The sequence below is a fragment of the Enterococcus sp. RIT-PI-f genome, assembly GCF_001297065.1.
In the GTDB taxonomy this organism is placed as follows: domain Bacteria; phylum Bacillota; class Bacilli; order Lactobacillales; family Enterococcaceae; genus Enterococcus_D.
Genome location: NZ_LHOX01000003.1, coordinates 1 through 57,671, shown reverse-complemented (window position 1 = coordinate 57,671; position 57,671 = coordinate 1). Strand labels below are relative to the sequence as shown.

Annotated in this window: 48 protein-coding genes (1 of these 48 running past the window's edge); 33 read left to right on the top strand and 15 right to left on the bottom strand. The window is 39.8% G+C overall.

Going from position 1 to position 57,671, the window contains the following annotated elements; all coding sequences use genetic code 11:
* On the bottom strand, positions 1-621 hold the 5' portion of the coding sequence (locus tag AEQ18_RS00650; protein ID WP_054114436.1) for an exodeoxyribonuclease III. The gene continues 132 nt to the left of window position 1, outside the view; the window shows 621 of its 753 coding nt (coding positions 1-621); it begins with the start codon at positions 619-621; the stop codon falls past the left edge of the window.
* A 158-nt stretch (positions 622-779) separates the two neighbouring features.
* On the opposite strand from AEQ18_RS00650, the gene murB reads away from it, so the two are divergent.
* On the top strand, positions 780-1,682 hold the full coding sequence (murB, locus tag AEQ18_RS00645; protein ID WP_054114435.1) for a UDP-N-acetylmuramate dehydrogenase: 903 nt from the start codon (positions 780-782) through the stop codon (positions 1,680-1,682).
* 108 nt (positions 1,683-1,790) lie between these two features.
* Entirely contained in the window at positions 1,791-2,948 is a 1,158-nt protein-coding gene (locus tag AEQ18_RS00640) for a hypothetical protein (RefSeq protein WP_054114434.1), read from the top strand.
* 45 nt (positions 2,949-2,993) lie between these two features.
* Here AEQ18_RS00640 and AEQ18_RS00635 read toward each other — a convergent pair whose 3' ends face one another.
* Genes AEQ18_RS00635 through AEQ18_RS00620 form a run of 4 tightly spaced genes read right to left on the bottom strand, consistent with a single transcriptional unit; the run spans position 2,994 to position 5,960 of the window.
* On the bottom strand, positions 2,994-3,638 hold the full coding sequence (locus tag AEQ18_RS00635; protein WP_054114433.1) for an ECF transporter S component: 645 nt from the start codon (positions 3,636-3,638) through the stop codon (positions 2,994-2,996).
* A gap of 1 nt (position 3,639) precedes the next feature.
* Positions 3,640-4,197 carry a phosphopantothenoylcysteine decarboxylase gene (gene coaC / locus AEQ18_RS00630; protein ID WP_054114432.1) on the bottom strand — a complete coding sequence of 186 codons (558 nt, stop codon included), beginning with the start codon at positions 4,195-4,197 and terminating at the stop codon, positions 3,640-3,642.
* 24 nt (positions 4,198-4,221) lie between these two features.
* Positions 4,222-4,974 carry a phosphopantothenate--cysteine ligase gene (gene coaB / locus AEQ18_RS00625; RefSeq protein WP_054114431.1) on the bottom strand — a complete coding sequence of 251 codons (753 nt, stop codon included), beginning with the start codon at positions 4,972-4,974 and terminating at the stop codon, positions 4,222-4,224.
* Positions 4,971-5,960 carry an acrylyl-CoA reductase family protein gene (locus tag AEQ18_RS00620; RefSeq protein ID WP_054114430.1) on the bottom strand — a complete coding sequence of 330 codons (990 nt, stop codon included), beginning with the start codon at positions 5,958-5,960 and terminating at the stop codon, positions 4,971-4,973. The genes coaB and AEQ18_RS00620 overlap by 4 nt, the downstream gene beginning before the upstream one ends.
* 342 nt (positions 5,961-6,302) lie before the next feature.
* On the opposite strand from AEQ18_RS00620, the gene AEQ18_RS00615 reads away from it, so the two are divergent.
* The 6 genes from AEQ18_RS00615 (at position 6,303) to AEQ18_RS00590 (ending at position 11,865) form a co-directional block, all read left to right on the top strand.
* Positions 6,303-6,845, top strand: a complete 543-nt coding sequence (locus AEQ18_RS00615; RefSeq protein ID WP_054114429.1) for a helix-turn-helix domain-containing protein — start codon at positions 6,303-6,305, stop codon at positions 6,843-6,845.
* A 17-nt stretch (positions 6,846-6,862) separates the two neighbouring features.
* Positions 6,863-7,948, top strand: a complete 1,086-nt coding sequence (locus AEQ18_RS00610; protein WP_054114428.1) for an ABC transporter ATP-binding protein — start codon at positions 6,863-6,865, stop codon at positions 7,946-7,948.
* A 12-nt stretch (positions 7,949-7,960) separates the two neighbouring features.
* Positions 7,961-8,770 (top strand): ABC transporter permease, encoded by an 810-nt coding sequence (locus AEQ18_RS00605; protein ID WP_054114427.1) that lies wholly within the window; start codon positions 7,961-7,963, stop codon positions 8,768-8,770.
* Positions 8,767-9,609, top strand: a complete 843-nt coding sequence (locus AEQ18_RS00600) for an ABC transporter permease (protein WP_054114426.1) — start codon at positions 8,767-8,769, stop codon at positions 9,607-9,609. The genes AEQ18_RS00605 and AEQ18_RS00600 overlap by 4 nt, the downstream gene beginning before the upstream one ends.
* On the top strand, positions 9,606-10,679 hold the full coding sequence (locus AEQ18_RS00595; RefSeq protein ID WP_054114425.1) for an ABC transporter substrate-binding protein: 1,074 nt from the start codon (positions 9,606-9,608) through the stop codon (positions 10,677-10,679). The genes AEQ18_RS00600 and AEQ18_RS00595 overlap by 4 nt, the downstream gene beginning before the upstream one ends.
* A 481-nt stretch (positions 10,680-11,160) precedes the next feature.
* The gene (locus AEQ18_RS00590; protein WP_054114424.1) at positions 11,161-11,865 is read left to right on the top strand and encodes an HAD family hydrolase; all 705 of its coding nucleotides are present in this window, start codon (positions 11,161-11,163) and stop codon (positions 11,863-11,865) included.
* Between the two features lie 164 nt (positions 11,866-12,029).
* Here AEQ18_RS00590 and AEQ18_RS00585 read toward each other — a convergent pair whose 3' ends face one another.
* Positions 12,030-12,926, bottom strand: a complete 897-nt coding sequence (locus AEQ18_RS00585) for an AraC family transcriptional regulator (RefSeq protein WP_054114423.1) — start codon at positions 12,924-12,926, stop codon at positions 12,030-12,032.
* Between the two features lie 182 nt (positions 12,927-13,108).
* On the opposite strand from AEQ18_RS00585, the gene bglB reads away from it, so the two are divergent.
* Both bglB and rhaM read left to right on the top strand, forming a co-directional pair.
* On the top strand, positions 13,109-14,155 hold the full coding sequence (gene bglB / locus AEQ18_RS00580; protein ID WP_054114543.1) for a beta-galactosidase BglB: 1,047 nt from the start codon (positions 13,109-13,111) through the stop codon (positions 14,153-14,155).
* A gap of 33 nt (positions 14,156-14,188) precedes the next feature.
* A complete protein-coding gene (rhaM, locus tag AEQ18_RS00575; RefSeq protein WP_054114422.1) occupies positions 14,189-14,500 on the top strand; it encodes an L-rhamnose mutarotase in 312 nt (103 codons plus the stop codon).
* Positions 14,501-14,596: 96 nt separating this feature from the next.
* On the opposite strand, the gene AEQ18_RS00570 is transcribed toward rhaM, so the two are convergent.
* The 3 genes from AEQ18_RS00570 to AEQ18_RS00560 are packed head-to-tail and all read right to left on the bottom strand — an operon-like array spanning position 14,597 to position 18,441.
* The gene (locus tag AEQ18_RS00570; protein WP_054114421.1) at positions 14,597-16,048 is read right to left on the bottom strand and encodes a response regulator; all 1,452 of its coding nucleotides are present in this window, start codon (positions 16,046-16,048) and stop codon (positions 14,597-14,599) included.
* Positions 16,049-16,055: 7 nt separating this feature from the next.
* Entirely contained in the window at positions 16,056-17,816 is a 1,761-nt protein-coding gene (locus AEQ18_RS00565) for a sensor histidine kinase (RefSeq protein WP_054114420.1), read from the bottom strand.
* A complete protein-coding gene (locus tag AEQ18_RS00560; protein ID WP_054114419.1) occupies positions 17,785-18,441 on the bottom strand; it encodes a DUF624 domain-containing protein in 657 nt (218 codons plus the stop codon). Before AEQ18_RS00560 ends, AEQ18_RS00565 begins: the two co-directional genes overlap by 32 nt.
* Before the next feature lie 264 nt (positions 18,442-18,705).
* Here AEQ18_RS00560 and AEQ18_RS00555 point away from each other — a divergent pair, with 264 nt between their 5' ends.
* The 7 genes from AEQ18_RS00555 to AEQ18_RS00525 all read left to right on the top strand — a co-directional run bounded on the left by AEQ18_RS00555 (position 18,706) and on the right by AEQ18_RS00525 (position 29,518).
* Entirely contained in the window at positions 18,706-20,016 is a 1,311-nt protein-coding gene (locus AEQ18_RS00555) for an ABC transporter substrate-binding protein (RefSeq protein ID WP_054114418.1), read from the top strand.
* A gap of 189 nt (positions 20,017-20,205) precedes the next feature.
* A complete protein-coding gene (locus AEQ18_RS00550) occupies positions 20,206-21,165 on the top strand; it encodes a carbohydrate ABC transporter permease (RefSeq protein ID WP_054114417.1) in 960 nt (319 codons plus the stop codon).
* 4 nt (positions 21,166-21,169) lie between these two features.
* Positions 21,170-22,003 (top strand): carbohydrate ABC transporter permease, encoded by an 834-nt coding sequence (locus AEQ18_RS00545; RefSeq protein WP_054114416.1) that lies wholly within the window; start codon positions 21,170-21,172, stop codon positions 22,001-22,003.
* 88 nt (positions 22,004-22,091) lie between these two features.
* Positions 22,092-23,693, top strand: a complete 1,602-nt coding sequence (locus AEQ18_RS00540) for a glycosyl hydrolase family 28 protein (protein WP_160316041.1) — start codon at positions 22,092-22,094, stop codon at positions 23,691-23,693.
* Between the two features lie 50 nt (positions 23,694-23,743).
* Positions 23,744-27,259, top strand: a complete 3,516-nt coding sequence (locus AEQ18_RS00535) for a glycosyl hydrolase 115 family protein (RefSeq protein WP_054114415.1) — start codon at positions 23,744-23,746, stop codon at positions 27,257-27,259.
* A gap of 37 nt (positions 27,260-27,296) precedes the next feature.
* Positions 27,297-28,553: a glycoside hydrolase family 28 protein gene (locus tag AEQ18_RS00530; protein ID WP_054114414.1), complete on the top strand. Its 1,257-nt coding sequence runs from the start codon at positions 27,297-27,299 to the stop codon at positions 28,551-28,553.
* A 137-nt stretch (positions 28,554-28,690) separates the two neighbouring features.
* Positions 28,691-29,518 carry a sugar phosphate isomerase/epimerase family protein gene (locus tag AEQ18_RS00525; protein WP_054114413.1) on the top strand — a complete coding sequence of 276 codons (828 nt, stop codon included), beginning with the start codon at positions 28,691-28,693 and terminating at the stop codon, positions 29,516-29,518.
* A gap of 131 nt (positions 29,519-29,649) precedes the next feature.
* On the opposite strand, the gene AEQ18_RS00520 is transcribed toward AEQ18_RS00525, so the two are convergent.
* Complete coding sequence (locus AEQ18_RS00520; protein WP_235505457.1) at positions 29,650-32,751, bottom strand: rhamnogalacturonan lyase family protein; 3,102 nt, start codon at positions 32,749-32,751, stop codon at positions 29,650-29,652.
* A 273-nt stretch (positions 32,752-33,024) separates the two neighbouring features.
* Between AEQ18_RS00520 and AEQ18_RS00515 the strand changes: the two genes are divergently transcribed.
* The 10 genes from AEQ18_RS00515 to AEQ18_RS00470 all read left to right on the top strand — a co-directional run bounded on the left by AEQ18_RS00515 (position 33,025) and on the right by AEQ18_RS00470 (position 47,296).
* Positions 33,025-35,682: a beta-galactosidase gene (locus AEQ18_RS00515; protein ID WP_054114412.1), complete on the top strand. Its 2,658-nt coding sequence runs from the start codon at positions 33,025-33,027 to the stop codon at positions 35,680-35,682.
* Entirely contained in the window at positions 35,672-36,739 is a 1,068-nt protein-coding gene (locus AEQ18_RS00510; RefSeq protein WP_054114411.1) for a glycoside hydrolase family 88/105 protein, read from the top strand. The genes AEQ18_RS00515 and AEQ18_RS00510 overlap by 11 nt, the downstream gene beginning before the upstream one ends.
* A gap of 45 nt (positions 36,740-36,784) precedes the next feature.
* A complete protein-coding gene (locus AEQ18_RS00505) occupies positions 36,785-38,986 on the top strand; it encodes a helix-turn-helix transcriptional regulator (protein ID WP_054114410.1) in 2,202 nt (733 codons plus the stop codon).
* A 216-nt stretch (positions 38,987-39,202) separates the two neighbouring features.
* A complete protein-coding gene (locus tag AEQ18_RS00500) occupies positions 39,203-39,856 on the top strand; it encodes a DUF1961 family protein (RefSeq protein WP_054114409.1) in 654 nt (217 codons plus the stop codon).
* A gap of 4 nt (positions 39,857-39,860) precedes the next feature.
* Positions 39,861-40,526 carry a YesL family protein gene (locus tag AEQ18_RS00495; protein ID WP_054114408.1) on the top strand — a complete coding sequence of 222 codons (666 nt, stop codon included), beginning with the start codon at positions 39,861-39,863 and terminating at the stop codon, positions 40,524-40,526.
* Complete coding sequence (locus AEQ18_RS00490; protein ID WP_054114407.1) at positions 40,489-42,993, top strand: exo-rhamnogalacturonan lyase family protein; 2,505 nt, start codon at positions 40,489-40,491, stop codon at positions 42,991-42,993. Before AEQ18_RS00495 ends, AEQ18_RS00490 begins: the two co-directional genes overlap by 38 nt.
* Entirely contained in the window at positions 42,993-44,516 is a 1,524-nt protein-coding gene (locus AEQ18_RS00485) for an extracellular solute-binding protein (RefSeq protein ID WP_054114406.1), read from the top strand. The genes AEQ18_RS00490 and AEQ18_RS00485 overlap by 1 nt, the downstream gene beginning before the upstream one ends.
* 158 nt (positions 44,517-44,674) lie before the next feature.
* Positions 44,675-45,559 carry an ABC transporter permease gene (locus tag AEQ18_RS00480; protein WP_235505455.1) on the top strand — a complete coding sequence of 295 codons (885 nt, stop codon included), beginning with the start codon at positions 44,675-44,677 and terminating at the stop codon, positions 45,557-45,559.
* Between the two features lie 18 nt (positions 45,560-45,577).
* Positions 45,578-46,456, top strand: a complete 879-nt coding sequence (locus AEQ18_RS00475) for a carbohydrate ABC transporter permease (protein ID WP_054114404.1) — start codon at positions 45,578-45,580, stop codon at positions 46,454-46,456.
* Positions 46,457-46,489: 33 nt separating this feature from the next.
* Complete coding sequence (locus AEQ18_RS00470) at positions 46,490-47,296, top strand: polysaccharide deacetylase family protein (RefSeq protein WP_054114403.1); 807 nt, start codon at positions 46,490-46,492, stop codon at positions 47,294-47,296.
* Between the two features lie 34 nt (positions 47,297-47,330).
* Here the strand turns inward: AEQ18_RS00470 and add are convergent, their stop codons facing one another.
* From add to AEQ18_RS00450, 4 genes are all read right to left on the bottom strand, one after another.
* Entirely contained in the window at positions 47,331-48,362 is a 1,032-nt protein-coding gene (gene add / locus AEQ18_RS00465) for an adenosine deaminase (RefSeq protein WP_054114402.1), read from the bottom strand.
* Positions 48,363-48,514: 152 nt separating this feature from the next.
* A complete protein-coding gene (ald, locus tag AEQ18_RS00460) occupies positions 48,515-49,621 on the bottom strand; it encodes an alanine dehydrogenase (RefSeq protein ID WP_054114401.1) in 1,107 nt (368 codons plus the stop codon).
* A gap of 143 nt (positions 49,622-49,764) precedes the next feature.
* Positions 49,765-50,484 carry a C39 family peptidase gene (locus AEQ18_RS00455; protein ID WP_054114400.1) on the bottom strand — a complete coding sequence of 240 codons (720 nt, stop codon included), beginning with the start codon at positions 50,482-50,484 and terminating at the stop codon, positions 49,765-49,767.
* Between the two features lie 90 nt (positions 50,485-50,574).
* A complete protein-coding gene (locus AEQ18_RS00450; protein ID WP_054114399.1) occupies positions 50,575-52,509 on the bottom strand; it encodes an ABC-F family ATP-binding cassette domain-containing protein in 1,935 nt (644 codons plus the stop codon).
* A 218-nt stretch (positions 52,510-52,727) separates the two neighbouring features.
* Here AEQ18_RS00450 and AEQ18_RS00445 point away from each other — a divergent pair, with 218 nt between their 5' ends.
* Positions 52,728-53,402 (top strand): redox-sensing transcriptional repressor Rex, encoded by a 675-nt coding sequence (locus AEQ18_RS00445; RefSeq protein WP_054114398.1) that lies wholly within the window; start codon positions 52,728-52,730, stop codon positions 53,400-53,402.
* A gap of 394 nt (positions 53,403-53,796) precedes the next feature.
* Here AEQ18_RS00445 and AEQ18_RS00440 read toward each other — a convergent pair whose 3' ends face one another.
* Positions 53,797-54,165, bottom strand: a complete 369-nt coding sequence (locus AEQ18_RS00440) for a thioredoxin family protein (RefSeq protein WP_054114397.1) — start codon at positions 54,163-54,165, stop codon at positions 53,797-53,799.
* A gap of 211 nt (positions 54,166-54,376) precedes the next feature.
* Between AEQ18_RS00440 and AEQ18_RS00435 the strand changes: the two genes are divergently transcribed.
* The 5 genes from AEQ18_RS00435 to AEQ18_RS00415 all read left to right on the top strand — a co-directional run bounded on the left by AEQ18_RS00435 (position 54,377) and on the right by AEQ18_RS00415 (position 57,327).
* Complete coding sequence (locus tag AEQ18_RS00435; protein WP_054114396.1) at positions 54,377-55,303, top strand: permease; 927 nt, start codon at positions 54,377-54,379, stop codon at positions 55,301-55,303.
* 3 nt (positions 55,304-55,306) lie between these two features.
* A complete protein-coding gene (locus tag AEQ18_RS00430) occupies positions 55,307-56,137 on the top strand; it encodes a TIGR03943 family putative permease subunit (RefSeq protein ID WP_054114395.1) in 831 nt (276 codons plus the stop codon).
* A 145-nt stretch (positions 56,138-56,282) separates the two neighbouring features.
* Positions 56,283-56,549 carry an IreB family regulatory phosphoprotein gene (locus AEQ18_RS00425; protein ID WP_005228556.1) on the top strand — a complete coding sequence of 89 codons (267 nt, stop codon included), beginning with the start codon at positions 56,283-56,285 and terminating at the stop codon, positions 56,547-56,549.
* Entirely contained in the window at positions 56,549-56,983 is a 435-nt protein-coding gene (gene ruvX, locus AEQ18_RS00420; RefSeq protein WP_054114394.1) for a Holliday junction resolvase RuvX, read from the top strand. Before AEQ18_RS00425 ends, ruvX begins: the two co-directional genes overlap by 1 nt.
* A gap of 20 nt (positions 56,984-57,003) precedes the next feature.
* The gene (locus AEQ18_RS00415; RefSeq protein ID WP_054114393.1) at positions 57,004-57,327 is read left to right on the top strand and encodes a DUF1292 domain-containing protein; all 324 of its coding nucleotides are present in this window, start codon (positions 57,004-57,006) and stop codon (positions 57,325-57,327) included.
* Positions 57,328-57,671: the final 344 nt, after the last annotated feature.

The window sequence follows — 57,671 nt, the reverse complement described above, 5'->3', positions numbered from 1 at the left end:
GCGGGCATTGAAGCGATAACTCCACCAAGAATATACGCCTTCTAGTTCAGGATAAAAGTAGCGGAAGGTATCAGTATAACCAGCAGCCAAAAGGGTTGAGAACTTCCCTCGTTCTTCGGGTGTGAATCCGGCATTCTTTTGGTTGGTTTTCCAATTTTTGATATCGATATTTTGATGGGCCACGTTTAAGTCGCCACACAAGATCACTGGTTTTTGGACTTTCAAGGAATCAAGATACGTGAGAAAACTTTCCTCCCATGTCATTCGGTAGTCTAAGCGCTTGAGTTCATTTTGAGAATTTGGTGTATAACAAGTCACCAAGTAGAAATCGTTGTATTCCAAAGTAATGACCCGTCCTTCTGTATCATGAGCGGCTTCACCAATACCATAATTAACAGATAAAGCGGGTTCTTTTGCGAAAATCGCAGTGCCAGAATAGCCTTTCTTTTCGGCATAATGCCAATATTGATGATAGCCGGGTAAATCAAGTTCGATTTGCCCTTCTTGCAGTTTGGTTTCTTGCAAACAAAAGAAATCAGCATCAAGTGCGGCAAATGCTTCATAAAAATTCTTTTTGACGATGGCTCTGAGGCCATTGACATTCCAGGAAATAAATTTCATTCTGTATCCTCCTCATGTTCTTGCTTCATTTCATTTTACCTAAAATCGGCAGAATATCAAAGGAAGGGATTGTTGCAGGCTGTTTGGGCAAGAGGTAGCAACTTTTTCGCGAACATGCTAAAATAAAACAGAATGTGAAAGCGAAAGGAACTTTTTTTGTGAATAAAGAAGAAATGATTACGCAATTTCCCAAGATTGCTTTATTAAAAGATGAACCCTTGATGAATTATACGTATACCAAAACTGGAGGGCCAGCAGATATTTTGGCTTTTCCAAAGATAGCTGATGAAGTCAAACAACTGGTCGATTATTGTCGCAACGAAGGGATACCATGGCTTGTGCTTGGTAATGCGAGTAATTTGATCGTTCGTGATGGGGGTATTCGTGGTGTTGTGATCATGTTGGCGGAAATGAATGAGATCTCGGTAGAAGGAACGACCATCACCGCAGCAGCTGGAGCCAAGTTGATCGATACGACCTATGTGGCACTCCATGAATCATTGACAGGTTTTGAATTTGCCTGCGGGATTCCCGGGAGTGTAGGTGGTGCTGTCTTTATGAATGCCGGCGCTTATGAAGGCGAGATCCAAGATGTGTTTGTTTCTTGTGATGTCTTATTAGCCGATGGCCAGATCGTGACCTATCATCAAGCTGAGATGGATTTTGCTTACCGCCACAGTGCATTGCAAGAGCAGCAAGCCGTGATTCTCACGGCACGCTTTGCATTAGCTGAAGGTCCCCAAGAGCAGATCAAAAAGCGGATGGACGAATTGACGGCATTGCGTCAAGAAAAGCAGCCATTGGAATATCCATCTTGCGGCAGTGTCTTCAAGCGTCCAAAAGGCCATTTCACGGGTGCGTTGATCCAAGAAGCGGGCTTGCAAGGATTGAAGTGGGGCGGCGCCCAAATCTCCGAAAAACATGCCGGATTTATTGTGAATGTGGATCATGCAACGGCCACGGATTATGTCGAGTTGATTGCCCATATCCAAGCAGTCATCAAAGAGAAATTCGATGTGACATTAGAAACAGAAGTACGGATCATTGGTGCGCATGCATAAATAGCTTAGGCAAACAGTCATTCCGCTGTTTGCTTTTTTTTATCAAGGTTTATCAATTGTAAGGCACATGGGAGTTCGGTACAATAAATGCGAAGGGAAGTGAGTAGAATGAGAAAATGGCTTAAAGTGTTTTTAGTTGTTGGGTTGATGGCTGTATTAGGTGCATGTACCAAGTTGCCGCAGGAACAATTTTCTGAAGCGTTGACAACCAAGCAAGCGTTCCATGGGGGAGACTTTTCGATGACGATCGATACATTCGATATGGGGGATGGTCAAACGTCTGATGAAGCAGCCAATATCTATGCTTCAATGATCATGTCGCAAATCGTTGGAACGAAGGTGACTGGAACTGTTGTGCAAGATTCAGACACAGATGCTGTATCGTTGGATATGACAGTCGGATTTGGCGGGCAAGAACTGCCTATCTCAATGATTTTAGATACTACCTCGGATACGGCATATCTATCTGCTGATATATATCAAACATTGATGGGGTATGTAGTGGCTTACGGGGACAGTAGTTATCAAACTACACCAGGAGCGACCGATCTGGAAGGCAAATTTATTCGTATAGATGATGCGGATTTAGATAGTTATTTAGAGGGAACAGCAGACACAAGCAAAACGCAAGATTCTACGATCTTGCCAATGCTAGGGACCTTCAATAGTGACACCTTTGCTGACTATTTGAAGACGTTAGATCGAGATTCTTTTGAGAAAGATGGTGACGAGATCAGTCATACCTTCACCAAAGCAGAGTTGACGGATTATCTCACCTACGCCAAAGCGCAAGATCAAGATACACAGATAGATGCGCTGCAATCAGTGCTTGATGCGGTTTCGGAAATCACGATCAAAACCACTGTCAATACGAATAGCAATAAACAAACGATGGTCGTTGATCTGGTACAGGCCGATGCATCACAGCTCGCACTAGGGATGACAGTCACATTTACCGGCAAAGAGAGTCAGCAATCGGTCACTATTCCAGCTGCAGAAGATGTGATCGAAGCAGAAGAATTGTTTTCAACATATGATAGCTGGGATGATAGTTACGATGATGCAGATACGTCGACTTCAGATGACTGGACTTCATTTATGCTGACCGATGATGAATTTGATGCCTTGCTTGAAGAAGTCAGCGGGCTGTCCGGCCAAATGAGTCAAGAAGACATTGACTTTTATCTGAGCTTTTATCAAGATTATTTAACGGAAGATCAATATCAGCAATTGGTCGAAGCATTACAGGTGAGTCAGACATTTTAACAAAGCAGACGACGTATGATCATGAATTGATCATACGTCGTTTTTTTATATTCGATTTTTATTTCGGTTTGCTACAAGCCGAAGCAGAACACTGGCAACGGCCATTGTCGCGATCCCAGCCACCATCGCTTCCGGGATGCCTTGTGTGAAGATCACGCCCAATATCGCTGCGTAGATCGCGTTGCCCGCTTTACCAACAACTGCAGCGTATTCTTGATGGAACAAGAAATAAATCAAATTCATGACAAGAATCGTATTGGTTAAACCACCAGCGATGCCTGCCAGTAATAATGACAGACTCTGTTGTTTGTTTTTCCACATTTTTTGACAACCCTTAAAGACAAAATAAGGCACAACGCCAATCAAAATGCGGGGAATCAACGCAACGAGTACGGCTTTCCAACTGCCTTGATCAGTGCCATATAAAGGCACGAAGGGAGAAAAGACGAAAGACAGCGGTGTGATGATCAAGGTTGAGCGGATCATGCTGATGAGTCCGAAAGCGCCACCTAAGAATCCGCCGATCCGCGGGCCTAAAATAATCGAGGCAATGATCACGGGAATATGCATGGTTGTTGCATTGATAGGACCTAACGGGATAAAACCCAAAAAGGGAACAGAAGCCAATAAAATCAAAATACCTAAAAAGAATGCGGTCAAGACTAAGTCAAAGGTTGATCGTTTTTTCATGTTAGACACTCCGAGTTTCTAAAGCTGCAACAGCTTTTTCTACAATCGTTTCGGTGGCAGCAAGGGCACCTTTACCAAAATCCCCACATGCCAACAAAGCTTCCCGCGGATCGATTTCTTCGAAACCGACTTCGTGTAAAATGGCGAGATTGCGTTGTACGATCGGGTTTTGATACATGACAGTGTTCATGGCCGGTGCAATCAGACGCGGTACGGATAAGGGCAATGCCAAAGCAACCGTTGAAATCAGGTCGTCCGCCAAACCGTGGGCGAGTTTGCCGATGAGATTGGCACTGGCTGGCGCCAATAAAAACAAGTCCGCTTGTTTAGCCAATTCGATATGGTTGATACGGTCAGGTTGATTTTCCTGCATGACATCGACATGGATCGGTCGTTTGGCTAATGATTGCAATGTCAATGGTGTAATAAATTGGGTACTGTTCTTCGTCATCAAGACATCGACCGCATACCCTTTCTTCGTTAGTTCGTTGGTTAGATCAGCGGCTTTATAGGCAGAGATACTGCCGCTGATGCCAAGTAGTACATGTTTTTGTTCCATAGCTGTTTCTCCTTTATATAGGTGTTAGGCAGAGTGCAGGTCATGTTGCAGTGTCGTGACGATCAAAGCGGCCAGTTCGGCTTTGGTTTTTCCTTGGGCAACTTCGCCAGCTTGATTCAATAAATACCCGATATGCTGGGTTCCGTGAATCTGCTGCAAGTCGTTGGCCAGTACATAATCGGCCTGACTTTTGCGCAAACTGTCTTGGGCAACGGCAAATAACGCTTCTTTGCTGACATTGGTCAATAATTTAAAACCTACCAACAGTGTATCAGGTTGTAATTGTTTGATGATTTGGATCACTTTTGGGGTTTTTTCTAAAATAACAAACAAATGATCAGTATCTGAAGAAATTTTGCCGCTTGTCTGTTTTTCTGCAGCAAGTACTTGTTCGATCAACGCAGGCGTTACTTGGTTGTTGAAATGCGGCAATGCCTGATTCAAAGCTTGACAAAAGGCCTGTTCTGAAAAACTTGCCGCTGGTGTAAAATCACTGACGGCCATACTATGAATGACTGCATCATAGGTTTTTGTTGACAGCAGATGCTGCAAGGTATTGAAAAGATCATTGGTTCCTTCAATCAGATGTAATGTCAAGCGCGGGTCTGCTTGCGGCTGTTTGGCTGTTCTTGTCGTCACATAATCGATTTGACAAACCGGATCATCAAGCCATGCCTGCGCCAATGCTTGACCCAAAGCACCTGTTGAATGATTGGTGATCGCTCGGACATCATCGATTCTTTCAGATGTTCCACCGGCGGTAATCAAAATGTTCATTTCTCGGCAGCCACCTTTACGATGGTTCTGCCTTGGTGGCTGCCTGCTAACAAGGCAGCTAAGGTGTCTGGTAATTGGTCCAAGATGATTTCTTGGGTGTGCAATCGATCACTCACTGACCAGTCAGCAGCTAATTTCCCCCAGATCAGGTTTCGTACCTCATGTGAGACATTGACAGAATCAATGCCGACTATACGGATCCCGCGTAAAATAAAGGGCAATACCGTGGTTTCCATTTTGATGCCGCCAGCATTGCCGCACAAGAATGCACCCCCGCCGTAAGCAATCTGTGGTAGTAAGCCGCTGATCAGCTCGCCGCCAACGGTATCGATCACAGCAGCAAATTGTTGTTTGGCCAGCGGTTTGATTTTCTCCGGCATCACTTCAGCAGGTGTCATGATTGTAGTGGCACCTAGGTCCAGCAACCATTGTGCCTCTTTTTTGCGGGAAAGGGCAATGATGTTGCGATACCCTAATTTGTTTAATAAAGCAATACTGACACTGCCTACGCCACCGCTGGCACCGGTCACTAAAATCGGTGCCGAAGCTTCAAGCTGTAATTCTTCTAGGGATTGGACGGCTAAAGCAGCGGTGAAACCAGCAGTGCCATAAACCATACTATCTTTCGCTGACAAACCAGCTGGTCTTTTGATCAACCAGTCAGCGGGTACCCGCTGGAATTGGCTATACCCGCCAGGATGGGAAACACCGAGGCCGTATCCCGTCAGTAAGACTTGATCGCCTGCGGAGAAAGCAGCGGATTGACTGTCGATGACTTCGCCAGCCAAATCGATCCCTGGCGTCATGGGATAGCTGCGGATCACCCCGCCGTTTTCTTTCGCTGCTAAAGCATCTTTATAATTGACATCAGAATAGTCAACCCGGACAAGGACGTCGCCTTCAGGTAGATCAGTCAATGCTGCTTTTCTCACAGCAGCTGTAAATGTCGGTTCATTGGATACGCGAAATGTAGAAAAATTGGTCATTTCTGACCCTCCTTTGATTGTTTGTACTCATAATACCATAAGCGCTTCAATTTTTGATTCTTGAAGCGACAAAACGTTTTGTTCATCAGTCATTTTTAAATAGAAACAAAAAAATGTCCAAATCTAGGCTTCTTCGATACACTAAAATAAGTGGTTGTGGATTGGCATGCCAAAGCGCGGGGCGTACCTTGCACCTAACAGAGAAAAAAAGACAGTATTCTAATAAAAAATACTTGTTTTTTCTCCAAATATTTGTATACTGGAAAAGGTGAAATTAAACATGGAGTTTACTTATAGCAAACTTTTTTTTGCAAAGTTGCACCTGTTTAGGAGGAGAAGCCTATGGAAATTGGCGATAAGCTGCGTAATCTGCGAATCCAAAAAAATCTAACTCAGGAAGAGCTAGGGGAACGTACCGACTTGACGAAAGGGTATCTTTCTCAGCTCGAGCGAGACTTAAGTTCGCCATCAATGGAAACTTTTTTTACAATATTGGAAGTCTTGGGTGTAACGCCGGAAGAGTTTTTCCGAGAAGATCAAGCCCATCACCAAATCGTTTATCGTGATGAAGACAGTACCCGTTATGTTGATGAAGAAAATGGCTATGAACTCAAGTGGCTGATTTCTGATTCCAACGAAAAAGAGATGGAACCGATCCTCTTGACCTTCGAAAAAGAAGGCGAGTACAAAACGTTTGAACCATCGTTAGCAGAAACATTTATCTATGTGTTAGATGGCACCATCGCATTGACCTTGGGGGATACACAATACAAAGCCCGCAAAGGACAATCGGTCTATTATCAGGCCACAGAACCGCATCAATTAAAAAATATCGGGCGACAAAAAAGCCGTGTGCTAGTTGTCGTCACGGATTCTTATTTATAAGTACAGGGGGAAGAAGTGTGGGAAAAACAATTATTTCATTCAACAATGTCGTGAAGCGTTTTGATGATGAAACGGTGTTGAAAAGTGTTGATTTTGATATAGAAGAAGGGCGTTTTTATACGTTGCTAGGCCCTTCCGGTTGTGGGAAAACAACGATTTTACGGATTATTGCCGGGTTCTCAGAAGCGACGGAAGGCGATGTTTATTTTGATGGGCAACGCATCAATGATGTGCCGGCAAATCAGCGCCAAGTCAATACGGTCTTTCAGGATTATGCGCTATTTCCGCATATGAATGTTTTTGAAAATGTGGCATTTGGGTTACGGATCAAAAAACTGCCTAAAGATGAAATCAAACAAAAAGTCTTAGATGCCTTGCGACTGGTCCAGTTGCCAGGATACGAAAATCGTGAGATCAGCGAAATGTCTGGTGGTCAGCGGCAACGGGTAGCGATTGCTCGGGCAATCGTCAATGAACCAAAAGTCTTGCTGTTGGATGAACCTTTATCGGCATTGGACTTGAAATTGCGGACAGACATGCAATATGAATTGCGGGAATTGCAGCAGCGCTTGGGCATCACGTTTATTTTTGTCACCCACGACCAAGAAGAAGCATTGGCGATGAGTGATGAGATCTTTGTCATGAACAAAGGGAAAATCGTGCAAAGTGGTACGCCAGTTGATATTTATGACGAACCAATCAATCACTTTGTAGCGGATTTCGTTGGCGAAAGCAATATTGTCAATGGCACGATGATCGAAGACAATATCGTGGAATTTGTGGGTAAGCGATTTGAGTGTGTGGATGGCGGGATGCGGCCGAATGAAGCTGTTGAGATCGTGATCCGTCCAGAAGACTTGAGTTTGACAACGTTGGATAAAGGCAAGTTAGTGGTGGAAGTTGATACCCAACTGTTCCGTGGTGTCCACTATGAAATTATTTGTTATGATGAACAAGGCAATGAATGGATGGTCCATTCTACACGTAAAGCTGTTGAAGGCAGCAAAATCGGCTTATCCTTTGAGCCTGAGGATATCCATGTCATGCGGTTCAATGAGTCTGAAGAAGACTTTGATGCACGTTTAGAAAGCTACGAAGATTAGGAGGGAAGCACATTGGCGAAAATGCGTCGTTTTTATGCGATACCCTATATCTTTTGGTTATTGCTATTTGTCATCGCACCAGTATTATTGATCATTTATCAATCCTTTTTTGATATGAATGGCAATTTTTCACTGGTCAATTATCAAAGTTACTTAGGTTCAGGGAAATACCTGATCATGACACTGAACTCGGTCTGGTATGCGTTTTTGATCACAGTGATCACCTTGGTCATCAGTTATCCAACAGCCTATTTCTTGACCAAGTTGCGACACAAAGATTTATGGTTGTTACTGATCATTTTACCGACTTGGGTCAATTTATTGTTGAAAGCTTATGCCTTCATTGGAATCTTTGGGATCCATGGCAGTGTCAATAACTTCTTGGAAATCATGGGTGTCGGGCCAAAGCAGATCCTATTTACTGATTTCAGCTTCTTGACGGTGGCAGTCTATATCGAACTGCCGTTTATGATCATGCCAATCTTCAACGCGTTAGAAGAATTGAATCCTTCTTTGATCAGTGCCAGTCGTGATCTAGGCGCGAATAGTTTTGAAACTTTCCGTCGGGTCATTTTCCCGTTGTCGCTGAATGGGGTAAAAAGTGGCGTGCAAGCCGTCTTTATTCCATCTCTTTCCTTGTTTATGTTGACACGTCTGATTGGCGGTAATCGCGTGATCACATTAGGTACAGCGATTGAGCAGCACTTCCTCGTGACACAAAACTGGGGAATGGGCTCCACGATTGGTGTGATCTTGATTATTGCAATGTTTATCGTGATGTTGCTGACAGGTGAGAAAAAGAAAGGAGGGCAACGTAAATGAGAAAATTTCGCTGGTCGAATCTGTATTTGATCCTGGTGTTTATTTTATTGTATGTGCCGATTTTCTATTTGATTTTCTATTCCTTCAATGATGGCGGAACGATGAACGAATTTACTGGGTTTACATTTGAACATTACCAGTCTGTTTTTCAAGATACCCGGTTGATGATCATTGTGTTGAATACCTTTATGTTGGCTTTCTTGTCGGCTTTATTGGCTACAGCCATTGGTACCTTTGGGGCAATGGGCATTTACTATACAAAAAAACGTCGGACGCGGACAGCCTTATTGAGCTTGAATAATATCTTGTTGGTATCTCCAGATGTCATCATCGGTGCTAGTTTTTTGATTTTCTTTACAATGGTGGGCAGTTTATTCCGCGGGTTCAGTTTGGGATTCTTTAGTGTATTACTGTCCCATGTGGCTTTCAGTATTCCAATCGTTGTTTTGATGGTCTTGCCGAAATTGCAAGAAATGAATGATTCGATGATCGATGCCGCCCGTGATTTAGGCGCCAACAATCTGCAAGTCATCAAAAATATCATTTTGCCTTTCTTAACACCAGGAATCATTGCTGGGTACTTTATGGCCTTTACGTATTCTTTAGACGACTTTGCGGTGACCTTCTTCGTCACAGGCAACGGCTTCAGCACATTGTCCGTTGAAATCTATTCCCGGGCGCGACAAGGCATCAGTTTGGAGATCAATGCATTAAGCACGCTGGTCTTCTTGTTCTCAATGATTCTCGTGGTTGGTTATTACTTTATCAGTAAAGAAAACGTCTCGAAAAAATTGCGGAAAAACCGCCGGAATCAAGTGGAGGTGGCAAATCTGCGATGAAACGACTACAATCTTTGCTTATCGGCATTGTTGCGATCGTCCTTATTTTGCTCTTCGGTGTCCGTGAACTAGAACATTCTTCTGGCATGGCGGGGGCCAAAGTCTTGAATATCTACAACTGGGGCGATTACATCGATCCGGATCTATTGACCAAATTTGAAGAAGAAACAGGCTATAAAGTCAATTATGAAACCTTTGATTCAAACGAAGCCATGTTCACGAAGATCCAACAAGGCGGTACTTCGTATGATATTGCGATTCCTAGTGAATACATGATTCAAAAGATGATGGAAGAAGATTTGTTGAAGCCGTTGGATCACAACAAAATCAAAGGCTTAGATAATATTGACGCCCGTTTCTTAGACCTTAGTTTTGATCCAGGCAATCAATATTCGATCCCGTACTTCTGGGGAACTTTAGGGATCGTGTACAATGACAAGTTCTTTGATGAAGGTGAGATCACTGAATGGGATGATCTTTGGAAGCCAGAGTTGAAAGACAGTATCATGTTGATCGATGGCGCACGAGAAGTCATTGGATTGGGATTAGACAGTCTAGGGTATTCTTTGAATAGTAAGGATGATACTGAATTGCAAGAGGCCTTCAATAAATTGCGAGAAATGACGCCAAATATCAAAGCCATCGTAGCTGATGAAATCAAGATGTACATGGCCAATGAAGAAGCGTCTGTGGCTGTGACTTTCTCAGGAGAAGCAGCCGATATGATGTACGAAAACGAGCATATCCATTATGTGATCCCTTCGGAAGGCTCAAATCTGTGGTTTGACAATATGGTCATTCCAAAAACATCGCAAAATGAGGAAGGTGCCTATGCCTTCTTGAATTTCATGTTGGAACCAGAGAATGCTGCGCAAAATGCGGAGTACATTGGCTATTCAACACCAAATGAAGCCGCAATGGCCTTGTTGCCAGATGAAATCACGGAAGATGAACAATTCTATCCGTCAGATGAACTGATGCAGCACTTGGAAGTCTATGAGAATCTAGGGTCTGAGTATTTGGGTATCTATAATGATTTATTTTTGGAGTTGAAGATGTATCGGAAGTAAGTCTCAATCTTCAGCCTGAATGATGGGCTATTCATAGTTAAAAAAAGGTCAAAAAGGATGGATGTACATCTTTTTTGACCTTTTGTCTACCAGTGGACGAGTAGTAGCTATTTTGTGTTACATTTTACTATAAAAGTTGTTCGTAACATCTAAGTGGATACGAAAAGCTATGATGAAAAAATAAGGGTTTTAATTTTGACCCTAGTGACGCTCAATGTTATGACTTAAATAACTGAGTTTAGATAATAATTAAAAATATAGAACATCCATCTACTTTATTCATTTAATTTATTCTCAGTTTTAAAGTGCTCTATTTGATTTCCGCATCAAAATGGTATCCTATAGAGTAGAGATAGTAGAATAAAGAAATATTTTTTGCATTTTAATTGGAAACAATGTGTTCAAATTTTATTTCCAATGTTTGAAACCAATATCAATAGTCATGACACATATCGTTTATATGTCATGCAAAGGAGCCCATATGAAAGCTGTTTTTTTCGACCTTGATGATACACTTTATGACCAGTTACAGCCTTTTTCTCAAGCCTATCATGATCATTTTGCCTTATATGACATCCCAATCCCCGCACTATATCAACGAAGTCGTGTCCATAGTGATACAGTATTCCATGACACCGAAGCGGGGACGATCAGTGTTTCTGATATGCACCATTACCGTATTCAGCAAGCAATGGCTGATTTTGGCTATCAAATCACTTTGACCGAAGCTGCCGCGTTTCAAAAAAGCTATTCTGCTTATCAACAAAAAATCACGCTGCTTGATGATGTACGAGCAACATTAGACTTGTGTTATCGGTCAAATATAACGATGGGGATCATAACGAATGGACCTAGTGCCCACCAGCGTATGAAAATCAAACAACTAGCGCTTCAGCAATGGATTCCAGAGAACCGCATCTTTATTTCATCAGAACAAGGGATTGCCAAACCGAATAAGAAGCTATTTTTAAAGGCTGCTAGGGATATTCAAGCTTCGCCAAATGAATTACTGTATGTTGGTGATTCATACCAAAATGATATTATGGGCGCAAAAGCTGCAGGATGGCAGGCAATTTGGCTCAATAGACGTCAGAACGTGCTGTCGGAGAATCAACTCTTGCCCGATATGATTGTCGAATCGCAAGACAGCTTACTTGAAAAAATGATGGCTATGCTCTCTCATTAAAAAATCGGTTTTTCGATAGCGTAATAAGTGTTTGCCTGTTTTTCATGGACAAAACTGAAGAAAAAAGAATCTTCACATAGGGCACATTATCTTTAGAAGCTGAATTCTTTAGATCAAAGGAGATTCTTTTGCATTTTTTATAAGATTTTGTCATGCAGTTTCTCTTAGAGATGTTTATGTTTTGATGCCTGAAAATGCTCAAATCGAATTAATTGATGTTTTTCTTCTTCTTTCAGAAATTCTTTTGGTGTTAATTGGAATTCTTGTTTAAAGCAACGTAAAAAATGGGTATAAGACTTAAAACCGCAAGACTCAAAAGTATCTGAAGCACTCCTTGTTTTTCTTAAGACTTCTTTGCTTTTAAGCAGTCTTTTTTTTAAGACATACGTATGAAAGGTTGTCCCTGTTTCCTTTTTGAACAGCCTCGATAAAACATAGGGACTCAAGAAGATTTCTTTTGCTACTTTGTTCAACGTCAAATCATCAGAGATATGGTCATCGATATATTTGATCGTTGTTGCGATATCTTTGTTTTGGTTGATCGAACGAGATAGAAATAAGGGTTCTGTTTCTTCAATAGCTAGTTTATTGATGGCGATCAAAAAATCAATCAAGAAAGACTGGTAGACCAAATCAGTGCCGAAATTCTTGTCTAGTTTATTTCTTAAAGGTAGTAGCAGCGCGGTCAATGAAGCAGGCGCAATCGATAATATACGACTGTTAAGGCCATCGTTTGATTGAAAGCAAGTTGTTAAGTCTGTTTGAGCGGTGGAAAGAGCTTGCAAGTATGTGCTGTTGATATAAATGTACGAACGAACGAAAGACATTGAAGTCTGATGAACGATGCGGTGAAGCACATTTGGTGGAATTAAAATAATTGTGCCAGCTTCTAATAAAAACTCGGCACCATCAATAAAGAACACAGCTGTGCCTTGGAGTGTACAATGGATTTCATAAAAGCTATGGTAATGATAAAGTGTATTGTCTTCATCTACTAGATCTTTGATGTGAAAGACTTCAAAGCGATCATTGATCATTGTATCTGCACTTTCTCGATGCAATGAAATCACCCCTCCTCTTTTTATGCTTTTGCAAGAATAGATAGCAAACGCACAATAACTGCTATTTTCAGTAAAATGTAAGCGTGTTATATTTATTATAACAAAAATGAAGGGTGGAGAAATAGGTGATTTTAGAAAAATTGTTTATTGACAAGAAGATCGTCGAAGAAAAAATCGATTTAATGATTGATAATCTGACGATCATTAAAGATGACAGTGGAGATTTTTTATTGGATTTTGATGGATTGAAAGTCGATGATAAAAGCTGGTATATCTGGAACTGGCCTCAAGGTGTGGGGCTGTATGGAATATACAAGAATTATCAAATCACGAAAAATCCTAAAGCATTACAAGTCGTGGAAGAGTGGTTTGAGGCGCGGATGGAAGAGGGGGCCCCACCAAAAAATGTCAATACGATGGCACCCTTATTGGCGATGGCATATCTGTATGAAGATACTAGAGATTCTAAATATTTGCCATACCTAGAACAATGGGCTGAGTGGGTTATGCATGATATGCCAAGAACCAATGAAGATGGCTTACAACATGCTACCTATGGTCCGGAAAATCGCAACCAATTGTGGGATGATACCTTGATGATGACAGCACTGCCATTAGCAAAAATTGGGATGTTGTTACATCGACCAGATTATATTGAAGAAGCAAAAAAACAATTTATGCTGCATATCAAGTATTTGGTAGACAAAAAAACTGGTTTATGGTTTCATGGTTGGACATTTGAAGAACGTCATAACTATGCAGAAGCATTATGGGCGCGAGGGAACTGCTGGATTACTATTGCTATTCCTGAAATCATTGAGATTTTAGAATTACCAGAAGGCGATGCGTTTCGCATATTTTTGACAAATACATTAGTAGATCAAATCAGCGCATTAAAAGACGTACAAGATAAAGGTGGGCTTTGGCACACATTACTTACAGATCAATCTTCATATGTGGAAGCATCAGCTACTGCAGGTTTTGCCTATGGTATTTTGAAAGCAGTCCACAAACGCTACATCGATAAATCATGGGAAAAAGTTGCCTATAGTGCTTTGGCGGGATTAGTTGAAGAAATTGCTGAAGATGGAGAAGTTCAAAATGTTTCCATTGGTACTGGAATGGGTGAAAACTTAGATTATTATCGGTCTATTGGTATTACAGCAATGCCATATGGTCAATCGTTGACGGTACTAGCATTTACAGAGTTGCTTGTGTCATTTTGCTAGTCTATTAGATGAAGAGAAGAAAGGTGACTAAGGATGATCAAAAAAGCATTTCGCATGAAATTATATGCTGGATATGAACAGGAATATACACGGCGCCACCAAGAGATTTGGCCAGAAATGAGACAAATGCTCAAAGAACAGGGCGCCCAATCATATAGCATATTCTTTGACGCACAAACCAATGATTTATATGGGTACTTAGAAATCGAAGACGAACAACGATGGGATCAGGTTGCTAGCACGGCTATCAATCAAAAGTGGTGGCATTATATGGCTGATATCATGGAAACAAATTCTGATGACTCTCCGCGAACCATCGATTTAAAACATGTATTTGATCTGTAGCAATCAATAAGTGTATCAAATAAAGGCAAGCAAATAAAGACCAAAATCATAATAGATTTTGGTCTTTATTTAGTGGGTAATCATCCATTGCTACGTTTAAATATAGGTGGCATTTTGTTGATGGCTTAAGAATTTTTTAGGTGTGACACCGGTGATCTTTTTGAAAGTTTGTACGAAGTATTCAGGTGCATTGCTGAAACCGGTAAGTGAAGCAACTTCATAGACTTTATAATTTTTCTTCAATAGATCTTGTGCTTTTTTTATCCGGTATTCTGCCAGTTTTTGATTAAAGCGTGTGCCAGTTTCTTTATAATAGGTTTTTCCTAAATACTCTGGATTCAAATAGAGCAAGTGATTGGCGATCCATTTTAATGACAAAGCTTCTCGATCATAATATTCTTCAATAATAAGGTTTACTTTTTGAGATAATTGCATGTTCTCATTATCACCCAAGTTATGGCGCATTAAGTCAATAAAATGAATCAGCATAAATTGAAGTTCTTGCCAATGATTCAATAGCATGATTTTTGGAGAATAATCATCAAAATAGATATCTTTTTTAATTCGATAATTTTCAAAGAGTACAGAAAGTAAATCGTTTATCTGCAAACGTAATAGCTGCACGGGATAAAGTTCCATCCGGCAAGTAGAGAAAAAATTCTCTGTCAGTACTTGAGAGCGAGTAAGTTCACCTTTGATGATTAGTGACAATAGTTTTTCCCGGTAATCGATATAAAGGTGGTTTTCGTAGAGATTTTCTTGAGAAATTTGGCTTTCATGGATGACCTCGAATGTATCAAAATAAAAGGCTTTATCTAAATGTCTTTTTCCTAAATGATAGCTTGTTAAAAACTTCTCTGGGGAATCTACCAAGCAATTAATGGCAATGCCTTTTCCAAGTGGTGTTGATTGAATTCTCTCCTTAAAGAACGTATTGAAATCTTTTGTAACACTAAAGTTGATAATGTATCCTACTTTGTTTTGATGACCTGCAATCAATTCATGTTGTTTGGAGTATTGTTCGATCCTTTTGGCAATCGCATGATAAAACTTAGAATCATAGACATATAAGCAAAATGGGAACGACACTTCATCTGGTAAACATTCTTCACCGCAACTGTTAATAAATTGTTCAATTTGACGTTTGAGATACAATTTGGATTCTAATTTTCTTCGTTCAGATAATTGTGATGTTTCTAGCAAAGCAGCGCGCATTTTATCAGGAAGAATAGGCTTTTCTAGGAAAAACTTCACACCTAATGACATCGCTTCTTTTGCAAATGTAAAGCTGCCAAATCCAGTCAAAATAATGATTTGGATCGTTGGATTGATTTCTTTCAATTGCTTGATAAGTTCCAGACCGTTCAAGTTTGGCATATTGATATCTGTGATAGCAATATCGATCGGCGTTGATTGGCAGTAAGCTAGCGCTTCTTCACTATCCGTAAAAATTTTTTTGATGGTTAATGGCAGGTCAAATGTTTGGACCAATTTTGCTACGCCATTGGCTATCAAAGCTTCGTCATCAACTACAATCACGTTTTTCATATAAGATTCACTCCTTTACTTTTGGGATCAGTAGACGAACAATGGTTTTTTTATTGGGAATTGAGGATACGATCGAAAGTGACGCTGCAGAACCATAATGTAAATTGAGTCTATTTTTTATATTATTCAAGCCAATGCCACCTTGCTTGTTCAGATCAAAGTCGATGGCAAAACCGGGCCCATTGTCCGATACACTGATTTGGATAAAGTTTGACTGACTCTCAATACTCAGCACCAATCGACAAGTTTGTTTCATATTTGTGACAGCATATTTAAAGACATTTTCAATCAAGGGTTGAATCAGTAATTTGGGTATCGTTACGTGTAAATCATTGATTAAAATCATTTCGATGTATTCAATTCTTTTGCCAAAACGCACTTTTTGGATATTGATATAAGCATGTACGATATCAAGTTCATCTTGCAAGGTTGTGAAATCAGAATCAGTGTCAATTTTTTTCCGAAATAGATGTGCCAATGAAGTGACCATTTCAGATATTTGCCACTGTTGATTTTCAATGGCAATCCAATTGATCGAGTCTAATGTGTTATAGAGAAAATGGGGATCTAGCTGAGCTTGAAGTCCTTTGAATTCGATTTCTTGCGATAAAATCCGCATCTCGTAATTGTCTTTGATCAATGCATTTAATTCAGCAATCATCGTATTGTAGCTTTCATACAAAATCAAAATTTCTTCTTGACTATTTTCTGGTAATGCGAGTGTTTTTAATGAGGCAATTTCTTTTGTTTGCCGCAAATTTCCCATCTGTGAGGCAATGTTTGCCAATGGTCGCATCAATTGATGGCTTATTTTCCTGATCAGGAGGATAACGAGTCCTAAAAAAGGAAGCGCAACGGCGATTGTGAGCCACTGCAAGTTGTATAAATCTGCAAGTACTTGATTTTCTGGTAATAAATAAATAAAGTTCATGCCAGCCATTGTTTTGTTGTCTGACGTATAATAAAATTGGTGATTTTCAAATAGCATAGATCCAATCGAAACGTTCTCAATATCTACATCATTCTGAAACTCATGTTGGAACGATCTTAAAGATTGCTCGTTTTCAGTTGTACTGTAAAGCTCATCTTTGTAACGCAAGAAAAATTGGTTCTGAGATGAAACAATTGGTAAATTTCCCACTTCGTTGCGAAAAAAAGACGTATTCACTAGGAAAATAACAGTTCCAGTATGCGTCAAGGAAAAATTGATCGTTGAATAGATTTTTCTTAAAAAAACTGCTTGTGATAAATCTTTTGAAAAAAACCAACTACCTTTAGCTGGTTCATCTGGTAAACTTTCAGTCATTTCAGGGATGGTATAGCCATTAAAATTATATGCTTTTTCGGCAATAAAATTGATCATATTTTCGTTATCTGGATTGAATAGATACACATTTTGGATAGCGGATTCATTCCGGGTTAGATCATTGATTTCCGTATTGAGCTCATTTTTCACGTTTATCAAATCGAAAGTGGGATCTTGTTGATTCGTTAAAAGTGTTTGAAGTTTATTCTGAATAGAATAACTATCTATGATTCGAAAAGATAGCGTTTCAACAGCATTTAATCTCTTAGCGATGTTCGTAGAGATAATCGATACATCTTTGTAAGCAGATTCTTTGATTTGGGTCAGATATGCTTGTCGCCACACTAGGGTTAAAATCACTGCCAAGCTAACGACAAAGGCAACAGTTGCAAACAATACTAGTTGTAATTGGCGCTGAAAAGAAAAGTTTTTAAAGCGATTGATTAGATGTATGTTCCTCACTTGATGCCCCTCGCTTTATGTTCAGGTGATTGATCTTAACGATCATCTGATGATGAAAAAACTCACCAAAAAATAGAAATAAAGACACGCCGAAAATCAGAAAGATGGATGTTTTTGCTGAAAGAAGCAAAAGTAATAAGTACCATGAGAATAAGAGCGCTAGTCCTTGAAACGGAAAACGAAAAACCATAAAAATACTGACATATACGGCTTGTCTAAAGGATGGAGAGTCTGATTTAGCATAGGTAATAACACTCAATATTAGGGTATAGAGCAATAATATTGCGAAAACCGCATATATCGGAATGATCCATGCAATCGTTGAAAAATACAGCGCCATGATGCGGAAGTTCAGTAAAAGGAGACTGAACACAATTAGAATAGCGAGGCCGAGAGGAGCAAATTGTCGAAATGTTTTTTTATACGCTTGAAAATACTCGCGACTCTCATAATCATGTCCAGTTGTTCTGAAGATATGCAGATATCTTAAGGTGACAGCAGTAGCGGGCCCAACACCAAAGATCACGCCACCTAATAAGGTAGATAGTAGCCAGAGTAAATTAAGTTTAGCCAAATATGCGGTTATATTGAAAAAATTCATCATACCAGTTTGGATTTTTTTCATGGTAAACACCAGCCTTTTTTGTTTTAGAAAGCCTTTTCATCGATAGTATAGCATAAAAAAAATGAAAAATTAGAGCAACTCTGTTTTTTTACATTTTTACTCTGCTTTTCTTCTTTTTCGTATTTAAAAAAAAGAACAGGTAGCTTAACAAAGGGCTGCCATCTATTTTTTTACATATTTGCTCTTTTTTTTACATGTTTATTCTGCTTGAATTTCGGTACAATCACTTTGTAAGCGCAAACAAAAGAAGGAGTGAAATAAAGAATGAAAAAAACGATTTTCAAAGCATTCGGCATACTAGCATTGGGTACAGCACTAGTGGGTTGCGGCAACAATGGAAACAGTGCCGATGATGGAGGCAAGGATGCTGACGGAAAAACAACGATTTCATTTACATGGTGGGGTTCGGAAGTTAGGCATGAGAAGTATATCGAATCAATCAAAGAATTTGAAAAAGAAAATCCAGATATCAAAGTAGAATATGAATATGGTTCTTGGGATGACTATTGGAAAAAATTAGCGACCAAATCAGCTTCTGGAGAATTACCTGATGTCATCCAAATGGACCTGCAATATATTGCCCAATATGGAACTAAAAATCAACTGGCTGATATGAGCGAATATATCGGAAATGAAATCAAGACAGAGGATATCAAAGATTCGATTTTAGCCACTGGGGAGCTTGACGGAAGTATTTATGGCGTGCCTGCTTCTGTCAATACCATGGCTACATTGTACAATCCTAGTTTAGTTGATCAAGGTGGTGTGGATATCGATTTTTCAGACTATTCTTTTGATGACTTTGTCAGCAGTGCTGCAGGTATAGCAAAAGCAACTGGTGATTACGGATGGAATGACAATAACGACAACAGCACAATCATGCAGTATTTCTTACGTACCAAAGGCGAAGACTTATACAAGTATGACGCAGATGGTAAACCAGAAGTCGGTTTTACGAAAGATAACTGGGTTGAATTCATGTCCGCAATTGCTGACCTTACAAAAAATGAGGCAATGCCGACAGCGGAAGTGACAAGTAATGCGAAAAGTTTTGATGAATATCCGTTTTCTCAGGGAAAAGCCGCATATATGATGACTTGGTCTAACCAATACTTGACGTATAAAGCTTCTGCTGCCGAAGGCGTCGAAATGAGCTTGGCTCGTCCGTTTGATTCAAATGATGGAGCAATGGCTTATCGACCAGGTTTCTTCTATTCTATAGCCAATAAATCTGAATCAAAAGAAGCTGCTGCTAAATTTGTTGATTTCTTAGTCAATAGTGAAGAAGCCAATAAAATCATTGGAACAGAGCGTGGGATTCCTGCGAACGATGCTGTGAAAGAAATTTTATATGATGATATGACAGCTGATGAACAAGAATCATCCGATTTCTTAGATGACATTGCCGATATCGTGGGTGACCCTTCACCGGTTCCGCCGATTGGTTTTGCAGAAATCAATACTTACTTTAAAGAGTTGTATGCTGAGATCACCTATGGCACAATGACACCAGAAGAAACTTACGATGCATTTACGAAGAAATGTGAAGAGATTTTTGCTGAAAACTATGAATAGATAGTGAGAACCGCGATTTCATTGAAGAGGAAATGAAATCGCGGATTTTTATTGTTTATCTTCTAAGGAATAAAAGAAACCTCTATTTTTTTACATTTCTATACTTTTTTTTCTATTCAAACAACTATCAAAATCCGTTAAAATCACTTTGTAAGCGTAAACAAATAAGGAAGGTTGGATGTGACTACTATGGAAATTCAAACAAATTCATCTGTTTCGAAGCAAACGGGGAAAGTCAAAAGTTGGTTTAACCGATTACCAGAAACAAAACAAAACATGTTGACGGGCTATTTATTTATCTCCCCATTTATTATCGGTTTTTTTGCTTTTATTATCGTACCGATGGGGATTTCATTATTTATGTCGTTTCATGATTATGATTTACTTACGGAGGCAAAATTTGTAGGTCTGAATAATTTTATCAATATTTTTACTAACGATCCCAAATTTGTCCAATCATTGACTGTCACCCTGAAATATGTTGCTGTTGCAGTACCATTAAGATTGATTGTTGCTTTAGCAGTGGCAATGCTGATCAATCGTCCATCAAAGCTAAGCGGTGTTTATCGGGTGCTTTTCTATATTCCATCGATTTTAGGCGGCAGTGTGGCAGTATCGATCATGTGGAGAAACTTGTTTGGAGATTCAGGATTGATCAACGGCATTTTAACTTCTATTGGTATTGATCCAGTTTATTTCTTCAAAAGTCCGGGCTTGGCTTTAATGACGCTGATTTTATTAGCTGCTTGGCAATTTGGCTCATCTATGCTGATTTTTTTATCAGGATTAAAGAATATTCCTAAAGATTATTACGAGGCAGCAGAAATTGATGGTGCAGGAAAAATCAGACAATTTTTTAATATTACTATCCCTGTTTTGACACCGATCATCTTCTTTAATTTAGTGTATCAAACGATTATGGCATTTTTGACTTTTACACCTGCTTATATTATCTCAAATGGTACAGGTTCTCCTAGAAATGGTACTTTAGTTTATTCCTTGTATATGTATCAAAGAGCATTTACAGATTTCAAGATGGGCTACGCCTCAGCACTGGCGTGGATATTACTTGTAGTAGTTGGTTTCATTACGATCATTTTCTTTGCAACATCAAAATTCTGGGTCTTTAAAGAAAACGAGGAGGTTTAAAAAAATGCAAGTCCAAAAACGCAACTATTTATTTGACGGATTAATCCTGATTGCGGCATTGATTATGCTATACCCGATATTCTGGTTGATCTTCAGTTCTTTCAAGCCAAACAATGAGATATTCCAAACTGCAACGCAGTTGATTCCTAGAAATTGGACTTTGGATAATTTTACGAAGGGGTTTCAAGGGATTGCTGGCATTCCATTTTTTACTTATATCTTTAACTCTTTGCGGATCGCACTGATTGCGATGATTGGTGCAGTTTGTTCATCTGCAGTGATTTCTTATGGATTTGGCCGTATTCCTTTTAAAGGAAAAGGCTTTTGGTTTGCATGTGTATTGGTGACTATGATGTTACCGCAAGAAATCATTATGGTCCCTCAATATTTGTGGTTTAATCAATTAGGCTGGTTGAATTCGATTCGACCAGTAACAGTTCCATCATATTTTGGTCATGCGTTCTTCATCTTCATGATGGTGCAATTTGTGTCTGCAATTCCAACTGATTTAGATGAAGCAGCAAAAATGGATGGTTGTGGCCGTGTTGGTATCTTTTTTAGAGTCATTTTGCCCTTGATGAAACCTTCTTTGGCAAATGCTGCAATTTTTGCCTTTTATTGGAAGTGGGAAGAATTGATTGGGCCAATGCTTTACTTGACTCGTCCCGAAAATTATACAGTTTCAATTGCCTTAAAGCAGTTCTTGGATTCTAGTAGTACTTCTAATTGGGGAGCGATGTTCGCCATGTCTGTTGTATCACTACTACCAGTATTGATTATTTTCTTTTTGTTCCAAAAATATATTGTGGAAGGTATCAGCACAACTGGACTTAAATAAGTTTGTAGAAGATATTCGACTGTCATAGAATATCTTCTTTTATATTTTTGTGCAGAAAGGAAAGGGATTTTTTATGCAAAGCCATTCAATGTTTCACTTTCATGTATTACCTGCAACTATTTCTGAGAATCAAGCTACGGTGGTTTGGGAAAAACCGACAGCTATATTCAACGTAGCAGCCTATCAGATCCAGCTTGATAATGACTGTATTGCTGTGCTGCCAGCGAATAAGACACATTTTACGGTTCAACATCTTCATGCGAATACAACGTATCGGTTGACGCTCTATTGTTTGAGTGATGAGGGGGAACGATTCGATCATGATGAGGCTACTTGTTCACTTACAACAATGTCCCCCACTGAATGGATTGATGTGACCCGTGCGCCCTATCTGATTGACCCAACAGGCGCAACAATAGCCACACATCTATTACAACAAGCGATTGATGAGTGCTCCCTTGGCGGAACAGTCTTGATTCCTAAAGAGGCAAACATCTTATCAGGAGCCATTCAGCTAAAAAGTCATATGACATTACAAATTGATGGCTGTTTGACCGCCAGTCAAAATCCAGATGATTTTCGCTTTTTTGATCAAAAAATGTATGATGGTATCTGCAATGAAGATGGGTTGCCATTAAGCCGTTATGAAGGATGGGAACTATACTGTTACCGTTCATTGATTAACATCGGCTATATTGATCCATCAGACCGTCAAAGAATCGTCTGCAATAATGTCCGCATTTGTGGAACAGGCACTATCAATGGTGGAGGCAATCAACTTGGAATGGCCATGCGGGAAATTTATGCGAATAAAGAGAAATTTCCTCAATATGTTTCTGACCAACAGGCGGGGAGACGCGCAAGAGGACGTTTAATATCTACTATGCAAGCAAAAAATATCCACATGACAGGTTTAAAATTGATTAATCCCCCTAGTTGGACGATACATATGATTTATTCCGATACAATTGTTTCCCATGGACTAACGATTCTTTCCAAAGGTATCGATAATGGTGATGGCTGGGATCCAGATTCTTCAAGAAATCTCTGGCTTTTTGATACTGAATTTGATACTGGCGATGATTGCGTGGCAATTAAATCAGGTAAGAATCCCGAAGGTAATATTATTCATTTACCTACTAAAGGCGTTCATATTTTTGATTTAAATATAAGAGGTGGTCATGGAATTGCGATAGGCAGCGAACAATCAGGCGGAGTAGAAGATGTTTATATTAGTGACTGTGTCATCAAGAACACGTTTTATGGGATTGAGTTAAAGGCACAGAATGAACGTGGCGGATATATAAAAAACATCCATATTCGTGATTGTTCTATCGATCGATTTATGGCGCATCCTGTTACCTATAATGCAGATGGCCAACCGGCCCATGATTTGCCAGTGATCTCAGATATTTTTTTGACCAATGTGACCATTACGGGAGATGGAAGAGTGATTGAATTGATCGGCTTTTCGAACAAAACGAACCACGATGTCAACCCAGTGGAAAACGTTCATTTGGATATGATCAATGTGATAGCCACAAAGGAAACAGCTGATATGTTATTGACATATTGTCGAAAAATCCATTTGCGTAAAATCAATGTTCTAAAGGAGGAGACATTGATCACGTCTATTGAAAAACAGGATATTGAATCAGTCGCATCAGAACCGATGTCTATTTATTTATGAGGGAGATTATGGATAATAAGCACATTTTTTTTGGGCAGGAAGTCATATCGATGTATCAAAAAATTGCAGCAACAAGCATTGACAATGCAATCATTGACTTAAGAGAAGACTTAGGTAAAGTTTTTGAAAAAGAGGTAAGAGAAGTTTCTTTTGAAGAAGCAGAATTCGTTATTTCTACTTATGATCAAATCAGTCATTTTCCTTTTTATCCGGATATCTCTGGCTTGATCGATCGTGAGGGAAAAGTGATTTGGGAAAGTTATATCATCGCTGTATGTAAAGGGAAATTATGGATCATCGGTGGGGACGCCCGAGGAACAATCTTTGGAATTTATGACTTTATCCGTCAAATAGGTGTTTCACCTTGGCATTTTTTTGCTGATGTACCAATCAAACATAAAGATTGTTTCATACTGCCAATAGATTATTATCAATCAGACTATCCTTCTGTGCAATACCGGGGTTTTTTTATCAATGATGAGGAAGCACTAGCGCAATGGGCCAAAATTCATACTAATGATGGAACGATCGGTTTAGAAACATATCGACATATATTCGATTTGATGTTGCGATTAAAGGTAAATTATCTCTGGCCAGCCATGCATGTCAACTATTTTAATCAAAATCCAGAACATGCACGTCTTGCTGATGCACGCGGCATCATTATCGGTACTTCTCATTGTGATATGTTATTAAGAAGTAATCAAAACGAATGGCAGCCTTGGCTGGAACAAAAAGGATATACAGATCCTAAAGTTGTCTATGACTACTCAATCAAAGGATGGAATCAAGAAAAATTACGGGAATATTGGCGGGAGAGTGTTGAAGCAAACAAGAAATATGATGTAAGTTACACCTTAGGTATGCGAGGGATACATGATACAGGATTTACGACAGAATCCATTGATCAAAATCAGAAATTAACAGAAAAAGAAAAACAAGCAGCTAAAATTGCACTTTTGGAACAAGTCATTGCGGATCAGCAACAAATCCTATCTGAGGTGCATACGATTCCTGTATCAGATCTGCTGCAAATCATGGTTCCATATAAAGAAGTATTGACTTATTATGATGCTGGTTTAACTATTCCAGAGGACGTCACGATTATCTGGTCAAATGATAATTATGGGTATATGCGTCGTTTTCCTAATGAAAGGGAACAGCAGAGAAAAGGAGGCCATGGGTTATATTATCATAGTTCCTATTGGTCAAGTAACAATTTGCATTATCTTTTCATCAGTTCAACGCCATTGGCTAGAATGAAAAATGAATTGAAAAAGTCATGGGAAAACGGCATCAAGAAAATGTGGGTATTGAATGTCGGATCAATCAAAGGAATAGAGCAAGATATCGAATTTTATACCCGTTACGCTTGGGAAGTAGGGAAAGAAACAACGACTCTCGATATCAACGCTTTCTTGACCGACTGGTTGAATCAAGAATTTGATTCAGATATTGGATGTGATGGTGGGCCTTTATTTAATCGATTTACACAGGTAATCAATGTACGCAAAATAGAAATGATGGATAATCATACCTTTAGTCAGAATACATTTGGAGATGAAGCAGCTGCCAGACTCAATCAAATCAAAGATATATTTGACCAAGTCAATCAAATAGCCGCACGTCTATCAACAATCGAAAAGCCTGCTTTTTTCCAACTGATTCAAATGAAAGTTCAGGCTGCCTATTTTAAGAATGCTGAATATTATTTTGCGGACAGGAGTATACTGTCTTATGAAAGGGAGAATTGGGCAGCAGCTGACTATTATACCCAATTATCATCACGGTACACAACCTATTTAAGATGGCTTTTGTTTTATTACAATCAACGAATGCTTGATGGGAAATGGAATGGGATCATGACACCAGAAAGTGCACCTCCACCCAATATGCGGATGTATCCGACAACAAAGCCTGCATTATGTACATCACAACCGCAAGGTCAGGTCTTTATTTGGCAAGGTAGCTCATTTGCCGAGAAGCTTGTCTTTGAAACAGGCGGCATACGACAAAAATGGATAGATCTGTCCAATCAAAGCACTGAAAAGTTAACTTATTCGATAGAAGCACCTCAATGGGTAATGTTATCCTCGGTATCGGGTGAACTCACAAGTAACCTGCCAGAACAGCGTATTTTGATCAACATCGATGAAACGCTGCTTTCGAAAAATACGAAAGGGCAGATAACTATCCAGTGGTCAAATGAGAAAACCAGTATTATCGAAGTCGAGGCAGTGATCAATGAACGATTAGTGGATGAGAAACTATCTTCTTTGACCGAAACAGATGGTTATGTAGCTTTTGTACCCACAGATTTTGATGGGCAAAACCATTCATCCGTTGGTCAATGGCAAGTAAGAAGCGACCTCGGTAGATTCGGAGGAGACGCGCTTGAAGCAGTCGTTCAAGAGGGAGAAGAAAAAGATTACCCTTTCACTTATTATCAATTTTCTTTGAAAAGCCCAGGCAGTCATTTACTCGAAGTCTATCGCATGCCTACGCTTAATTCAGTTGGTAGATTGAGATTCGGCGTTCAAATTGATAACTTTCCGATGCAAATCATTGAAACAGAAATCACAGATGAGCATCGCGGAAATTGGCGTGAGGCTGTTACAAATGAAGTGGATAAGTGTTATTGCCGGTTACCATATCTTACTAAAGGGAACCACACGTTCAAATTGATTGCTGTCGATCGATATGTAGTGCTTTCTAAAGTTGTTATCTATACCCAAGAATATCAAAAATGCCAGCTAGGTCCACCAATCAATTATGTGAAATCGAGAGACAATCGAAAAGAAGCATTACCGCATCTGCCTCAAAGTTTTGATGCGTTTTGCCAAAGAGAGTATCACAGCTTCTATCAAGAGATTCCGTTGCCAGAGATGCTGTATGTTGATGAAGCTTTTTATCAGCAGGATTTTATTCATGCAAAAATGACCAAAAAGAGTCAAAAAAAATGTGGTGAAGTAGAAGCAATCGACATGGGACAACACAGTTCTTCAGGCTATGGAGGATACAGGCCATATGAAGATAAAGAGGGGTCTGTACTGATTGAAATCGAGGATGCTATAAAGCAGTCAGAGTATGCGTATCACACAAGTTCTTTACCAGGTGAAACAACTGGAATTTGGTCACATATTGGCACACCAACGAATGGCAACCGTGGCTTAGGAATGGTTATTCCAGGTGAGGAGGGCGTTCTTTGGCATAGTCCTCTAGCGGCACCATCATTGTATTATCGGATCAATCTTCATCACTCTGACAATTATCGTTTATGGTTTTTACTGAAATATGATAGTAAATTTAGTGATAAAGTTGCATTGAGTATAAATGGCGAACTTTTAAATGAAACATGCCATGCTGTATCAAAAGGATTGTTTCATTTCTTAACGACATCTATTTGGCATTGGAACCATCTTGCTACTGTTCATTTATCAGAAGGCGCCAATTTGATAGGTATCCACGGAAGAAGCGCGAATGTGAAAATCGATCGGATATTTATCACCAATCAAGATAGACTGCCTCTGGCAGATGATGAGTGGTGCATTTCATATAATCAGTAAAAGCGAAGCACAGGAGAAAGCAAGAAGGAAGGGTACTATGAAAGATATTACAAAACAGTTGCAAGAACAAATTGATCAAGCTTCTCTAACCAATGGCCAGGTCATTACACCAGCAGGAGAATATTTAGTCGGCGCTATTTTTATTAAGAGCCATGTACACTTTGTTTTATCAGCTGAAACAACGCTATACGGAAGCTGGAAAATAGATGATTATCCGGAATTTTATAATCGTGTTGCAGGCGTGGATATGCATTGGCCAGCCGCAGTTTTGAATATAGTCAATGCAACGAATGTAAGCATTTCTGGCACTGGTAAAATTGACGGTCAGGGTGAGCATTGGTGGCGGAAATTTTGGGGAGATGATGAAACCAGTGGTATGATGGCAGATTATGCCAAAAAAGGTCTGCGGTGGGCAGCAGACTATGACTGTAAACGGCCGCGTAATATTCTGGTATATCGCAGTCAGGGCGTCAAAATCAAAGGAATTCGAACGGAACAGTCTGGTTTTTGGAATACGCAAGTGACCTATGCAAACGATGTGTTGATAGATGGAATCAGCGTTATCAATTCTAAGGGACCTAGTACTGATGGCATCGATATTGATTCGTCAGAAAATGTGGTCGTGCAAAATGTTTATGTGTCTTGCAATGATGATAATATTTGTATCAAAGCAGGTAGAGGTGAAGAAGCACGGGAAAATCAAACCATTTCCAGAAATATTACTATTAAAGATTGCCAGATTGGAAAAGGATCGGGCATCACGATTGGTAGTGAAACATCAGGAGGGATCGAGGACGTAGACATCCGTCGTATTCAATTTGAAGGAACCGGGGTGGGCTTTAGGATCAAGTCAGCCAATGATCGTGGCGGATTTATTCAGCGAATTAATGTATCAGAATTACACATGAAGAATGTTCAATTTCCATTTCTGATCCAAACCGATTGGTATCCGGAGTATAGCTATGCCATGATACCTCATACCTATCGAGGTGATATTCCGGATCACTGGCATAAATTAATTGGTACCCATAAACAGAGTGTAGGTCCAGCAAAAGTAAAAGATATAGTTGTTGGACAAGTAGCTGTTGTCAATGATCAAAAAATGGGGAGCTCACGTGCTTTTTTCATTGAGGGAAGTGAGAAAGAGCCAATCGATCAGTTGCAGTTCAAAGATGTGAGGATTGAGGCTCATGAATATGGGAAAATCAGTGGAGTAAAACAGATGGATTTTCAGCATGTTACTGTGACTGCTTTGAATATAACGAAAGATGAAAATGATGTGTATGAAAGATAAAGCCCAAAAAAAGTAATCGAAGATCGTTTTATAAAGTGTGATATGGTATTGTTTAAAGATAGCGTTACCAATTAGTTGAATACTTTACTTGTTGCTTCGTATAGGAAGCAGCAGAACAGAAAGAAAGGAATGAAATAATGTTTAATCTTGCAGTAAGAGGTCATGATCTATCTGGCATAACTCGACCTGAATCGTTAGCCCAGGCGGTTGCTTCTAAGGATGTCAGGAATGTGCAATTCGCATTAAGCGCGTCTTTTCCTGAATGGAGTGCGGCTGATAAAATCAATCCGGGGATGGGTACTTTTTTTAAACAGACATTTGCAGCAAGTCATGTTCAAATCGCACTGTTAAGTTGTTACAGCAACTTGATCCATCCAGATGCAGCAGTTAGAGAAGAAATATTAAGTAAATTTGAACAATACTTGTTCCACGCACGCTATTTTGGCGCAGCCATGGTTGCTTCGGAAACAGGATCGGTCATTCCAGCCCTTGGATATAGCGAGGAAAATTTCACGGATGCGGTTTTTGATGATTTAGTTGAAGTGATTAGTCGGCTGGTTTCAGTCGGTGAGCAACACCAAACAATGGTTGGCATTGAAGCAGGATTGAATCATCCATTATATTCAAATCATCGTATAGCAGAATTAATCAAACGGGTACCTTCACCTTATCTTGGTATTATCTATGATCCAACAAATTTGATCACAGCAGAAACAGCTGCAGATCAAGTATCTATTGTCAAAGAAGCGTTTGAAATGTTCGGTGATCAAATCGTTTGTTTACATTTAAAAGACTATCAGATAGATGGAAATAGGATAGTCCCTGTTCCACTAGGAGAAGGTCAGATTGCTTACAAAGAAATATTGAATATCTTGCAAGAAAAGAAACCCATGTGCTACGTTGTACTTGAAGAAACGAAAGATACTGGTATTGAACGGGCAGTTACCCTGCTTAAAAATCTCTAATTGTAATAAAGGAAAAAAACACGATCCATTCGGTGAATATGTATGGGTCGTGTTTTCTTTATGATTTGCCAACTATTCACTTTAATATGATACTTTTTTTTGAAAAATAATCAGTGTTCATTATTTTTCAACTATTGCTTGGGATCACTCATGTTACGATGTGCTTCAACAAATAATCCAGCAATCAATTCCGCATAAAATAAAGCTCCAGCAGTTGTTAAATGGATAGCATCATTTTGATAAAACGCTTGGATCTTCTCTGCTGATAGTTGCTGAAAGTGATTGGCAGCAACTTCTGAAACAGGTAAAAATAGGATATTTTGCATTTGCGCAAACCGTGTTGTTTCATCGTTATAGTGTTTTAATCGTTTGTGATAATTAAATAAATCTGAATTTCTATCTTTTAAATTTGTACCGGGTATGGTAGTAGTCAGTAAAACAGGAATGGCATTTTTTTCTTTGGCCCAATCAATATAACGTTTCAAAGTATCGGTAAATTCTTCGATGGGCACATACCGATCAGACCTATTTAAGTCCAAATCATTATGCCCAAACTGGATGAACAAGAAGTCTCCTTCTCTGATTATGTCGCCAATGACTTTTAAATGGTCTTGCTCATAATAAGAACGGCTCGATCGACCTGCTAAGGCATGATTTTCAACGACATTCCGTTGATTTTCATAACGAAAAACATGATTTTGTTCAGTACAAAACATTTTTTGGCTATATCCGTTATTCAAACACCCTAAGAAAAATTGTCCCCAACCATATTGATTTTCACAATCTTCATAACTTTGTATTGTACTGTCACCAATCAAGTAAAAAACAGGCTTCCTAGTTAAATGGGGTAAAATATACGCACTGTCTAGATCGCTAGCATAGTAGAATTTGGGATAGCAGGGTTGATTATAGCAGTTGTTTTGCCAAGCGATGCCGGTTCTATATTGGGTATCATGCATCAATGTAAATAATTTTTGATTGCTCTTTTCGGTATTTGTATAAATGCGTAAAGCTGAGCTATCCGACTTTCTGACAATCAATTCCTCTCTATAATCTCCAAATAGATCAACAACCAAGGCTGGATTACCTTTTGTTCCGTTATTTGTTTTCGTATCATTTGGGATAAGAACCGTTCCCTGACGGAAATCATTGATGACACCTGAACCTTTTTCGGTGAGATAGTCTGTTCCATCGATGACTTGGGTCGTGAAGTCGGGACGGTAGCGAATAGACATATTTGTGCCTAGCGTTTTTTCTTCCAATAAACGACCATGGCAATCGAATGTTCCTATTGTATTGACCCAGCATTGCAACCCTCTTTGAGGCAGTACATCGCCAATCATGCATCGGCCTAAGTCACGTGCTTCTTCATATTCTCCAAAAATAACATTGCCATTTTCCGCTTTTCTTAAAGCATAACCGTAAGGGGCGGCAGAAGCACCTTCAAAGACATTAAAGATCTCGAAACCAGGTCGATCAGGATCAATATCTGCTACATGCATCGCATCACCGTGTCCTAGTTTTGCTAATTGACCACTGGGCAACTTATCCCAAGAACTATAAAGCAAACGCCCATCATGATCAATCGCCGCACCCCCGTATATGATTTCCATACATCCATCACCATCTATATCTACACACGATAATGAATGATTTCCTTGTCCAGCTAAAGTGCCATATTGAGGATCTGTACCATTCACCTCAGTTGAGTGATTATCGAATGGATTATCCATAGGAATGTGACCGCTATCGATTTTCCAAACTTCTTCAAAAGCATTATTGATAAAGTGATAGGCAGCAATGCATGTGCGAGTATAATATCCCCGACAGATAATCAGATAAGGCCGTTCACCATCCAAATAGCCTACACCTGACAAAAAGCGATCGACCCGATTGCATGGTTCGATACGCTTTCCAGCGTAATCTCCCCACCGCAGACCATCATCATCTCGTGGAAAAGGGAAAGGAATCGTTTGTATTTCTTTGCCATCACCAGAAAACATCGTTAAATATTCTGGTCCATCAAAAATAAAGCCTTCGAAGTTTCTCAGCTGGTTTTTTTCACTTTTACTTGGTGCGAATTCATCTATAAAATAATCTACTAATAATTGAGCATCATTTGATGATAATGGATAATTATATCTTGGCTTCAAATGGAGGCAGTCTTCAATCGTCTGCGGCCATTGTCCGCGGAGAACTTCAGGTTGGCGATGCCATTTCATGAACAGACGATGAAGGTGGTTCGCATAATCTTCGCTTGAGCAAACATAATTATCCTGATGAGTGATCCCCGACGCCCGATCGGATGTTGGCAATGTGATGAATACTTCGTCGATGACATCTCCGTGATCGTCGAAACGAATAATTTTCGTTCCTGGGGCAGTTTTAATATTTATCTCACCTTTGCCATCTGAATTGAAATCGAAACACATAAATTGGGTATAGTGCGCACCAGAACGAATATTTGGGCCACAATCAATACGCCATACTAATTTTCCTGATAACTTATAACAATCTATATAACAATTGCCAGTATAACCTTTTTGAGATACATCTTGCGCATTCGATGGCTCCCATTTGAGAATCAACTCATATTCACCATCACCGTCTGCATCCATAACTGAAAGATCGTTTGCCTGATAATGATATAGTTTGCCATTTGGTGTCACACTAGACTTAGGTTTTTTGATAGGAACATCAAAATAGTTGTTTGCCCAAACAGATACGCTTTTTGAGTGATTCGCTTCGTAGGCTACTCGATAAGTATCACTTGGTTTGCCATGGGGATCTAAATAATTGGTACTATTTTCAATGACAGCAATTTCAACATCATTCCGATACAAAGTAAATGGAAGGCTAGTCAAAGATTGTTGCATTTTATCATAACCAATGACTTCAGTGAATAATAAACGCCAGCTTAAAAAAATACCTTCATCTATAGGAACAGCAATCAGACCACGATCAAGAGTTTCAATTTGCTCGTTAAAATGATGGAATACTGGACTCTCGTAAACAGGACTTTCCCAATCCGTCCCACTGATTTTAAAATAATGGGGAACATGGGTAGATTTGTACAATGTGAAGTAAGGCTCATTTACCTCCCCAACGAATTCAAATTGAGAAGTTGCCAGATTTTTATTTGACCAGAATACGCGATAGGGTTTTTGACTCTTTTCCATTTCTTGCCACTGAATCGTGATCGATTGCTTAGCTATTTTTTTGGTAGATATCAATAAACACACTTCTTTCTTTTTTCTCCATCATACAAAGTCTGTAAATTTCCTGCAATTGTCCATTTTTGTCAATAATGCGACCGGATCAAAGTATCTATATCCATGAATCGTCGTTATCTTTCAATACTTGATTTTTATCATAGCTAGATACATTTTAAGAAGATTAGGTAGTTCGCCAACAAAGTACATACTTTAACCAGTTTTGTACAATGTCATTTAACGAAGGAACTCTTAAAATTAAATGATAGCGCATACAAAAGAAAAGAGGTCAATATGAAAATATTATTAGCAGGCGATTCGACTGTTGCAGATTATCCGTTAAATGAAGCGCCTATGATGGGCTGGGGACAAGCATTGAAAGACATCATGAGAAAAACTGCACCCCAAATAAGTGTAGTCAATTTTGCAAAACGCGGGGCGACAACACGTTCGTTTATGGAAGAAGGGCTATACGACAGTTTATTATTTGAAGCGGCATCCAACGATTTGGCGCTACTTCAATTTGGTCACAATGACCAAAAAGACATTTCAGATGTATCACATCACGAATATTATCAACGTATGAAAACAATGGTTGAAAAACTACTAGAAAAAGATGTGCAAGTGATTTTGTGTACGCCTATCGAAAGACGATCGATCTATGAAGGAGCACTTTCGTATACACTTAAAGAATACCAAGCTATCATTCAGCGTTTGGCACAAAACCTTGATGTACCTTATTTTGATCTGAATCAGTATACGTTTCTTCTTTATCAAGATACCGGAAAAGAGGCGTCCAAAAAATACTTTGTGTGGGGTGATCCTCAAGAATTAGACCATTATCCCGATGGAATTCAAGATAATACCCATTTGAACGAAAATGGCGCTTATGAAGTTGCTCGCTATGTAAGTATTCGTTTGCGTTCCTATGTATCGTCTGAGCCATTATTTACGAAACTTTATTACGGTGCCTGCATGTATCCGGAAGTGTGGTCCCCAGAAATATTTGAAGAAGATGTAGCACATTTGCGTCGTTTGAAGATGAATTTTGCGAGGATTGGTGAGTTTGCTTGGTCTTCATTAGAACCAGAAGAAGGTGTTTATGCAATGGAATCTCTTCGGTACTGGCTGGAAGTATACCAAAAGCAAGGAATAGATGTTTGCTTAGGCATTCCAACACCAACACCGCCTAGATGGTTCACAAAGAAATATCCAGAAGCTTGTGTAAAAAATAGTGATGGTACACAAATGTCTCATGGTTCACGGCAACATGTGTGTACGAATAATCCACATTTTCGGGAAAAAGCCTATCAATTGACCCGACGGATTGCTGCAGTAGCAAAAACTTTTGACAATGTAGTAGCTTTTCAACTAGACAATGAATTTAAATGTCATGTTGATTGCTGTTATTGTCCATCTTGCCAGGAAAAATGGCTGGGTTGGTTAGCCAAAGAGTATCAATCCATCGCGTTTCTTAATACACAGTGGGGCACCCAAATTTGGTCTGAGCATTATGCCAGCTTTGAAGAAGTTATCCTACCTACTAGAACACCATTTATTCATAATTCTTCATTAACGAACGCATTCAGGAAGTTTACCGCACAGACCATCAATGAATTTGCCCATGATTCTTGTCATTATATACGTATGGAATCAGATTTGCCGATTACTCACAATACAGCTTTTGGTTTTAATCTGATGAATGAGGAGCTGTTTTCTGCTTTAGATGTAGCTGGGTTTGATACCTATCCATCGCCTGAAGATTATCCGGCTTATACATTAAATCTGGATACTTGGAGAAATGTTTTAAGAAATAGAAAGGAGATGCTCTTACTAGAAACATGTACTTCTCATGTGGGACATATTGAAAACTATGTTTCACCGCAACCAGAAAATTTTTTGCCGGTTAAATTTTTTGTTGGCTTTGCAGGAAATCTTTCATCGTTTACATTCTGGCACTTTCGGGGACATCGATATGGTGTCGAGCAAACGCATAGCGCGGTGATTACATCTTGGGGAGAGCCTGACTTAGGTTACGCTGGAGTAATAAAATGTGGTGAATTACTAGAAGAACTTAGCCCTTCTTTAAGTACCAGTGAATATGTGTCAGCAAAAATTGCGTTGCTGTATTCGGACAACGCCAAACGGTTCTATCAAGTAGAAACAGGTGGTCGATGCAACCACCGTTCCCTTGTTACTGAGTATTATGGAAGCATGATCAAAGCTGGTGTCAGTGTCGAAGTTATTCAGGAAGGTAGTTTATTTGAGCCATATGATCTCATTTTGGCTCCTTTTGTTCGTGGCATTAGTCCGACATTACTGAAAAAATGTCAAGATTTCGTTGAAGGTGGCGGGAAACTGATTTTGGGACCAATGACTGGCGATCGGACAATGGAACTGAGTTGGCCAGAAAAAAACGGGCTGGACATTTTGGGTGAATGGTTGGAACTAAATCATATTCAGCAGCAATGGGTCGAGACATACCCAGCGACTATCAGTACAAATGACCGAACTGAGTCTATGATGGGGTTGACTACAACATTTTCAGGAACGAATTGGGAAGCTTTGGCTCTTTTTGAAAACAATAAAAATATCATGGCCAAGAAAAAAATTGGAAATGGGGAAGTGATTTACTGTGGCGGTTTGCCAATCGATTTAAGAGGAAGTTTGTTATGGCACCGGTTTATTCAGAAAGAAATTGCACCATTCGATCAAGACCATTCAATGCTAAACATTGAAGAAGGTATCGTCAAATATCGTAGAGAAACAGCAACAGAAATTTATTTATATTTAGGAAACTTGGGTTCGTCTATGGCCCATTATCGACTGAAGATGCCAGCTAAAGATTTATTAAAAAACAGCAACTATCCAATGGGGGATTATCAATTAGAAGGATATGAATATCGTATTCTAGTAATAAAAAAATATTTGGAGAGTGACAATGGTTATTAATATAAATCAACATGTTCTTATAGAAAAAGCTGAAAGCATAGTTGCGCGGACAATGTGTATGGACATGACGTGGGATTGGCCTTGTGGTGTAGCCTACTATGGAATCAGCGCTTTGTATGAGGCAACAAATGAAGAAAGATATATTGGAATCATGCAAGAGCGAATCGATGAGTTGATTTCTCTAGGACTTCCTGAACGGTGGACGGTTAATACTTGTGCTATGGGACATTGTCTACTCACGCTTTATGAAAAAACTGGAGAAGAACAATATTGGCAATTACTAATGAGCAAAATCGATTATTTACAGCATAAAGCCTTACGGTTTGGACCAAATGTATTGCAGCATACGGTATCATCTAGCAATGATTTCCCTGAACAAGCATGGGCAGACACCTTGTTCATGGCAGCCTTTTTGATGTTGCGTATGGGAATCAAATTAGAAGATGAGCAACTGATTAACGATGCGCTAAATCAGTACTATTGGCATATTCAGTATTTACAAAACCCTAAAACTGGCCTCTTTTACCATGGATATGATGCAAGTACACAAACGAATTTATCTGGTATTTATTGGGCAAGAGCAAATGCTTGGTCGGCGTATACAATGTCACAAGTTGGAAGAATATTACCAAAGGCATACCTCTACCCTAAATTTATGGACATTTTAGGGTCATTAGATGAGCAATTATCGGCAGTCAAATATTTACAAACCAACAACGGATTGTGGTGTACGATTCTGGACGATCAGTCATCCTATGAGGAACTATCGGCTTCTGCGGGGTTGGCTGCGAGTATGACTGCCTATGGCAATCCCTTGCATCATCGGTATATCGAGCGTGCAATTGAAGGTATTTTATCCCATGTCGGTGATGACGGTAAGGTAAATGATGTATCCGCTGGTACGGCAATCATGAGTGATGCACAAGGTTACAAAGACATCTCAAAACGGTGGATTCAAGGATGGGGACAAGGGCTTTGTTTGACCCTATTTGCTGAACTTTTGAAACTTGAAGATAAAAATCATGAAGCGTGTACCGAAAGTTCTGTAACTGACTAAATCATATGTATATTGATACTGTTCTATATGATCGGAGGGAGACGAATGAAATTTTTTTCTCAAAAAGAGCATACCTTTAAACAACGATTGCGGATGATCAGTTTTTTATTTTGTCTACCGATTATTATTATAGCTTTAGGTATTAGAGTGTACTTGAATGGTCCAATTCAAACAGAATTTATAAAGAAGCATAATGTGTCAGTCTTACAAGAAGTCGATTATTTGAACCAGCAAATTGGTCAAATAGAAATTTTATCCAGTGTATGGGGACAAAATTTAATGAAACAATTTTCAATCGTCCCTTTAAATGACTCTAGCGCCTTTCAGAAAATCATGACAGTCTCTCAAGATCTTTTTCGTTTTAAAAACAGCAACCCTTTAATCAAGAATTGCGAGGTTTTTATTTTTTCTGAAGAGTCTTTTGTCATTGGCGATGGAGGAACTTGGTCTATTCAAGATGAATCACTTTATGAAGAGTATCGAATTTCCAATGACAAAGAGTATCAATGGGTGTTGACTAGTAGTAACCAATTGTTATTTTTACAAAACATAAGCAGTGTGTCGTCTTTAGGGGAAGTATTTTTAGTGACAACGATGAATAAACCGGCTATGTTAGAATTACTAGCCCTTAGTTCAATTGAAAATGGTGGTTCAGCGCTAAGTATCGATGGCAAAATGATTGTCAGTACAGGGATAGAATTTGATGAGAATTACATTATTGGACATGCCAATCGAATGAGTACCTGGCAAGAAACGATCGATACAATTCAATACAGTTTCGTGACAGCAAAAATGGCACGTCTAGCACAAAACTGGTTGTTTTATTCAGTAAGTCCTATTACAACGATTGCACAACCAATCCATCGTTTTTCAGATATCTTATTGTTCATTGGCGTTGCATTATTTCTTTTTTTTGTTGCATTAGGGCAAGTACTGGTTAAACGACAGCTTAAGCCAATGGATAGTATGTTAAATGATATTTTTGGGAATGAAAATTGGCAGCCTCATGATGGGAACGAATTTGATTCTTTGCGTCATGAATGGCAACAGATTATGGAAAGAAAATCAATGCTTGAACATATCCAACAAACCCATATCAAACAAGATAAAGAATTGGCAGTGTCTCGAGTAATAGACGGCAAATACAGCTATTTGACGGAAGCTGAGGTTCGGAACCAATTGTTTCTTCATGGATGGAAACAGTCAATTGCCCACTACCATCTATGTTATGTCTTTTTAGCTGGAAATATGATAGATGATAATCAAGAAATCAATCTCAATCATTCTCAAGCGTTTATCTTAGAAAACCTGATTCGTGATATCGCTTCGAGGTCATTTCAAGAGTATGCAGTATGTACATTCAGCGAGGAAGGAATGTTACTATTTATACCGAATGAAAGTCAAGCATCAATGGACCAATTTATCAATTTGGTCAATGATTTTGGCAATCGTATTATCAAAAAGTATGTGATGGTGATTACCCAAACGAATGTACAAGAAGTACAGCGTCTGGCTAAGTACGCTCAGTTGATCGTGAAGCAAAAAGAATATCGGAAAATTATTCCTGAAAACCAGCGAATTGTTCCTGAAACTGTAAAACATGTATATCCCACTTATCTAGAAGAACGAATAATAAGGAAAATCGAACGACATGATTGCGCTATCAGAGATGATTTGGATGCATTTATTACGCATTTATTGGGTGAACATAACCAACAAGGATTTCTTATCAAGGGATTAGGACGTTTATATGATAAAATCCATTTTATTCTTTTTTCGCGCAACATCAGTGAAAACTTTTATATTTCCAAAACGAATTTATTAAAAGAACTGGCAATGTATACAAATGCGATGAAAGTATCAGAGGACTTATATACTTTTTTTATTCATCCTATTTTAAACTTACTTATTGAGCAGCAAAAGAACAAGACTGATATAGCAGTAGAAAAGGCCATTACTTATCTTCGTCAAGAATATAGAAATCCAATGTTATCATTAGAAGAAACAGCAAATTTTGTTGACTTGGAAATGACACAATTAAGTCGAGAATTTAAGCGTGTTATGCAAATCAACTTTATCGATTACTTAACTGAACTAAGATTAGAAATATCAAAGCGTGAATTGCTGAATTCAAGTATGAAAATAAACGAAATCGCAGAATCAGTGGGCTATACTTCAAGCTACTTTAATCGATTATTTAAGAGGAAGTATGGCATCACACCAGGGCAATATCGTCAATCTCAATAAAAAAAACAAAAAAATTTTTCTGTTCTATACAGGGAAATTTTTTTATGTCAAAAAGAATATTCACGAGTAAGAATGCTGCTTTAGCTATTTAAGCGTACATTTAACATGTTTACGGCTGTTATCAAAAATTGTCAATTGTTGGAAATTTTTTTTCTCGGTAAAATCATAAATGTAAAGGCTTTCAATCGTTGTTACTGAGTAAGGGAGTTGAAAATGATGGAATTACTATATGAAAGATCTTTAGACGATTTAAGTTCAGTAGCTGACTGGATCGAAGAAGGACCTATGAGTAAACGGATAGATCGGGGATTGATTTTTGAAAATAGTGATCCAGCATCAATGGGAGATCACGCACACTTCACTTGCTGGCTGCCACACCTGTTCCCAGAAAATATCCAGATTGAATGGGAGTTTCTTCCTTTAAGTGACAGTGGACTATGTATGCTTTTTTTTGCGGCGATTGGTCAAAATGGTGAGGATATTTTTGAGAAGCATCTCGCAAGTAGAAATGGCTATTATCCTCAATATCATTCTGGAGATATCAATACTTATCATATTTCTTATTTCAGACGTAAATATCTTTCAGAATTATCCTTCCGCACAGCCAATTTAAGGAAAAGCAATGGTTTTCATTTGGTTGCACAAGGAGCTGATCCATTACCAGATGCAACGCATGTGTTAGATTTTTTTCAAATGAAGGTCAAAAAAATAGAAGGAGAAATCAGTTTTTTTATGAATGGATTGAATATTTTTACATGGCAAGATGATGGACATACATACGGCCCCATTTTGAAAGAAGGATATATCGGTTTTAGACAGATGGCACCAATGAAGGCAATCTATCGAAATTTGAAAGTTTGGCAGGTGTAAACCGATGACAACATTGAGTATACAAAAGATATATACTGCACTATCTGGATTATATATATGTGCTGTGATCAATATACTATTTATTCTGGGCACAGTGATCGGACTGGGGATTTTTGGACTAGGTCCTAGTTTATTGGCAGCTATTTCTATTTCTAGGATGTATCATCAGCATAGGATGAATAAACCTTGGCGTTATTATTGGCGATCCTATCGGCAGAACTTCTTTTCAGGAAATATAATAATGCTTCCTTTAATTGGGGTTCTTTTGTTTTTGAGGTGGGATACGCAATGGGTGTTATCAATGGGCATTGTGAATGACCATGTTATTCTCTTAATCTTTAGTGTGATTCAAATAGTAACTTTGTTGACATTATGTTTTGGTATGACGATTTTTGACTTCTATCATATTCGTGCTTTTGATGCCTTAAAAAATGGCTATCGATTCATCTTCTATAATTTGGCTGGCAGTATTCTAACACTCGTATGGATAGGCATTTGCTTTTATGGTTCATTAATGTTTCCAGGAGTGATCCTTTTTTTTAGTATCGGTCTATTCATCCTTGTCATGACTGGGATTCATTTAAAACTGTATGAAAAAAATGAGGAAAAACTAGCAGAGGAGGAAATGGATTGTGGCACTAAAATGGTTAAGGAAAGCACCGCTCACTAAGCAAGCCGTCACATTTGGTCATCCATGGGCACAAGGTTCATTAGGTAAAATCACCTCAGGGTATGTACTTGGATCGAGTCCTCTACAAAGTCAAGTGATGGCCTATTGGCCGGATGGTTCGATAAAATGGACGAAGCATGCCGGAGTTTTTGCAGCTGGTATGCATGATTTGCAGCTAAAAGAAAGTGAAGAATTACAAAGTGAACATATTGCCATTGAAAAATATAATGGCATATACATTGATAACGGTTGTTTTAAAGTATTCTTTTCTAAGCACGGTGAGTTGCAACATATTATCGAGTGGTTAAAAGTGAATAATGATGTTAAATTAAGCCATTTGACTGTTGGTGCTGTATTCAAGGATCAGGATCTGACTTTTGTCAAAACCAATATCTCGTTAGAAGAAAACGGACCAATTAAAAGTGTCGTAAAAGTTGAAGGAGATATCACTTATCTAGGAGATGTGTATCAAAAAATAATCATAAGGTTTCGCTTTTTCAAAGAACTGTCGACATTTGATATTGTTCATACGATGATTCTTGTAAAAACCGAAAATTATGATGGTATCTATATTAAAGCAAAAGCCCCGTTGAGAGGGGAAGCGTGGAATCGGTTTGTATCAATTGCAGGCGCACAAGTTTATACAGAACCAGCACAACTTTTTTTGTCACGGAGATACTCAGAAAATAATCTTGCATACAAAGAACAAGTAAAAGGAAAAGTAACCGCCGAAAGCGAATTAGATCCAGAAATGATGATTCACACTAAAGAACAAGCGATTTGGAACAACTTTCGATTAATTCAAGAAAGTCCAAGCTCTTTTTCTTTCTCCAAAATGACCCAAAAAGGTTATGCATCTATTGAAGCAGGCAGAGGAGATCGTAGTAAAGGTGCTATTTATGTTGGTGGTGTTGATGGCGGTGTTGCTATGGGGATGGCACATTTTTGGGAAAAGGCACCAAGAGAATTGGAGGTGTCAGACTTAACTGGGAATGAAACGACAATCACCGCTTGGTTATGGTCAAGATCAGGCCCGCCAATGGATTTTTCTCATTACTCAAATCGGGATCATATGCTAAGTGCTTATGAAGGTATGGAAGAATTACGTTCAACAGCTGTGGGAATCGCTAATACCAATCTGTTGCAAATCTCACTTTTTTCTCAGCCTGCTACACAAGAACAATTTGGTTTATTTGCCGATAATTTACAGAACAATCCGCAGATTGTCTGCTATCCAGAAGATTATCATCAAACAAAAGTATTCGGTGTTTGGCCGCTAATGGATCATTCTACACCAATGAAGCACTTTTTAGAAGACCAGATGGCTTCTTTGAAACAGTTCTATTTAAATGAAGTAGAACAAAGAGATTGGTATGGATTTTGGCACTTTGGAGATGTGATGCACACTTACGACGCAGATCGTCATGTGTGGCGCTATGATATAGGAGGTTATGCTTGGCAAAATACAGAATTAGTGCCAAACATGTGGCTGTGGCTTGATTTTCTACGTACAGGTGACCCTGCTGTTTTTGATTTTGCAGCTGCAATGACACGTCATACATCAGAAGTGGATCAGTATCATTTAGGCGAATATCAAGGATTGGGTTCTAGACACAATGTACTGCACTGGGGATGTCAATGCAAAGAGGCTCGCATCTCAATGGCAGGTCTGCATCGCTATTATTACTATTTAACAGGGGACGAGCGTATCGGGGATATCATTGCCTCGGTGAAAGACAATGATACTGTTATTTTCAATCAATTGGCTCCTTTAAGGGAATTTTATCCAGAAATAATTGAAGAGCAATATCCAATCCGTGTAGGTCCGGATTGGTCATCTTTGACGTCTAACTGGTTCACAGAGTGGGAAAGAAGCGGCAATCAGTTGTATTTAGAATATATAAAAACGGGAATCAACGATATCAAAGCGACGCCCAATAGGCTTTTATCCGGTCCCACTTATCTTTTTGATACGAACACTAAACATCTAACATATTATGGTACTGGCAATATAGGCGGATACCATATGATTATTGCTTTTGGTGCGCCGCAAGTATGGTTGGAACTAGAGCAGCTGCTTGATGATCAAGATTGGTCAACGATGTTAGCTGAATTTGGTCGCTTTTATGCTCTGTCTGATGAAAAGAAACAAGAAGAAAGTCAGAAAAAATTAAATGATCAGCATTTTTCATGGCCATTTTTTGCCACTGGATTAATGGCATACGCTGCACAGTTCTATCAGGATAAAGAGTTAGCTAAAAAGGCGTGGGACATTTTATTGAATGAAAGTATCCCATTGCCCGTATCTTCGACCATGAAAGAAGCCGTTATTTGGAAGCCTATTACTGAATTGCCATGGATTTCGACGAATACCGTTTCTCAATGGTGTTTAAACGTTCTGTTGTGCTTGGTGTATATCGGAGATGACATATCTTCAGAAATAATAAATATTAAGGAGGAAATATAATGAAAAAGCAATTGGTCTTGTGTGGTGGAATCAGTTTGATTGGTTCTATGTTGATTGCAGGATGTGGGAACAACCAAACGGAGGACACTAGTTCTGGGGAATCGTTAAATAAAATCACTATGATGGTTCCATTTATAGAAACTGATCCGCCTGAAGCAGACAACATGGTACATCAAAAGTTAGAAGAATATACAGGAAAAGAAATTACGATCAATTGGGTGCCAAACCCATCTTATGTTGACAAAATGAATATAACGTTGGCTTCTGATGATATTCCAGAAATTATTGTTATTCAAGGAAAAGACCCAGGATTTGTCAAGTCAGCAGAAAATGGAACGTTCTGGGATTTAACTGATTACATTCAAGATTATCCGAATTTATCACAGGCCAACGAAGAAATTTTGCAAGCCTCTAGCTTAAATGGAAAGGTTTATGGTATTTATCGTGCACGTGATTTAATGCGTTCGACAGCAATTATTAGAAAAGATTGGTTAGAAAAGCTTGGATTGGAAGAACCGCAAAATATAGAAGACCTCTATAATGTAGCCAAAGCGTTTAAGGAGCAAGATCCGGAGGGGAATGGTGAAGGAAAAACGACCGGAATCATTATACCAAATTTTGCACAAGCATTTGACATTTTAACGATTTGGTATGGGGCAGGGAATAATTGGGTCGACGAAAATGGTACATTGAAACCTTCATTCCAAACTGATGAATATTTGGAGGCAATCAAGTTTGCCCAGAAAATGGTAGATGAAGGATTGATCAATAAAGATTTTGCAACCTTGTCATCTGATAATTGGAATGATCCATTCGTAAATGGTACCGGTGGGATTATTTTGGATATGTATTCTCGCGCTTCTCAAATTGCCAATGTGTTCAAGCAGCAAGATCCGGAAAACGGTGCGGACAAAGTGTTGATTACAGGCAATCTAGCTGGACCAGATGGCAATGTCTATGCCCAACCAACCGCAGGCTATTCTGGTTTCCTTGCCATTCCGAAAGCATCTGTTAAAACGGAGGAAGAACTGCGGGAAGTGTTAGATTTTATTGATAAAACGAATGATAAAGATATGCAAATATTGCTCAACAACGGGATCGAAGGTGTCAACTTCGAGGTAGAGGATGGGTTCTCAGTTGCTATTGAAGGAACCGAAGAAGCAACTGAAGTGGCAAATGCCATCAAATCATATGCGCAGATGGGCACGAATGTAACAGAAGAAAGTGTACTTTATACAGCAAAACCCGCTACAGATAAAGACCTCGAGTTTTGGAATTTGCGCAAGTCTTTAGAAGAACGGGACTTAGCCTATGCTGTTTATGATCCGGCGGCAGCATACGTGACTGACACGTACGCAACGAAAGGGGCGCAATTAGATCAAATCATAACTGATGCACGAGTGAAATTTATTGCTGGTCAAATTGATGAAGCTGGTTGGAAAGATGCGATTACCTTATGGGAAAATAGCGGAGGGAAAGATTTGATCGAAGAAACAAATACGTTATATCAAGCAGATAATTAAGATAGGTGCGGCTGAAATAAAAGTGACAAGTTTGTTCGCTTTCTGAAGCTTTTGTTTCAGCTTTGACCTTAGAATGGAGGAACTGTATGGAAACACCTGAGAATGTTATAGGCATTTCGATAACAAAAAAGAATAAACGGCAGGCATTTTTTAAACATTTGAAAAATAATAAATGGTTATACATCTTAGTGGTACCGGGACTGACCTATTTTTTGGTTTTTCGATACGCTCCGATGTATGGAGTCATCATTGCCTTTAAAGATTATGTACCATTTTTAGGCATTGCTGATAGTAAATGGGTCGGTTTAGATAATTTTAGAGATTTCTTTATTAATCCTGATTTTTTCCGAATTATGGGTAATACATTGATGCTGGCTTTTTTAGATATTATAGTGGTTTTCCCAGCACCGATTGTGTTAGCACTATTGTTAAATGAAGTGCGTCATGCCATATACAAAAGAGTTGTTCAAACAATGGTCTACGTTCCTCATTTTCTATCTTGGACGATCGTCGCAAGCTTGACATTTATTCTATTCTCCGTTAACAACGGAGTGATCACAAATATTGTCCAAGCACTTACTGGTAGAGAGGTCGATTTTTTGACGGATCCCAGTTGGTTCCGGCCCTTGATTATCTTGCAAAGTCTTTGGAAAGGAATTGGATGGGGGACAATTATCTTTTTAGCAGCATTATCTGGCGTGGATCAAGAGCAGTATGAAGCGGCAATCATGGATGGTGCGGGTCGTTTTCGGAGAGTTTGGCATGTAACATTGCCCGCTATTCGCAGTACTGTCATTATTATGTTGATTATGCGGGTAGGTTCCATTTTGTCAACAGGTTTTGACCAAATCTATCTAATGACGAATGCGCTGAATCGACCCGTAGCAGATGTTTTTGATACGTATGTTTATATGATGGGAATCACCAATGGGGCTTATAGTTATAGTACAGCTGTTGGCCTATTTAAATCTGTGATTGGTATCATTTTGGTTTTGTCTACGAATAAATTAGCTAAGGTTTTTGGCGAAAGCGGCCTTTACTAAAAGGGGAAGGAAGTTATTATGAATAAAGCGCATAACACAAAACCTGGAAAAGTCTTTGATATGCTCAATTTGCTTTTTCTTACATTTTTATCTGTGATCATGGTTCTACCTTTTATTTATGTGATTGCGGCCTCTTTTGCAACGGAGGCAGAGATTATCACTAGGCCCTTTTTTTTATGGCCGGAAAGTTTTACGTTAGAAGCGTATAAATACATTTTTTCAACACCAGCATTTGTTCGCAGTTTATTTGTCACGATTGGTGTGACGATTGGTGGGACGTTCATTCAGTTATTCTTTACTTTTACTTTTGCATATCCATTGTCCCGTAAATACTTGAAAGGGAGGGGATTATTGCTGAACATGGTTATTTTTGCGATGCTGTTTTCAGGTGGGATGATTCCAACGTTTATTGTTGTAAAAAATTTAGGGTTGCTTGACACTTACTGGGCGTTGATGCTACCAGGTGCAATTAGTCCCTTCAATTTAATGATCATCAAAAATTTTTTTCAAGAGATACCGCTGGAGTTGGAGGAGTCTGCTCGTATGGACGGAGCAACAGAATTAACGATTTTGACGAAGATCATGTTGCCACTTTCTAAGCCAGTGATTGCTACATTTACGTTATTTTATGCAGTCGGTATTTGGAATGATTTTATGAGCGGACTTTTATACATGAATGATAGTGCCAAATGGCCAATTCAATTACTATTACGTCAGATAACGATGTCCTCTAGTGCATTAAATAATTCCGCTTTGCTAGATCCAAACTATATACCTCCTGAACAAGGAATGAAATTTGCTGTAATCATCGTAGCCACATTGCCTATTTTGATTTTCTATCCTTTTTTACAAAAACATTTTGCCAAAGGTATGCTGATTGGTTCTGTGAAAGGCTAGAGCTGCCAATCGATCAAATTGTGAGGGAGAAAAATGAAACAATACTATGTCTGTTACCCGGAAGGGAAATTCAAAGCTTTAACACTGAGCTATGACGATGGACGAATCGAGGATCGCCGTCTGATCGCTGTTTTGAACCAATTCGGTTTAAAGGCAACCTTCCATTTAAATGGAGGTTTGATGGATAGAAATGATAGAACAGGACAACGAATTAGTCTTGATGAGGCGAGAACCCTTTATCAAGGGCATGAAATTGCTTGCCATACTTATACACATCCGACTATCGCTCGTTGTCCTTTAGATAAAGTTGCATTAGAAGTTATTGAAGATCGCCGAATACTAGAAGGAATCACTGGAATACCTATTCAAGGGATGTCCTATCCCAATGGATCTTATACAAAAAAAATCAAAGAATTACTTCCGTTGTTAGGAATCAACTATAGTCGTATTGTAGGTAGCAGCCACAGTTTTGCACTTCCTACAGATTGGTATGCATGGCAAGCAACCTGTCATCATCAACAACAGTTGTTGGAGCATGGGAAAGATTTTGTTGATCTGCATAAAAGTCAGTATTTATATTTAATGTCAGTTTGGGGTCATAGTTATGAATTTACCGATAATAATAATTGGCATTTGATTGAAGACTTTGCTGAAATGGTAGGTGTACACCATGACATTTGGTTTGTCACACATATAGACTTTTATCGCTACATGGTTGCTTCAGAACAATTGGTTTTTTCGATAGAAGGAAATAGTGTCTATAATCCAACCACCCTGAGTATTTGGATCAGTGTAGATGGGAACATCATCCAAGTGCTGCCAGGAATGAATAGGTTATAACTATCCTAAGCACTGAAAAAGATCAGGGATTGATTTAGCACTTTGCGGCTTGGTTGGAAAACATCGCCATTTGTCGCAACAATGCCTCTTTATCTTCCTCTGCTGCAAAAGAATGCTGCACCGCAAGTGTCAGCATGTCTTGCATTTCATGGATCGTTAGACCACAGTGCTGCACCATTTGCCAGTATTCATTGGTCAGCGTTGTATTGGATACTGTTCGATTATCTGTATTTAAGCAAAAAGGCATCTTGCTTTCAATCCACTGCCGCAAAGGGTAGTCAGCATAGAATTTGATCATTTTGGTATGGAGGTTGCTTGTTGGACAGCCTTCTATCAATCGATCATGTTGGCGGACAAAGGCTTGTGCAACGAAATCATCTTTCATTGCAATACCGTGACCGATGCGCTGTGCACCGCTCTCGATGGCTTGATAGACATTTTGGACACAGCCGCATTCACCAGCATGAAGGGTTAACTGTATCTGTTGCTGATCAATCAGCACTTGGTAGCTTTCAGCCAATGAAGGGACATACCCATCGTCTTCTGGACCAGCCAAATCAATACCAACGACCTTTGGTTCATCTGCCACTAGCGCCTCTTTGAATATCGTGGAGATATCTGTAAGTGCTTCTTGACGCATGCCGATCACCAGTATATTGCCCTTGATGGGGAAAGTCTCTTCTGCTTGAGCGATGCCCTTTGCGACAGCTTTGATGGTTTGGATACAAGTCAACCCTTCATCCATTGATAGACTGGGCGCAAAACGAATCTCAATATAGGCGACGCCATCTTCAGCGGCTTGTTCCATGACATCGTAGGCAGCCATGGACAAGGCTTCTTCGCTTTGCAGGTAGGGACGTACAAAATCAAAGCAACGCAGGTAATCGACTAAGTGGTCACATCTTTCTGGGGCGCGCATGTTGCGACTGACCTCAGCTAGATCTTGTGCAATGGGTAGTCCTTGTTGATTGGCAATGTTTATCATCGTTTGAGGGCGGATTGATCCGTCCAGATGGCAATGTAATTCTATTTTGGGAAATTGTTGGATGTGGTCTTTGGTTAGCACGTTGTTCCTCCTAGCAGCAATTTTTTTAAGTATGAATATAGCATAATTCGCTTTTGTCTGCTAGTACAAAAAGAAAATTCTCATAATCAACAAAAAAACAGTTGTTTTCCCGAATGTTATTAGGGAAAACAACTGTTTTGTTAGGGGAATAGTTAAATACAGTCCGAGAAAGGCGTATATTGTAAGGCTAAATCTTCCGCAGCCTCTTTTAACGTGAAATGTCCCTTATAGGCAATGATGCCTTTTGCTAACGCAGGATTGTTTTGCAATGCGTTGCTGGGATCACTAGCCAATTCTCTTGCAAAGGGCAATGTAGCAATACTCAGCGCGACTGTTGCTGTTTGCGGAACGGCGCCGGGCATATTCGCGACTGCATAGTGGATCACGTCTTCGCGGATATACGTCGGATCATCATGAGTGGTAACTTTGTCTTCTGTTTCAAAGATGCCACCTTGATCGATGGCAATATCTACGATCACCGATTGTTTTGGCATGCTTTTGACCATCTCAGTACTGACCAAACAAGGTGCTTTTTGCCCAGGCAGGAGTACAGCACCAATTGCGAGATCGGTGGTTTTTAAGGCAGTTTCGATATTCAAACGATTGGAATAAAGGGTTTGGATTTGACCTGCAAATTGACGATCCAATACTTGTAAACGAGGAATGGAGACATCCAAAATGGTCACTTGTGCGCCGAGACCAACTGCAACTTTTGCTGCGTTTTCACCTGCGACACCACCACCAATGATCGTGACACGGCCTTGACGGACGCCTGGAACACCTGAAAGTAAAATGCCTTTGCCTCCATAGATTTTTTCTAAAAATTGGGCACCTATTTGAACAGACATTCGACCGGCGATCTCACTCATAGGTGAAAGAAGCGGTAGGGTGCCGTCAGTTAATTGAACATTCTCATAGGCGATGGCGGTGACTTTGGCAGATAGTAGGGCTTCTGCTAATGATTTGTTGGCGGCGATGTGGAAATATGTGAATAAAATCAAGCCTTCGTGAAGGAATGGATATTCTTCAGGCAGCGGTTCTTTCACTTTCATGACCATATCTACAGTCCAGACATCTTCGACGGAAGTGATGGTGGCACCGACGGATCGATAGGCATCATCAGAGAAAGTGGCGCCTTCTCCTGCGCCAGTTTCAACAAGGACTTCATGTCCATCTTTTACCAATTCGTAGACACCGGATGGGGGTAACGCTACGCGATTCTCATTGTTTTTGATTTCCTTTGGCAAACCTATTTTCATACAAATCACACCTCTCTGTCACCTATTATAACGAGAAAGCGAATTCTTGTGCTAAAGTATGCGAAAAAAAATATTGTTGTACAAAAAAAGTGCGATTCACCATTAAAGAAGAATCGCACTGAAGTGCAAGACGGAGCACGTGACTATAACGACAATGTCCAAAAACGGACACTTTGATCCGCGATTTCGTCTAAGGTGAAATAGGTATCATAGTGATACTTTTCTGGAGAATCGTTTGGATCTAGGACGATGACTTGCTCATCTTGAAGACGAGCGAGCACCATGATATGGCCAGTTTCTGTGAAGCTGCCTGGACCTACAGAAACAATGACTGGATGATCAGCAGTTAAATAGCTGGAAACTAGATCAAGATTCGTACCAAGGTCATGATATTGATAGCCATAGTCTGTAGCATAGTCAGAAAAAATCTGCCATTGTGTCCCTTGTCCCGCGGCATAATAATTGTCGCCAGCCCAATCGTTTACTTCTGTCGGCAAGACTTCATAGCCGCTGATGGAAGATGCGACCATTGCCAGTGAAGCAATTGCACAGCCATTTTCCGCCATCGTTTGGCTGCCGTCAAGGCCATAATAGTCATCCGCCCATTGCTCATTTGTCTGCAAATACAAAGGGGTATGGATCCCGTTGTCAGATAATACCAGCGAGGCTTCATCGTTAAATACTGCATAATCATCTGCCCAATCTGATTCGACCATGGATACAGATACCATGCTTTCGTCATCATACCCCATATCATATGATTGTACGAAAAACACACCCCGCACAAAAGCTACAAACAACAAAACAAATCCAATGAACACCAAGCGCGGCTGTCGTTTTCGATACGTTTTGGCCGATAGCATCAAATCTCCTCCTATCTATGTTTTACGTTTTTTCTCTTACTTCCAGTAAAACAAAGGAGGAGGGGGCTGTCATCAGACCAGAGGCGGATTCTAAAGGGGTGATTGTGCTTCTTCTAGCGCAATGCTGCTTGCTTCCCAATCTTCCAACAGTTGTTCTTGCTGATGATGGGCAGCTTCCAACTGTTGATTGAGGGTGGTTAGTTTCAAATGGTCATTCAATACTTCTGGTTCGGTCATTGCTTTTTCAATTTCGCTGATGGTCTCTTCGATCGTTGCCAAGTCGCTTTCGATCTGATCGACTTTACGTTGTAAGGTGCGAACGGTTTTTTGCTGTTCTTTGCTCTGGACAAAGCTTTTCTTGCCAGCAGACTGTTGTTTTTCGGTTGTACTGGTGTCTAATAAAGCGGCGATCTCGGCTTCTTCTAATTTCTTTTCTAGATAGTAATCATAATCGCCTAAGTACAGTTTGCTGCCGCTTTCTGATAGTTCGATGACTTTCGTGGCGATCCGATTGATAAAATAACGGTCATGGGAAACGAAAAACAGTGTGCCTTCATAATCGATCAAGGCATTTTCTAAAACTTCTTTGCTATCGATATCCAAGTGGTTGGTTGGTTCATCTAAAATCAAGAAATTGTCATGGTCCATGGCTAACTTCGCTAGCGCTACGCGCGCTTTCTCACCGCCGCTCAGCAAAGTGATGGGTTTTTCGACATCTTCACCAGAGAAGAGGAAACTGCCTAATATCGAACGAATCTCTACTTCAGGTGTGGTCGGATGTTCGTCCCACAGTTCATGAAGGATCGTTTTGGTCGAATGCAGATCAGATTGTTTTTGATCATAGTACCCAATGGTGACATTGGCACCTAAATGTACATCCCCTGTGATCAATGGTAATTGATGGATCAATGATTTCAATAAAGTCGATTTGCCGATCCCATTTGGCCCGACCAATGCGATGGCATCTTTGCGGCGGACATCCAAATTGATCGGTGCAGATAACACATCTTGTGCGTAACCGATGGCGCCGTCTTCTAACTGCATGACAACATTTCCAGAAGGCTTTTCGATGGAAAAAAGAAAATGGGCTGATTTTTCATCGCCTTGGGGTCGATCGAGGCGTTCCATTTTTTCTAATTGTTTGCGACGGCTTTGGGCACGCTTGGTCGTTGAGGCACGGACCAAGTTACGGGCGACGAAGTCTTCTAATTTATTGATTTCATCTTGTTGTTTTTCGAAAGCTTTCCAATCGCTTTGCAGTTGTTCGGCTTTCAGGTCTAAGTAACGGCTGTAATTGCCTTTATAATGGCGCATTTTTTGGCGGCTTAGTTCGTACACTTCATTGGCGACTTTATCTAAAAAGTATCGATCGTGGGATACGATCAGCAAAGCACCCGCATACCCTTGGAGATAGTTCTCCAACCAAGCGAGTGTATCAATGTCCAAATGGTTGGTTGGTTCATCGAGAATCAGAATATCTGGCTTTTGCAGGAGCATTTTGGCCAATGCCAGACGGGTTTTTTGACCGCCGGAAAGTGTGTCGATCGATTGTGTATAAAAGGAAGAATCAAATTGAAATCCATGCAGTACTGAACGAATCTCATTTTCGTACCCATAGCCGTTCTTCTCCGCGAATTCATGTTGCAATTGGTCGTATTCTTTTAGTAAAGAAGACATATCTGTCGCAGGAGCTGCATCTGAAATCGCTTGCTCAAGGCTGCGCATACGCTGTTCCATTTTTCGAACGACTGTGAAAGCATCCAACATTTCTTCCCAAACAGTGGCTTGACTGTTTAGACCCGTATCTTGGGCTAAGTACCCCATGGTTGCACTTTTGTTCTTAGCGATCGTTCCTTTGTCAGGACTTTCGATCCCTGCAATGATTTTCAACAGCGTGGATTTGCCCGCACCATTTCGACCTACGAGGGCGATCCGAGATTGACTAGCGATCTCGAGCTGGATATGTTCAAATAAGACCTCGGCGCCGAATAGACGGGCGATTTGGTTGGCTTGTAATAGAATCATTAATGTCTCATTCCTATCTGTAAGAAGCGAGTGGCTTCAAGGATGCAATAGCTTCATTTTATCATATCTTAAAGAAAACGGCGATTGATGAAAATTTTGATTTTACCATTTTTAAAAATAAATTTCAATTTATGAGCATTCAAATTGATTTTTGAACAATGTATTTGATATGATAGCTACATCACACGTGAATTTTTCACAATGGGGGAGTAATTTCTTTGAAAGATCATCAAATTCCAAAGGCAACGGCAAAGCGTTTGCCTTTATATTACCGTTACTTACGCATTTTACACAATGCTGGCAAATTAAAAGTTTCATCTACTGAATTAAGTGAAGCTGTTCAAGTGGACAGTGCGACGATCCGCCGCGATTTTTCTTATTTTGGTGAATTAGGCAAACGTGGTTATGGTTACGATGTTGAAAGCTTGATGCAATTTTTTGCAAAGACTTTAAACGAAGATCACATGACCAATGTTGCCCTTGTTGGGGTAGGGAACTTGGGCAGTGCATTATTGAAATATAAATTCCACCAAAGCAATAGTATCCGGATCAGCGCTGCATTTGATGTCAGCGAGGACTTAGTTGGCCGCATCGTGGATGGCGTGCCTGTATATCCAATGGATGATATGAAAGAACAAGTGAAAATTCAACAAATCGATGTGGCAATTTTAACAGTTCCAGCACAATACTCACAAGATTTGGTCAATGATCTTGTAGAAGCCGGAATCAAAGGAATTTTGAACTTTACACCAGCCAGAATCACAGCGCCTAAAGGTGTCTTGATTCAGAATGTTGATTTGACCAACGAATTACAAACATTGATTTATTTCTTACATTCAGGCAACGTACTATCCCATGAAGAACCCGTGGAAGAACCAGCGACTGAAGAATAGACGATAGAATAACCACCTTATGCCAACCCGCATAAGGTGGTTTTGCTGTGAATCACTGTGATTGACGACCAGAGGGCGTCAGAGTAGATGATGAACAGTACTAGCTGACCAGAGGGAGGGTAGTCACCGCCAAGCCGAATCACTGCGATTGACGACCAGAGGGCGTCAGAGTAGATGATGAACAGTACTAGCTGACCGGAGGGAGGGTAGCCACCGCCGCGAGCCGAATCACTGCGATTGACGACCAAAGGGCGTCAGAGTAGATGATGAACAGTACTAGCTGACCGGAGGGAGGGAAGTCACCGCCGAGCCGAATCACTGCGATTGACGACCAGAGGGCGTCAGACGAGCCGAATCGTAGTGATTGAAACGTGATAAATGGTTGTTCAGCCCATTATTCAGCTAACTGGTCAAACAAAGAAGCATAGGACAGGGGTTCTTCATTCGAATCCAAAGCAGCTTGATAACGCTGCATCTGCTTGTCCAGTCGTCCAAAGTCGATGATTCGCGCTTCGCGATGGACTTCTTTGCCTTTGGCAATCAGTAAGACGACGGGGACTGTCATGACAGCAAAGTGGGCTGCAATGGCAGGTTTCTCCAAACTATTGACGGAATGAAATGGGATGCCATGCATCTGAGCGAGTTGTTGGACACGCGGTTTGTCTGCTAAACAAATACTGCAATTTGGTTGTGAAAAATAAAGAATCCCTATCGGTGCACCCTCAACGAGAATTGCTGCATCGATGTTGGTTTCATTTTCCATTGAAATCACCTCTTTCCCTCAATGTACCTGCCTTTGGCGTTTCTGTCAAAATGTTTGTTGTAGCGCTGAAATCAGGCGAAACAAGATGAGCAAAATGTAAAGCTATCGTAAAAAAATCAGTCTAAAAGATAAAAACCATTGTGTTAGCCAAAGAAAAAACGTATAGTAATGCCAGCAATTAGATATTATAGATAAAGAAGGTTAAAAAAATATGTTCCAATCCTTGCCGAATTCTGTCTTGCAAATGAGTGTGATTTTTTTATCCATTGTCATCGAGGCGTTGCCATTCGTATTACTCGGTTGTTTGATCTCAGGGGCGCTGCAAGTTTTTTTGACCCCAGAACGGGTTACAAAAATATTACCTAAAAATAAATTGGCTTCTATTGCGATGGGGTGTGGTCTGGGTGTGTTTTTCCCTTCCTGTGAATGTGGAATCGTCCCCATCGTCAATCAGTTTGTCAAAAAAGATGTTCCAGTACATACAGCCTTTGCGTTTATGTTGACTGCGCCGATCGTGAATCCAATCGTGATCTTTTCGACATTTATTGCTTTCGGAAATTCAGCCAAATTTGCATTTTTGCGTGTCGTTGGTAGTTTGATCGTAGCGATGGTTGTTGGTGTCTGGTTGGCCTATTTCAATCAGCAGGGGGTGTTGAAACAGCAATCGATGTCCTTGATACAAAGGGGTACACCCAATGGACACCACCATCATCACGGGCATGACCATGCGCCGGTAGAGGGGAAAGGGCAGCAGATCAAAGCACTGTTGCAGCATAGCTTAGATGAGTTTTTTGACACGGGCCGCTATTTGATCATAGGCGGATTGATTGCTTCAGCCATGCAGACCTATTTGCCAACTGGCTTGATGCTGACATTAGGATCGACAAAGTTGCTGGCGGTATTCATGATGCTGCTCTTGGCTTTGACATTATCTTTGTGTTCAGAGGCAGATGCCTTTATTGGCTCTTCGTTGTTGAGTTTGTTTGGCGCGGGGCCTGTTGTAGGCTTTCTGGTTTTTGGCCCAATGGTCGATATAAAAAATCTTTTGATGATGAAGCGTTATTTCACTGGTCGTTTTATTGCTTCTTTGGTCGGTTTGGTGGCTGTCGTCGTGTCGATTTATGCATGGGTGGTGTAGGAAATGATACGTTTTTTGATATTATCTGGTTATTTTGAGCTGATGATGTATCTACAAGTATCTGGAAAACTCAATCAATTCATTAATGTCCACTATCGGTACTTGGCGATTCTGTCAATGATCATTTCATTGATTTTGGCACTGGTGCAACTTTATTTTTGGGTCAAGCAGGAGCCTAGTCACCATCATGATGATGACCATCAGCATGGTTTAGAAAAGAAACATCAAAGGCTGTTGGCTTATTTATTGCTGGCTTTGCCAATCATTGTCGGTCTATTCTTCCCAACGGTCAGTTTGGATACGACGATTGTGGAAGCAAAAGGCTTCAACTTTCCCTTGAGTGAGGAATCTGTGGGCGATCCTGAAATGACAACGCAATATCTGAAACCAGATACGAGCCTGTATTTTAACAAAGATGATTACAACACGCAGATGGAAACGTCTTTGGCGCGTTATGCCGATCAGACTACGATCAAGATCACGGATGAGAATTATCTGGAAGTGATGGAGCTGATCTATACCTATCCTAGTGAATTTATCGGCAAGAAAGTGAGCTACGAGGGATTCGTCTACCATCAAGATCAAGACGATGATAACGAAATCTTTTTGTTTCGTTTCGGGATCATCCACTGTGTGGCAGATTCTGGTGTCTTTGGTTTGCGGGTCGAATTGCCGGCAGACACACAAACAAAGAACAATCAGTGGCTGCAGGTCGAAGGAACGATCCAGTCGCAGTATTATGCGCCGTTCAAACGAGACTTGCCAATGGTCGTGGTCGACCAATCATCGACCATCGACGCACCGGATAACCAATACGTCTATCGGGCATTTTAGTTTTTTTTGGTAAACTTCATAAAAACATCATAAAGCTTTGTTATAATAGAGAAAAGATAAGGCATATGTTTGTAGTTTTCAACAACCTTTAGTACAATTAGAGTGCAAGATATGCTAAAATCTACACAAAGAGAGGTGTCGTGAAATGGGTTTTACAGATGAAACAGTTCGCTTCGATTTTGATGATAGTCGAAAAAAAGAGGTTAGCGAAACATTGGCTATTGTTTATCGAGCATTAGAAGAAAAAGGATACAATCCAATCAATCAAATCGTTGGTTATCTCCTTTCTGGCGACCCGGCTTACATTCCTCGTTATCGGGATGCCCGGAATTTGATTCGTCGCCATGAAAGAGATGAAATCATGGAAGTGCTGATCCGCTACTATTTAGGCAATCACGGGATAAACCTATAATGAGAGTCATGGGATTAGATGTTGGCTCGCGAACGGTCGGTGTGGCTGTAAGTGACCCGATGGGATGGACCGCCCAAGGGATCGAGATCATTCGGATCAACGAAGATGAAAATGATTTCGGTTATGATCGCTTGGCTGAGCTGGTGCAAGAATATGAAGTCACCCACTTTGTGGTTGGCCTACCCAAAAATATGAACAATACCATAGGACCGAGGGCCGAAGCATCAATGGCATATGGTCAAGCAATTGAAGCGCGTTTTGCGTTGCCTGTGGTGTATCAGGATGAGCGTCTAACGACTGTTCAAGCAGAGCGGATGCTCGTAGAACAAGGCAATGTTTCTCGTGCGAAACGCAAGAAAGTCATTGATAAGTTGGCGGCAGTCATGATTTTGCAAAATTATTTGGATGGCGCTGGAAAACAATTGTTTAATTGAAAAGAAAAGAGGAAATTATTATGGCAGAACATACACACGATCACAATCATGACCACGATCATGATCACGAAGGACATGAACATATCACGTTAGTGGATGAACAAGGCAATGAAACATTGTTCGAAATCCTTTTAACAGTAGATGGCACCGAAGAGTTTGGCCGCAACTACGTGTTGTTATACCCAGCAGGTGTTCCAGAGGATGAAGATGTCGAATTACAAGCCTATGCTTACGTTGAGAACGAAGACGGTACAGAAGGCGATCTAGAACAAATCGAAACTGAAGCAGAATGGGATATGATTGAAGAAGTCTTCAATACATTCATGGCTGAAGAAGAAGAATAGAACGAAAATGGAGCTGAACCCTTGAATGAGAGGGGTTCAGCTTTTTTTGTCATGTATTGATACGTATAGATAGAGAAAGTTTGTTTTTCTTAACGACCTTGCAACCGTTACGTAACACGTTTTTTATATAGCATTGATGCAATATGTATGTTTAACTCAACACAGGCAGAAGTCGCCCATCCTCTATAGGTGGGTGATGAATGCCGTTCGGTATGAGGGTTACCGTTGGTAGCTCGAAAACCGACAATTAGGGCATATTGCCTTTTATTTTTTTCTTATGTTATAATCAGTCTATATAAGAAATGAGCTGATATAACATGGAATTAGATACAAATAATCATTCA

Coding starts and splice junctions, on each gene's coding strand:
- AEQ18_RS00590 (WP_054114424.1), top strand. CDS start 11,161: ATGAAAGCTGTTTTTTTCGACCTTGATGATACACTTTATGACCAGTTA.
- AEQ18_RS00475 (WP_054114404.1), top strand. CDS start 45,578: ATGAATAAAGCGCATAACACAAAACCTGGAAAAGTCTTTGATATGCTC.
- AEQ18_RS00595 (WP_054114425.1), top strand. CDS start 9,606: ATGAAACGACTACAATCTTTGCTTATCGGCATTGTTGCGATCGTCCTT.
- AEQ18_RS00615 (WP_054114429.1), top strand. CDS start 6,303: ATGGAAATTGGCGATAAGCTGCGTAATCTGCGAATCCAAAAAAATCTA.
- AEQ18_RS00430 (WP_054114395.1), top strand. CDS start 55,307: ATGATACGTTTTTTGATATTATCTGGTTATTTTGAGCTGATGATGTAT.
- AEQ18_RS00525 (WP_054114413.1), top strand. CDS start 28,691: ATGTTTAATCTTGCAGTAAGAGGTCATGATCTATCTGGCATAACTCGA.
- AEQ18_RS00440 (WP_054114397.1), bottom strand. CDS start 54,165: ATGGAAAATGAAACCAACATCGATGCAGCAATTCTCGTTGAGGGTGCA.
- AEQ18_RS00495 (WP_054114408.1), top strand. CDS start 39,861: ATGACAACATTGAGTATACAAAAGATATATACTGCACTATCTGGATTA.
- bglB (WP_054114543.1), top strand. CDS start 13,109: ATGATTGATAATCTGACGATCATTAAAGATGACAGTGGAGATTTTTTA.
- AEQ18_RS00550 (WP_054114417.1), top strand. CDS start 20,206: ATGGAAATTCAAACAAATTCATCTGTTTCGAAGCAAACGGGGAAAGTC.
- AEQ18_RS00415 (WP_054114393.1), top strand. CDS start 57,004: ATGGCAGAACATACACACGATCACAATCATGACCACGATCATGATCAC.
- ald (WP_054114401.1), bottom strand. CDS start 49,621: ATGAAAATAGGTTTGCCAAAGGAAATCAAAAACAATGAGAATCGCGTA.
- AEQ18_RS00485 (WP_054114406.1), top strand. CDS start 42,993: ATGAAAAAGCAATTGGTCTTGTGTGGTGGAATCAGTTTGATTGGTTCT.
- coaC (WP_054114432.1), bottom strand. CDS start 4,197: ATGGAACAAAAACATGTACTACTTGGCATCAGCGGCAGTATCTCTGCC.
- AEQ18_RS00545 (WP_054114416.1), top strand. CDS start 21,170: ATGCAAGTCCAAAAACGCAACTATTTATTTGACGGATTAATCCTGATT.
- AEQ18_RS00530 (WP_054114414.1), top strand. CDS start 27,297: ATGAAAGATATTACAAAACAGTTGCAAGAACAAATTGATCAAGCTTCT.
- ruvX (WP_054114394.1), top strand. CDS start 56,549: ATGAGAGTCATGGGATTAGATGTTGGCTCGCGAACGGTCGGTGTGGCT.
- AEQ18_RS00425 (WP_005228556.1), top strand. CDS start 56,283: ATGGGTTTTACAGATGAAACAGTTCGCTTCGATTTTGATGATAGTCGA.
- AEQ18_RS00455 (WP_054114400.1), bottom strand. CDS start 50,484: ATGCTATCGGCCAAAACGTATCGAAAACGACAGCCGCGCTTGGTGTTC.
- AEQ18_RS00540 (WP_160316041.1), top strand. CDS start 22,092: ATGTTTCACTTTCATGTATTACCTGCAACTATTTCTGAGAATCAAGCT.
- AEQ18_RS00600 (WP_054114426.1), top strand. CDS start 8,767: ATGAGAAAATTTCGCTGGTCGAATCTGTATTTGATCCTGGTGTTTATT.
- AEQ18_RS00640 (WP_054114434.1), top strand. CDS start 1,791: ATGAGAAAATGGCTTAAAGTGTTTTTAGTTGTTGGGTTGATGGCTGTA.
- AEQ18_RS00620 (WP_054114430.1), bottom strand. CDS start 5,960: ATGACCAATTTTTCTACATTTCGCGTATCCAATGAACCGACATTTACA.
- coaB (WP_054114431.1), bottom strand. CDS start 4,974: ATGAACATTTTGATTACCGCCGGTGGAACATCTGAAAGAATCGATGAT.
- rhaM (WP_054114422.1), top strand. CDS start 14,189: ATGATCAAAAAAGCATTTCGCATGAAATTATATGCTGGATATGAACAG.
- AEQ18_RS00470 (WP_054114403.1), top strand. CDS start 46,490: ATGAAACAATACTATGTCTGTTACCCGGAAGGGAAATTCAAAGCTTTA.
- AEQ18_RS00510 (WP_054114411.1), top strand. CDS start 35,672: ATGGTTATTAATATAAATCAACATGTTCTTATAGAAAAAGCTGAAAGC.
- AEQ18_RS00570 (WP_054114421.1), bottom strand. CDS start 16,048: ATGAAAAACGTGATTGTAGTTGATGACGAAGCTTTGATAGCCAATGGC.
- AEQ18_RS00560 (WP_054114419.1), bottom strand. CDS start 18,441: ATGAAAAAAATCCAAACTGGTATGATGAATTTTTTCAATATAACCGCA.
- AEQ18_RS00500 (WP_054114409.1), top strand. CDS start 39,203: ATGGAATTACTATATGAAAGATCTTTAGACGATTTAAGTTCAGTAGCT.
- AEQ18_RS00535 (WP_054114415.1), top strand. CDS start 23,744: ATGTATCAAAAAATTGCAGCAACAAGCATTGACAATGCAATCATTGAC.
- AEQ18_RS00635 (WP_054114433.1), bottom strand. CDS start 3,638: ATGAAAAAACGATCAACCTTTGACTTAGTCTTGACCGCATTCTTTTTA.
- AEQ18_RS00505 (WP_054114410.1), top strand. CDS start 36,785: ATGAAATTTTTTTCTCAAAAAGAGCATACCTTTAAACAACGATTGCGG.
- AEQ18_RS00515 (WP_054114412.1), top strand. CDS start 33,025: ATGAAAATATTATTAGCAGGCGATTCGACTGTTGCAGATTATCCGTTA.
- AEQ18_RS00435 (WP_054114396.1), top strand. CDS start 54,377: ATGTTCCAATCCTTGCCGAATTCTGTCTTGCAAATGAGTGTGATTTTT.
- AEQ18_RS00450 (WP_054114399.1), bottom strand. CDS start 52,509: ATGATTCTATTACAAGCCAACCAAATCGCCCGTCTATTCGGCGCCGAG.
- AEQ18_RS00555 (WP_054114418.1), top strand. CDS start 18,706: ATGAAAAAAACGATTTTCAAAGCATTCGGCATACTAGCATTGGGTACA.